This window comes from Planococcus soli (assembly GCF_016881065.1).
GTDB classification, from domain to species: domain Bacteria; phylum Bacillota; class Bacilli; order Bacillales_A; family Planococcaceae; genus Planococcus; species Planococcus soli.
Genome location: NZ_WXYN01000014.1, coordinates 1 through 52107, shown reverse-complemented (window position 1 = coordinate 52107; position 52107 = coordinate 1). Strand labels below are relative to the sequence as shown.

47 protein-coding genes and 1 tRNA gene are annotated in these 52107 nt (G+C 46.3%); 5 read left to right on the top strand and 43 right to left on the bottom strand.

Annotated elements, in window-relative coordinates; translation table 11 throughout:
- Positions 1-249: 249 nt before the first annotated feature.
- The 11 genes from lysS to tilS form a co-directional block, all read right to left on the bottom strand.
- Positions 250-1734 (bottom strand): lysine--tRNA ligase, encoded by a 1485-nt coding sequence (lysS, locus tag GJB59_RS07380; protein ID WP_142830712.1) that lies wholly within the window; start codon positions 1732-1734, stop codon positions 250-252.
- A gap of 124 nt (positions 1735-1858) precedes the next feature.
- Positions 1859-2350 (bottom strand): 2-amino-4-hydroxy-6-hydroxymethyldihydropteridine diphosphokinase, encoded by a 492-nt coding sequence (gene folK / locus GJB59_RS07375; RefSeq protein WP_142830710.1) that lies wholly within the window; start codon positions 2348-2350, stop codon positions 1859-1861.
- Positions 2347-2712 carry a dihydroneopterin aldolase gene (gene folB, locus GJB59_RS07370; RefSeq protein WP_142830708.1) on the bottom strand — a complete coding sequence of 122 codons (366 nt, stop codon included), beginning with the start codon at positions 2710-2712 and terminating at the stop codon, positions 2347-2349. The genes folK and folB overlap by 4 nt, the downstream gene beginning before the upstream one ends.
- Positions 2712-3524 (bottom strand): dihydropteroate synthase, encoded by an 813-nt coding sequence (gene folP / locus GJB59_RS07365; RefSeq protein ID WP_142830706.1) that lies wholly within the window; start codon positions 3522-3524, stop codon positions 2712-2714. The genes folB and folP overlap by 1 nt, the downstream gene beginning before the upstream one ends.
- 131 nt (positions 3525-3655) lie before the next feature.
- A complete protein-coding gene (gene cysK / locus GJB59_RS07360) occupies positions 3656-4597 on the bottom strand; it encodes a cysteine synthase A (RefSeq protein WP_142830704.1) in 942 nt (313 codons plus the stop codon).
- 133 nt (positions 4598-4730) lie between these two features.
- The gene (locus tag GJB59_RS07355) at positions 4731-5672 is read right to left on the bottom strand and encodes a peptidyl-prolyl cis-trans isomerase (protein WP_142830702.1); all 942 of its coding nucleotides are present in this window, start codon (positions 5670-5672) and stop codon (positions 4731-4733) included.
- Positions 5656-6537: an Hsp33 family molecular chaperone HslO gene (gene hslO / locus GJB59_RS07350; protein ID WP_142830700.1), complete on the bottom strand. Its 882-nt coding sequence runs from the start codon at positions 6535-6537 to the stop codon at positions 5656-5658. Before hslO ends, GJB59_RS07355 begins: the two co-directional genes overlap by 17 nt.
- A gap of 17 nt (positions 6538-6554) precedes the next feature.
- On the bottom strand, positions 6555-7322 hold the full coding sequence (locus tag GJB59_RS07345; RefSeq protein ID WP_142830697.1) for a type III pantothenate kinase: 768 nt from the start codon (positions 7320-7322) through the stop codon (positions 6555-6557).
- Positions 7323-7437: 115 nt separating this feature from the next.
- Entirely contained in the window at positions 7438-9453 is a 2016-nt protein-coding gene (gene ftsH, locus GJB59_RS07340) for an ATP-dependent zinc metalloprotease FtsH (RefSeq protein ID WP_142830670.1), read from the bottom strand.
- Positions 9454-9574: 121 nt separating this feature from the next.
- Entirely contained in the window at positions 9575-10126 is a 552-nt protein-coding gene (gene hpt, locus GJB59_RS07335; RefSeq protein WP_142830668.1) for a hypoxanthine phosphoribosyltransferase, read from the bottom strand.
- A gap of 25 nt (positions 10127-10151) precedes the next feature.
- The gene (gene tilS, locus GJB59_RS07330; RefSeq protein ID WP_142830666.1) at positions 10152-11549 is read right to left on the bottom strand and encodes a tRNA lysidine(34) synthetase TilS; all 1398 of its coding nucleotides are present in this window, start codon (positions 11547-11549) and stop codon (positions 10152-10154) included.
- A 128-nt stretch (positions 11550-11677) separates the two neighbouring features.
- Between tilS and GJB59_RS07325 the strand changes: the two genes are divergently transcribed.
- Positions 11678-11751: transfer RNA gene (locus GJB59_RS07325), tRNA-Met, on the top strand.
- Positions 11752-11940: 189 nt separating this feature from the next.
- Here the strand turns inward: GJB59_RS07325 and GJB59_RS07320 are convergent.
- Together GJB59_RS07320 and GJB59_RS07315 are read right to left on the bottom strand one after the other, a co-directional pair.
- Complete coding sequence (locus tag GJB59_RS07320; RefSeq protein ID WP_142830664.1) at positions 11941-12360, bottom strand: S1 domain-containing RNA-binding protein; 420 nt, start codon at positions 12358-12360, stop codon at positions 11941-11943.
- Positions 12361-12476: 116 nt separating this feature from the next.
- Positions 12477-12899, bottom strand: coding sequence for an FtsB family cell division protein (locus GJB59_RS07315; protein WP_142830661.1), 423 nt, complete (start codon positions 12897-12899; stop codon positions 12477-12479).
- Positions 12900-13180: 281 nt separating this feature from the next.
- Between GJB59_RS07315 and GJB59_RS07310 the strand changes: the two genes are divergently transcribed.
- From GJB59_RS07310 to argF, 3 genes are read left to right on the top strand one after another with little or no spacing between them, the layout of a single operon-like run.
- The gene (locus GJB59_RS07310) at positions 13181-14251 is read left to right on the top strand and encodes a carbamoyl phosphate synthase small subunit (RefSeq protein WP_142830659.1); all 1071 of its coding nucleotides are present in this window, start codon (positions 13181-13183) and stop codon (positions 14249-14251) included.
- Positions 14244-17342 (top strand): carbamoyl-phosphate synthase (glutamine-hydrolyzing) large subunit, encoded by a 3099-nt coding sequence (gene carB / locus GJB59_RS07305; RefSeq protein WP_142830657.1) that lies wholly within the window; start codon positions 14244-14246, stop codon positions 17340-17342. Before GJB59_RS07310 ends, carB begins: the two co-directional genes overlap by 8 nt.
- On the top strand, positions 17339-18292 hold the full coding sequence (argF, locus tag GJB59_RS07300; RefSeq protein ID WP_142830655.1) for an ornithine carbamoyltransferase: 954 nt from the start codon (positions 17339-17341) through the stop codon (positions 18290-18292). The genes carB and argF overlap by 4 nt, the downstream gene beginning before the upstream one ends.
- A 43-nt stretch (positions 18293-18335) precedes the next feature.
- Here argF and GJB59_RS07295 read toward each other — a convergent pair whose 3' ends face one another.
- From GJB59_RS07295 to metG, 19 genes are all read right to left on the bottom strand, one after another.
- On the bottom strand, positions 18336-19775 hold the full coding sequence (locus GJB59_RS07295; RefSeq protein WP_185960129.1) for a D-alanyl-D-alanine carboxypeptidase family protein: 1440 nt from the start codon (positions 19773-19775) through the stop codon (positions 18336-18338).
- A gap of 137 nt (positions 19776-19912) precedes the next feature.
- Positions 19913-20203 (bottom strand): RNA-binding S4 domain-containing protein, encoded by a 291-nt coding sequence (locus GJB59_RS07290; protein WP_142830647.1) that lies wholly within the window; start codon positions 20201-20203, stop codon positions 19913-19915.
- 2 nt (positions 20204-20205) lie between these two features.
- Positions 20206-21669, bottom strand: coding sequence for a bifunctional methyltransferase/pyrophosphohydrolase YabN (yabN, locus tag GJB59_RS07285; RefSeq protein WP_142830646.1), 1464 nt, complete (start codon positions 21667-21669; stop codon positions 20206-20208).
- Complete coding sequence (locus GJB59_RS07280; protein WP_142830645.1) at positions 21666-23270, bottom strand: putative polysaccharide biosynthesis protein; 1605 nt, start codon at positions 23268-23270, stop codon at positions 21666-21668. The genes yabN and GJB59_RS07280 overlap by 4 nt, the downstream gene beginning before the upstream one ends.
- Positions 23271-23604: 334 nt before the next feature.
- Positions 23605-27138 carry a transcription-repair coupling factor gene (gene mfd, locus GJB59_RS07275; protein WP_142830643.1) on the bottom strand — a complete coding sequence of 1178 codons (3534 nt, stop codon included), beginning with the start codon at positions 27136-27138 and terminating at the stop codon, positions 23605-23607.
- A gap of 69 nt (positions 27139-27207) precedes the next feature.
- Positions 27208-27771 carry an aminoacyl-tRNA hydrolase gene (gene pth / locus GJB59_RS07270; protein WP_142830635.1) on the bottom strand — a complete coding sequence of 188 codons (564 nt, stop codon included), beginning with the start codon at positions 27769-27771 and terminating at the stop codon, positions 27208-27210.
- A 105-nt stretch (positions 27772-27876) separates the two neighbouring features.
- Entirely contained in the window at positions 27877-28530 is a 654-nt protein-coding gene (locus tag GJB59_RS07265) for a 50S ribosomal protein L25/general stress protein Ctc (protein ID WP_142830633.1), read from the bottom strand.
- A 115-nt stretch (positions 28531-28645) separates the two neighbouring features.
- Entirely contained in the window at positions 28646-29608 is a 963-nt protein-coding gene (locus GJB59_RS07260; protein WP_142830631.1) for a ribose-phosphate diphosphokinase, read from the bottom strand.
- A gap of 15 nt (positions 29609-29623) precedes the next feature.
- A complete protein-coding gene (gene glmU / locus GJB59_RS07255; RefSeq protein ID WP_142830628.1) occupies positions 29624-30997 on the bottom strand; it encodes a bifunctional UDP-N-acetylglucosamine diphosphorylase/glucosamine-1-phosphate N-acetyltransferase GlmU in 1374 nt (457 codons plus the stop codon).
- Between the two features lie 247 nt (positions 30998-31244).
- Positions 31245-31529: a septation regulator SpoVG gene (spoVG, locus tag GJB59_RS07250; protein ID WP_142830626.1), complete on the bottom strand. Its 285-nt coding sequence runs from the start codon at positions 31527-31529 to the stop codon at positions 31245-31247.
- Positions 31530-31711: 182 nt separating this feature from the next.
- The gene (locus GJB59_RS07245; RefSeq protein WP_142830623.1) at positions 31712-32089 is read right to left on the bottom strand and encodes a RidA family protein; all 378 of its coding nucleotides are present in this window, start codon (positions 32087-32089) and stop codon (positions 31712-31714) included.
- Between the two features lies 1 nt (position 32090).
- A complete protein-coding gene (gene purR / locus GJB59_RS07240; RefSeq protein WP_142830621.1) occupies positions 32091-32918 on the bottom strand; it encodes a pur operon repressor in 828 nt (275 codons plus the stop codon).
- 57 nt (positions 32919-32975) lie between these two features.
- Positions 32976-33839: a 4-(cytidine 5'-diphospho)-2-C-methyl-D-erythritol kinase gene (gene ispE, locus GJB59_RS07235; RefSeq protein ID WP_142830619.1), complete on the bottom strand. Its 864-nt coding sequence runs from the start codon at positions 33837-33839 to the stop codon at positions 32976-32978.
- Between the two features lie 148 nt (positions 33840-33987).
- Positions 33988-34251 (bottom strand): biofilm formation stimulator Veg, encoded by a 264-nt coding sequence (gene veg, locus GJB59_RS07230; RefSeq protein ID WP_006830753.1) that lies wholly within the window; start codon positions 34249-34251, stop codon positions 33988-33990.
- A 163-nt stretch (positions 34252-34414) separates the two neighbouring features.
- Entirely contained in the window at positions 34415-35293 is an 879-nt protein-coding gene (rsmA, locus tag GJB59_RS07225; protein WP_142830617.1) for a 16S rRNA (adenine(1518)-N(6)/adenine(1519)-N(6))-dimethyltransferase RsmA, read from the bottom strand.
- The gene (gene rnmV / locus GJB59_RS07220) at positions 35290-35850 is read right to left on the bottom strand and encodes a ribonuclease M5 (RefSeq protein ID WP_142830615.1); all 561 of its coding nucleotides are present in this window, start codon (positions 35848-35850) and stop codon (positions 35290-35292) included. Before rnmV ends, rsmA begins: the two co-directional genes overlap by 4 nt.
- Before the next feature lie 115 nt (positions 35851-35965).
- Positions 35966-37345 carry a G5 and 3D domain-containing protein gene (locus tag GJB59_RS07215; protein WP_142830613.1) on the bottom strand — a complete coding sequence of 460 codons (1380 nt, stop codon included), beginning with the start codon at positions 37343-37345 and terminating at the stop codon, positions 35966-35968.
- A gap of 77 nt (positions 37346-37422) precedes the next feature.
- The gene (locus GJB59_RS07210; RefSeq protein ID WP_142830611.1) at positions 37423-38199 is read right to left on the bottom strand and encodes a TatD family hydrolase; all 777 of its coding nucleotides are present in this window, start codon (positions 38197-38199) and stop codon (positions 37423-37425) included.
- 201 nt (positions 38200-38400) lie between these two features.
- Positions 38401-40359 carry a methionine--tRNA ligase gene (gene metG, locus GJB59_RS07205; protein ID WP_142830609.1) on the bottom strand — a complete coding sequence of 653 codons (1959 nt, stop codon included), beginning with the start codon at positions 40357-40359 and terminating at the stop codon, positions 38401-38403.
- Positions 40360-40693: 334 nt separating this feature from the next.
- Here metG and abrB point away from each other — a divergent pair, with 334 nt between their 5' ends.
- On the top strand, positions 40694-40972 hold the full coding sequence (gene abrB / locus GJB59_RS07200) for a transition state genes transcriptional regulator AbrB (RefSeq protein WP_142830607.1): 279 nt from the start codon (positions 40694-40696) through the stop codon (positions 40970-40972).
- Between the two features lie 221 nt (positions 40973-41193).
- Here abrB and rsmI read toward each other — a convergent pair whose 3' ends face one another.
- From rsmI to GJB59_RS07145, 11 genes are all read right to left on the bottom strand, one after another.
- Positions 41194-42063, bottom strand: a complete 870-nt coding sequence (gene rsmI / locus GJB59_RS07195; RefSeq protein WP_142830605.1) for a 16S rRNA (cytidine(1402)-2'-O)-methyltransferase — start codon at positions 42061-42063, stop codon at positions 41194-41196.
- Complete coding sequence (locus GJB59_RS07190; RefSeq protein ID WP_142830603.1) at positions 42060-42329, bottom strand: GIY-YIG nuclease family protein; 270 nt, start codon at positions 42327-42329, stop codon at positions 42060-42062. The genes rsmI and GJB59_RS07190 overlap by 4 nt, the downstream gene beginning before the upstream one ends.
- Positions 42316-43053 carry a tRNA1(Val) (adenine(37)-N6)-methyltransferase gene (locus GJB59_RS07185; RefSeq protein WP_142830601.1) on the bottom strand — a complete coding sequence of 246 codons (738 nt, stop codon included), beginning with the start codon at positions 43051-43053 and terminating at the stop codon, positions 42316-42318. The genes GJB59_RS07190 and GJB59_RS07185 overlap by 14 nt, the downstream gene beginning before the upstream one ends.
- A 100-nt stretch (positions 43054-43153) precedes the next feature.
- Positions 43154-43513, bottom strand: coding sequence for a DNA replication initiation control protein YabA (gene yabA, locus GJB59_RS07180; RefSeq protein ID WP_142830599.1), 360 nt, complete (start codon positions 43511-43513; stop codon positions 43154-43156).
- 10 nt (positions 43514-43523) lie between these two features.
- Entirely contained in the window at positions 43524-44336 is an 813-nt protein-coding gene (locus tag GJB59_RS07175; protein WP_142830597.1) for a PSP1 domain-containing protein, read from the bottom strand.
- Positions 44337-44339: 3 nt separating this feature from the next.
- On the bottom strand, positions 44340-45332 hold the full coding sequence (gene holB / locus GJB59_RS07170) for a DNA polymerase III subunit delta' (protein WP_142830595.1): 993 nt from the start codon (positions 45330-45332) through the stop codon (positions 44340-44342).
- Positions 45333-45443: 111 nt separating this feature from the next.
- Positions 45444-45773 carry a cyclic di-AMP receptor DarA gene (gene darA / locus GJB59_RS07165; protein ID WP_006830740.1) on the bottom strand — a complete coding sequence of 110 codons (330 nt, stop codon included), beginning with the start codon at positions 45771-45773 and terminating at the stop codon, positions 45444-45446.
- Between the two features lie 116 nt (positions 45774-45889).
- The gene (gene tmk / locus GJB59_RS07160) at positions 45890-46540 is read right to left on the bottom strand and encodes a dTMP kinase (RefSeq protein WP_142830593.1); all 651 of its coding nucleotides are present in this window, start codon (positions 46538-46540) and stop codon (positions 45890-45892) included.
- Between the two features lie 138 nt (positions 46541-46678).
- Entirely contained in the window at positions 46679-48790 is a 2112-nt protein-coding gene (locus GJB59_RS07155; RefSeq protein WP_142830591.1) for an RNA degradosome polyphosphate kinase, read from the bottom strand.
- Positions 48791-48880: 90 nt separating this feature from the next.
- Complete coding sequence (gene ppx, locus GJB59_RS07150) at positions 48881-50407, bottom strand: exopolyphosphatase (RefSeq protein ID WP_142830589.1); 1527 nt, start codon at positions 50405-50407, stop codon at positions 48881-48883.
- A 57-nt stretch (positions 50408-50464) separates the two neighbouring features.
- Positions 50465-51901, bottom strand: a complete 1437-nt coding sequence (locus GJB59_RS07145; RefSeq protein ID WP_142830587.1) for an aminotransferase class I/II-fold pyridoxal phosphate-dependent enzyme — start codon at positions 51899-51901, stop codon at positions 50465-50467.
- Positions 51902-52107: the final 206 nt, after the last annotated feature.

The following is a 52107-nucleotide window of genomic DNA, read 5'->3' as shown; positions in this document are numbered from 1 at the left end:
TTGTTGACGTTTTGCTGTTCAGTTTTCAAGGTTCAAGTTGTTTGCCGCGTTCATTGGCGACTTTTCAATATTACCAGCTTCTTTTTAAGAAGTCAATAATTATTTTACTTCATTACACTTCGCATTTTTTATTATGAAAAACGCGACAAGAAATATTATATCACCTTCTTCAAATAGATACAAGCTCATTTTATAAAAAAACTAGTTTAAAGGATAACGCCCTTTAAACTAGTTTTTTAAGTAGTAGTTTTATTCTTTTGGACGCATTTGCGGAAACAATAGTACATCTCTAATAGAAGAGGAATTCGTTAACAGCATGATTAAGCGGTCAATACCGATTCCCAATCCACCTGTTGGCGGCAGTCCATATTCCAATGCTTCAATAAAGTCTTCATCCATCTCATGGGCCTCATCATTTCCCTCGTCCTTCTCAACCAGCTGGGCCTCAAAACGCTGACGCTGATCAATGGGGTCATTTAACTCTGTAAATGCATTAGCATGCTCACGGCGGACGATAAACAGTTCAAAGCGATCAGTAAATCGTTCATCTTCTGGATTTTTCTTTGCTAAAGGCGAGATTTCAACTGGGTGCCCAAAAATGAATGTAGGTTGTACTAATTGCTCTTCTACTATTTGTTCGAAGAATTCATTTAAAATATGTCCTGCTTCCATAGTAGGTTTCACATCAATATTGTGTTCTTTCGCTAGAGCCTGCGCTTCTTCCTTTGTCGTCTGTTTCCAGAAATCAACACCTGTGTACTCTTTTACAGCGTCGGCCATATGCAGTCGTTTCCAGCCTACAGCTAAATCGATTTCATCTTCTCCATATTGTACGGTAGTCGTGCCCAGGACTTCTTGTGCCACATGCGCCACTAAGTTTTCAGTAAGAGCCATGATGTCGTTGTAATCTGCATAGGCTTCATATAATTCCAACATGGTGAACTCGGGGTTATGACGCGTCGAGATTCCTTCGTTCCGGAAAACACGGCCGATTTCATAAACCTTTTCCAAACCACCAACAATCAAGCGTTTCAAATGAAGTTCAATGGCAATCCGAATATACAACTCCATATCGAGTGCGTTGTGATGTGTGATAAACGGTTTTGCAGCTGCTCCCCCTGCAATTGAATGGAGCATCGGCGTTTCGACTTCTAAAAATCCAGCGTTATCCAAATATCGGCGCATCGATTGAATGATGCGGCTGCGTAGAATAAACGTCTCTTTGCTGGTGTCGCTTGTCAACAAATCTAAATATCGTTGGCGATAGCGCTGTTCTACGTCTTTTAAACCGTGGAACTTTTCAGGCAGTGGACGCAAAGCCTTTGTCAGAAACTCCACTTCTTTTGCTTTAACCGAAAGTTCTCCTACATTCGTTTTAAAGACAGTCCCTTTAATCCCAAGAATATCTCCCAAATCGACGGTGTTATAAAATTCGTAAGCTTCTTCGCCAATCGCATCTTTACGGACATAGATTTGAATCTGCCCTTTAAGATCCTGAATATGGGCAAAACCTGCTTTCCCTTTGCCGCGTTTTGTCATAACCCGCCCTGCAATAACAACTTCATGCGGAGTTTCTTCAAGTTCTTCTTTGGAAAGCTCTGCATATTGCTCGATAATTTCCTGTGAAAGATGAGTTCGCTCAAAGCGGCCGCCAAACGGATCCATTCCGTTGTCACGGAACGCCTGCATTTTTTCGCGCCTCACCAATAATTGGTCGTTTAATTCTTCTGACATGTCCTACACTCCTTTATCTATAAAAAGCCAATCTCATTCGCGTATTTCTCTATTGTACACAATTTCCTACCACACTACATAAAAAAGCAGCCACAAATTTGTGACAGCTTGAGGTTTATAGCCATTAGTGTGCGTCTCGGAGAAATTCTTTCATACTGTCATATGATTTCCATAAGCGAACGCCGCTCATTTCCAAAACATCCGGCACTTCGAGATTCGGACTTACTTCCAGCAGCGGAACCACAACAAATGCTCGTTCATACATCCTTGGATGTGGAACGATTAGCCTTTCTGTTTCCCACACTTCTCGATTGTATAACAAAATATCAAGGTCAATTGTCCGCGGTCCCCATCTGATGAGACGCTCACGATTTAAATTCTGTTCAACTTCCTGGCAAACGTCCAGCAGCCCGAATGCATCCAGCTCCGTTTCAAGCTGGACGACCATATTGAGAAAAGGCTCCTGATCTGTAAATCCTACAGGATCTGTTTCATAGAGAGAGGAAATGCGGGTGACAGTAATGGATGGATGGTCCGCCAGCTGCGAGACGGCTTGCCGCAGCATTTCGAAACGGTCCCCCATATTGGAGCCAAGCGATAAATAACTTTGGTTCATGCGAATTTTCCTCGTGTAAGTTCAATGGCTACTGATTTGTAATGCCCCGGAATCGGAGGGTCTGGTTTTATCAGCTGTACACGGATGCCTTGCACCAATGGGAAATCAGAAAGAATTTTTCCAGCCACACTTTCTGCTACAGCTTCCACCAATTTTTTCGGTTCTCCTTCGACGATGGAGCGGCAGGCTTCGTAAACTTCTCCATAATGCACCGTATGCTCCAAAGCATCCGTCTTTCCAGCTTGCTGCAGATCTATCGCCAATGAAACCGTCAGCCGAAATCGCTGCCCCAGTTTTGTTTCTTCCGGGAATACGCCATGGTAGCCATAAAACTCCATATCGTTCACGTGAATAAAATCCATTACTTCTCCTCCTTGTATGGTCGCTTGCCTGTCAGTGCATCCATCATCCGGACAGCACGCACTGTTTCTTTTACATCATGAACCCGCACGATGTGACAGCCTTGGTTGACGCCATAGCAAACCGTGGCGAGCGAACCTTCCAGACGCTCGTCGACCGTGGCGTCCAAAATTTTTCCGATAAATGATTTTCTTGAAGTGCCCAGAAGAACCGGGTAGCCTAATTCTGCTATCTGTCCGATCAATTGCATCGCCTCGAGATTTTGTGCCACGGATTTTGCAAATCCAACACCCGGATCAAGCCAGATATTTTCTTTGCGCACACCGGCATCCAAAGAAATTTGGATGCTTCCAGCTAAGTCCTGCATGATGTCTCCTTGAAAATCTGAGTATGACGCTTCGTTGCGGTTGTGCATCAAGATGATGGGCACATTCCACTTGGCTGCCACATCCGCAATTGCTGGATCGTATTTAGCACCCCAAATGTCATTGATAATATGGGCCCCTGCAGCAATCGCTGCATCAGCCACTCGTGATTTGTATGTATCCACGGAGATCAGCACATCAAATTGTTGCCGCAATGCTGCAATAACAGGAACGATTCGTCCGATTTCTTCATCTTCAGAAATCTGTACGTAACCAGGACGTGTAGACTCACCTCCCACATCGATGATATCCACACCATCTGCAATCATCTGCCGAGCACGAGTCAACGCTTGCTCCAAACCGTTGTACTTGCCTCCATCGGAAAAAGAATCCGGCGTGACGTTCAATATGCCCATAACGAGGGTTTTATTTTCAAATCTGATTTTCATAAGGCTACACCGTCCACATCTGATATAAGTATCTATTTCCCAGGAAATAAAAGCGCGCCTTCATCTTACCGCAATTGACCGGTTCTATTCCACAAAAAAAGAGCAGCCACTAGGCCTGCCCTCTTAATTTTTTAGTTGGATTCTTCGAATTGATAAAGTGGTGTGCTCAAGTAGCGTTCTCCGTTGGACGGGATAATCGCCAGTACTTTTTTGCCTTTGCCTAAGCGCTTAGCAACTTGAAGAGCAGCATAAATCGCAGCACCTGAAGATACGCCTCCAAGAATGCCTTCTTCACGCGCAGCTTGGCGTGCGGTTGCATAGGATTGATCGTTGGTAACTTGGATAATCTCGTTGTAGATCTCCGTGTTCAACACAGCAGGAACAAATCCTGCTCCAATTCCTTGGATTTTATGCGGACCTGGCTTGCCTCCAGATAGGACAGGAGAGTCAGTAGGTTCCACTGCTACGATATGGATGTCAGGATACTTTTCTTTCAATACTTGTCCAGCGCCTGTAATCGTTCCGCCTGTACCGATTCCTGAAATAAACGCATCCAATTGATCGCCCATCGTTTCCACAATTTCCGGGCCTGTCGTCAAACGGTGCACTTCCGGGTTCGCTTCATTGTTGAATTGCTGAGGCATAAACCAGCCTTTTTCAGCCGCCTCTTTCTCCGCAGTCTTGATAGCGCCATTCGGTCCGTTCATCCCATCTGCACCCGGCGTTAAAATCAATTCTGCCCCGTATGCACGCAATAGGTTGCGGCGCTCCATGCTCATCGTTTCAGGCATAACCAACACAGATTTATAGCCTTTGGCTGCAGCAATCATTGCCAATCCGATTCCCGTGTTGCCGCTTGTCGGCTCAATAATGGTGTCGCCTTCTTTTAAGTCTCCAGACTTTTCAGCCGCCTCGATCATGGCTAGTGCAATACGGTCTTTCACACTGCTGCCCGGGTTGAAATATTCTAATTTCAAATAAACTTCCGCATCTTCAGGACCTGTCAACCGATTTAATTTCACAATTGGGGTTTGCCCAATCAATTCAGTAATTGAATTTCCTACACGCGCCATTTTTCAACACTCCTAATCCCTAGTAATTTTGTCGACTTTAATAAAGCTAATGGTATCAATAACATGAATCGTTTGTCAAATAGTATGAATTTATAAAAAATAGACGTTTCACTAAGGAAACGTCTGGTGGAATTTATTCTCCGTAAAACCATTCGGCATCGAATTCCTGCCAAAACGCTTCCGGAGTAACCGATTGCGGCAATTGCTCCAGCGCCAATTCACGGTTAATATGGTCTGCTACATCATCAAATGAAAATGTCTGGCCATCCACTTTTTCCGTAACAGAGATAATGGCGGTTCTTCCGTCTTCAAGGGCCAGCGGAGTCGACCAGCCGCCGACTTCGACTTCTGCCACCGTCTTCGAGATATTTTCATCTACCCCGGGTTCGCCGCTTGATATATAGCCAATGTCCCCACCGAGATTGCCTGTTGCACTGTCGATTGAACGTTCGCGGGCAGTTGCTTCGAACGAAGAGCCTTTTTCAAGTTCGGCAATGGTTTCTTCAGCTTCTGCCGCTGAGTTCAATACGATCATGCGGGTTCGGTAAGAGTCTTTCACATCATAAAGTGACTGGTTATCATCATAAAATGCCTGGATTTCGCTGTCTTCAATGACAATATCTTTGGTCAGCACTTTTTCAAGAATCAATTGCGCTTCTACTTTTTCACGCTGGCGTGTTTCATCTGCTGCGTACAAAGCCGTTTCTGTACTGTCCTGCGAGGAGCGCAGCAGCGCCAGTTCCAAATCGATTTCTTTGTCACTCACTTCAATTCCATAATCCTGTGCTGCTGTTGCCATCACTTTTTCATTAACCAGCTCAAGCAGTGCTTCGCGGCCATGCTGTTCTTCCATTGAAGCCAGCCATTCTTCACGCGTGATATCTTCTCCGCTGACAGAGGCAACTGTTTCTGCATTTCCTGCATCATTCGGAATCAGCCACGCAATAAACCACAGCAAGTTAGCTAATAGCAAAATCCCGATGACCACTAGTACCGGTTTGGTTTTTAAATGTCTTTTCGGCTTGCCCGTCCCTGCCGGTGGCACAGGTCGCCGATTATTATGACTGGAGCTCATTGATAAACGACTCAAGCTCCTCTTTGGAATACTGATACGTTTCCAAGCAGAAATGGCATTGTGCTTCTGCCATGCCGTCTTCATCGATCATGTCTTGAATCTCTTTCTTTCCAAGGCCCAGAATTGCTGTAGCAAAACGTTCTTTGGAACAATTGCATTCAAAATTTACCGGCATTTTGTCTAGAATTTGGACATTTCCTTCTCCAAGTACTGCTTCAAGAATTTCTTCAGGCGACAGTCCCCGCTGAATCATTTTGGAAACAGGTTCGATATTGGACAAACGCTCTTCGATTTTCGTAATGGTTTCGTCGTCTGTATTTGGCATTAACTGAACAATAAAACCGCCAGCTGCCAGCACTGAATTATCTGTATCGACCAGGACACCCAATCCGACAGAAGAAGGCACCTGCTCGGACACCGCGAAATAATAAGTAAAGTCTTCAGCGATCTCTCCTGATACGATCGGCGTCTGGCCGGTGAAGTTGTCGCGCATGCCCAAGTCTTTAACGACCGACATCATGCCATCAGTGCCCACTGCACGGCTGACATCCAATTTTCCTTGTTTGTTCAAATCAAAATGGGTTTGGGGGTTCGAGGCATATCCGCGGACGCCGCCTTTTCCATTGCTGTCCACCAGCAATGCGCCGATCGGTCCGCCGCCTTCGAATTTAATCGTCACTTTATCGTCGCCTTTTAGCATGGCGCCAAGCATGACGCCGCCTGTCATGGCGCGCCCTAAAGCGGCTGTTGCTGTTGGCCACATCATATGGCGGCGCTGCGCTTCTCCTACTGTTTTCGTGCTGTCTACTGCAAATGCACGGACACTCCCGTTAAATCCGAGGCCGCGAACTAAATAATCTGACACGTCTATCGTTCCTTTCTTTACGCTTGATTGCGTTTGTAAATTAAATACAGCCCTTTTAAAGTCAGGAAGGGATCTACGTAATCAATCATCGTCGATTCACCGGCAATTATAGAAGCCATGCCGCCAGTCGCAATGACCGTTGGCGTTTCCCTGCTCTGCTTTTTCATTCGCGCTACAATTCCTTCAGCCTGGCCTACATAGCCGTAGACAATGCCTGCCTGCATGGCGGAAATGGTGTTTTTGCCAACTACCTGATCGGGTGTGGCGATTTCGATTCTTGGCAATTTCGAGGCTCGGGCATAGAGCGCTTCTGTCGAAATATTGATGCCGGGGGCGATGGCGCCACCCATATATTGCTGCTTTTCATCGATATAACAAAAAGTGTTGGCCGTGCCAAAGTCCACAATAATCAACGGGCTGCCATATTCATGAATAGCCGCCACTGCGTTGACGATCCGGTCGGCGCCAACTTCCCTGGGATTATCATACTTGATATTCAGCCCTGTTTTAACGCCAGGTCCGACAATCATCGGTTTTACCTGAAAATATTTTTGGCACATCCGCTCCAGGGCAGACATGATCGGCGGCACAACAGAGGACATAATAACGCCATTGATGGATGAAAAACTTAAATTAGCATCGTTTAAAAATGCCTTAATTTGCATGCCGTATTCATCTTCTGTTTTATAGCGGAGAGTTTCCATACGCCAATGGTGCAGTAATTGATCCTGGCTGTAGACACCCAGGACGATATTTGTGTTTCCAGCATCCAATACTAAAATCATGTTTTGCCCTCACTTATTGACGAATTTCCAACACATCATACCATAATTTTACGAAAGCAAAAAGCTGGTTGCCTCTTCCCTTCAAAGGGAACGGGCAACCAGCTCATCATATTGCTTATTTGCGTCTTTCTTGAATCGGATCACGTACCGGAGCCGCTTCGCCGTCTTCTGCCGGCAGGTCTCCTGCTGAAGGATCAGCTGGTGCACCTATGGCATCGGGAGTATCGCCATCTTTTTTCAAGTCAGGGGTATCGTCGTCTCCAAAGTCACCGTTCAATGTTTCGTATGAACGTTCAGGAAGCGTTCCATGATCTTTCAAGTGAAGGATCTGGGCAGCATCCAATGTTTCAACTTCAAGCAATGTATTCGCAATTAATTTCAGAAGTTCCTGGTTTTCAGTCAGAATCTCTTTCGTGCGGATATACTGCTCTTTGATGATGCGTTGGACTTCCTGATCGATTTCGAAGGCAATTGCATCAGAATAGTTTTGTTCTGAGTTAAAGTCACGGCCTAGGAAAACATTCCCACCTTGTGCCGTACCGAATTGAACCGGACCAATCTTATCACTCATACCGTATTCCGTTACCATGCTGCGGGCAATTGCCGTCGCACGCTGGAAATCGTTATGGGCGCCGGTCGATACTTCGCCGAATGAAAGGTCTTCAGCCACACGGCCTCCGAGTAATCCCGCAATTTTATCAAGCAATTCCGGTTTTGTCATAAAGTAGCGATCTTCTCTCGGCAGCATGACAGCATAGCCGCCCGCTTGGCCGCGAGGAACAATGGTTACTTTATGGACGATATCTGCGTCATCCAGTATTAAGCCGATAACGGTATGTCCGGATTCATGGAATGCCACGATATTGCGTTCTTTTTTCGAAATGACACGATTTTTCTTAGCAGGACCTGCAATAACTCGGTCAGATGCTTCATCCAGATCGGACATGTCGATTTTGAGTTTACTGCGGCGAGCTGCAACAAGTGCCGCTTCGTTCAGTAAGTTCTCTAAATCGGCGCCCGAGAATCCAGGTGTACGCTGAGCGATCGCTTTTAAATCAACGTTTTCATCAAGCGGTTTATTGCGAGCATGTACTTTAAGCACTTCTTCGCGGCCTTTAACATCCGGACGACCTACAGTAATCTGACGGTCAAAACGTCCTGGACGAAGCAAAGCCGGATCCAGAATATCCGGACGGTTAGTTGCTGCAATGATAATAACGCCTTCGTTTGCACCAAAGCCATCCATCTCAACCAATAGCTGGTTCAATGTCTGCTCACGCTCATCGTGCCCACCGCCGAGACCGGCGCCACGCTGGCGTCCGACTGCGTCAATTTCATCGATGAAAATGATACAAGGTGCATTTTTCTTAGCGTTTTCAAACAAATCACGAACTCGTGATGCCCCGACACCAACGAACATTTCAACAAAATCAGAACCACTGATCGAGAAGAAAGGAACGCCTGCTTCTCCAGCAACGGCACGTGCCAATAGGGTTTTACCGGTACCCGGAGGTCCGACAAGCAAAATCCCTTTTGGAATGCGGGCGCCAATGTCTGCAAATCTGCGCGGATCTTTCAAGAAATCAACAACTTCTACAAGTTCCTGTTTCTCTTCATCTGCTCCAGCTACATCATTAAAGCGAACTTTTTGTTTCTGGTCATCGTACAGCTTCGCTTTACTTTTACCGAAGTTCATCACACGGCCGCCTCCGCCGCCTTGTGACTGATTAAGCAAGAAGAAGAAAAGGATGAAGATGATGATGAACGGAATGATGCCTGTGAAAAATGAAACCCAGCCACTTGTTTGTGGGGCTTTCAAGAATTCAACCTGCACATCCTGCGAGCTGGCGACTTCATCGATCTGAGTCGTCAATGCTTCGTTTTCAAGCGGAATGTTCGTTACAAAAGATTGGCCTTCTTCATAGCCTTCCATTACTCCGGTAACTTCATAAACCATTGCTTCAGGCTGGATGGTTACTTCCGTAATTTCCCCATTTTCCAGTGATTCCAAAAATTCGTTATATCCTATATTTTCAGTCGGCTGGTTACTATTGTTAAAGGTACCCAGAATCCCGATAATAACTAGGAAAATCAGTAAATAAAATATGGTGTATCGAAATATCCGATTCATCCCGCGCCTCCTCATAAAGTTTCCCTAAAACTATACTAAATACTACCATAGGAACATTTAAGCATACAACGAAAAGGCCTTATTCCCGCTGATAAATCGATAGACTGTGAACGATCGTTGTCTATTCCTCTTCTCCGCTGTAAACCGAAGGCTTTAGAATCCCAATGTACGGCAAATTCCGGTATCTTTCTGCATAATCCAATCCGTACCCTACAACAAATGCATCCGGTACGATAAAACCGACATAGTCAGCTTTCAGATCCACTTTGCGTCCTGTCGGCTTGTCCAGCAATGTTACGATTTTGATCGATTTAGCTTTCCGGTACTTGAACAGATCCACCAAATAGCTAAGCGTCAATCCACTGTCGATAATGTCTTCGATAATCAGAAGGTCGCGCCCTTCGACACTGGCGTTTAAATCTTTGATGATCTTAACTTCCCCTGAAGAAACGGTGGCGTTGCCGTAGCTTGAAACATCCATGAAATCCATTTCGACAAAGCCGTCAATGCGTTTCATCAAATCTCCCATGAATGGCATTGCGCCTTTTAGTACACCGATAGCCAGTGGATACTTGTCTTTGTAATCCTCTGTCAACGTCGCTCCCAATTCACGTGCTTTTTCCTGGAGCCGTTCTTCACTGATCAATACTTCTTTAATGTCGTTCTGTAACATGGTGGACCTCCTAATAATCCTTGTTTTACACTCTATAAAATTGTTCAATTAGTACCCAATTGTCTCCGTCGCGCTTGTGTCGACTGACCATAGCAGATGGGCGCAAACCTGGCACCAATAAAAGTTCGTTTTTGTCAGTTGTGATGACAGGCCAACTTTCTCTCATAGGCACAGGAATTTTTTCATCAATCATCAAACGCGCCAATTTCTTCGGCTGTTCCATTCCAGCAAGCTGAATCCGGTCACCCGGTTTTCTGCTCCTTAAAAAGAACTGTGAATCCTGCGGAGCGTGAAAATGCCAAGCTACTGCCTCCTCGGGTTTTTCCCATCCTTCAAAAGGCATTACTCTGTAGCGGCGGCCGCGATAGTACGGCGACCATTCAGCGGCAATTGCGACAGGCGCTGTTGCCTCCAGCTGTTCCAAAGATTGGTGATTAAGAAAAACCGTGTCGTATTGCCGGGTCGCTACATAATTTTTCGGCAAATGTAAAAAAACGGTGCCCGAGGAACTTTGCATCATTTCCTGCAATTGCTCGACCAGCTGTCTCGTTACGGGAATTTGCTTCGGATTATATAGATAGTTTAATAGTAGTAGAACCATTCTTTTTTGTAAAGCGCGCGCTTCCAGTCTGAAACTTTTGGCAGAGAAAATGATTTGGCCTTCTGACGATAGGATTATCCGCTGCAATTTCTCTCCAGCCAGATCCTCCAGAAATTGCTGATCCTGCTGCATATCTTCAGCCAGTTCCACAAAATTTTGGGAAACCTGCCTATTTTCATCTTTCAGCAGCGGCAAAACTCGCTGGCGCAGCCGATTTCGTGCATACGCAGATTCTGCGTTGCTCGAATCTTCCCGGTATGAAACACTATGCACTTCTGCATATGCTGCAATTTGTTCTTTATCGACCGCCAACTGAGGACGAATCAACGAACCGGTGCCAAACGGACGACTGGCTCGCATGCCAAAATCGCCATCCTGCAGGCTGCCTCTCAACCCTGACATAAGGATAGTCTCGAGCTGGTCGTCTGCATGATGGGCAGTGGCCAGTTTGGATGCGCCGGTCTTTTTCATTATTTCCTGAAAATAGGCATAGCGTTCGGAACGGCACAGCTGCTGCTTATTGCCGCCCCTTTCTTCCAAAATATCAGGAATTGGTATAGCCCGGCTAAAACAATCGATTCCCCACTGTTTAGTGACAGCTTCCGTAAACAAACGGTCCTGCCGAGATTCTTCCCCTCTCAGCATATGGTCGATGTGGACTGCCGCAACCGATATGCCAAATTCTTCTTTGTTGGCATTTAAAAAATGAAGCAAGACCATCGAGTCGATTCCTCCCGAACAGCCGACCAGCACAAGATCCCCAGAATCGAGCAATTGGTGCTTGCGAATATGCTTCATCATCAGTTCTTGAAAGCTCTTCATTCCTTTCACCTCGCTTGCCTATATCTTCTTTCAGTTTATATCCGGAAAAATAGCATACAAATTATTTTCAAATGGCAATTGACAGGTCCACCTTTCAATAGTATGCTATTAAATGTTCGTTTAAACAAGGCGGCGTAGCTCAGCTGGCTAGAGCGTACGGTTCATACCCGTGAGGTCGGGGGTTCGATCCCCTCTGCCGCCATTATCTTCAAAGTGAATACTTTAACATCAAGCAGCGCCCTATTCGGGGCGTTGCTTTTTTTTTGCATAAAATACCCGATCTGATTCGGCAAAATGCCAAAAAAAAAACGCTCCCCATGTGAGAAGCGTTTCAATCTAGATTATCAGCTGTGTTGAAGCATTTCCCTATACTATTAAAACAGCTAGCAAGTTAGCCTCTTTTTGCTCCTCGGCCGCCGCGTTTCGATTCCGTAGCGCGTTTCAAGGTCGTCATGTTTTCTTCGCTGTCTTTAAGAAACTTCGCCATTTTCGTTTCGAAGTTTTCTTTAGGAGCGCGTTCAAATGAACGACTGCTTGGGCGTGGGCGTTGTGGTCGTTCTGTGCCGCCGGGTGGTTGTGGCTTCGCTTTACGAATGGACAGACCGATTTTGCCGTCTGCTTCTACATTCATGACTTTAACTTCTACCATTTCGCCAACTTTTAGATGATCGTTAATATCTTTTACATAGTTGTCGGCGACTTCACTTATATGCACGAGGCCTGTTGCACCAGTTGGAAGCTGTACAAATGCTCCAAAATTTGTAATACCTGTGACTTTACCTTCTAACTTGCTGCCTACTTCAATCGACATAAAAAAAATGCTCCTCCTTAAAAATTAAGATGACTCCAAAATACTGGGTCACACTGTCATTTTGCGGGACTTATCCCACTTTTTATTATAACCATCAAAAAAAGAGTGTCAACTGACTACTCTTCTTCTGCAGGTTTTTCTTCATCTTTTTCTTCATCAGTTGGTGTGGTGAAAATAATCTCCCCTTCATCTGAAAGAAAGTAATCTTTGCGCGCTAATTTAGCCAAATATTCTTCATCATTCAATAACAGGATCTGTTCTTCCAGCTGGCTTTGCTCTTTTTCGACTGCTTCAAGTTCCAGCAGCGTTTCTTCGCGAAGCTGTTCTTTTTCGGAAATGGTCTGCGACTGGGCATAAATGGTCGAACCTACCCAAATCGTTGCCATCAGCACCAGCACTCCAAACACACTCAGCCTTCTGAACAGGCGCACTCTGTGAGCTTTTTTGCGCTGCCCTTCCATTTCAACCGAACGGACATAGTCATTGCGAATTGAGGTGACTTCGCGCTTTTCCGCCTGGTTGTCTCTCTTCAAACTCATGACCCGCTCCCCTTCCATACTAACTTTGTCATTATTATACATGAAAACCCTTGATAGTATAAGCTTTTTGAATAATTTCCGCTATTTTCACTCTATTTCTTGAAACACCCAGCCAAAACATTTACTTTTAGTTAATAAAAATACTGTTGACTTAATTTTTATACAGTCTTATAATACTAATCATTATCTTTTAATGAACGTTTACAAGGTTTTTAGGAATTTAAATTCTTCATGAACTTATAAATATACAAAATCATTGAATAAAAATTGGAGTGAAGCAAATGACAGGTTTATTGGCGTTATCGAACGGAAAATCATTCAAAGGGCAATGGCATGGGGAAGTTTCCGCTATTCAAGGGGAAGTCGTTTTCTTTACAGGCATGACCGGCTATGAAGAAGTCCTGACTGACCCTTCCTACAAAGGCCAGATCATCGTGTTTTCTTATCCGCTTATCGGACAATACGGAATCCAGTCTCTTTACGCACAGTCTGATCAGATCCAGACTGCAGGCATTATTGTGGCCGGATTGTACGATGGCCCTCTCAGCAAGGATGCCATTTCACTCGCTGAATTTGCGGCCATCCACAAGATTCCCATTTTAAGCGGAGTGGATACGCGATCTGTTATCCAAAATGTCCGCGAATCCGGGACGATGCAATCTCAGCTGGTTCATGCGTCTCTTCCAGAGTTGGCATGGGAACCGGTGCAAACCTACTTTTTCCCAGCCACTACCACGACTGAAGAAATCAAAACTGTCGGTTCCGGCGCTGCCCACATTGGATTGATCGATTTTCATTATAAATCTTCTATTTTAAAAGAACTGCTCGAATTAGATTGTAAAGTCAGCATTATCCCTTATGCAACATCAACAGAAACACTCGATTCACTCGGACTGGATGGCCTGCTTTTTTCAAACGGCCCCGGAGATCCGGCAGCTCTTCAGCATTTGTTTCCTACTTACCGTGACTGGGCTGAACGCTATCCGAGTTTCGGCATCTGCCTCGGCCATCAGGTGCTCGCTTCTGCATTTGGCGCCAAAACCACCAAGCTGGCATACGGCCATCGCGGTGCTAATCATCCGGTGATGAACCTCCGGACCAAACGGGTCAGCATGAGTTCTCAAAATCACAGCTATGTGGTTGAAAGCGCCAGTTTGCAAGGAACGCCTTTTTCAGTCCTTTACGAAAATGTCAACGATGGCAGCATCGAAGGGCTCGTCCACAAGACATTGCCTTTGACTACGGTCCAATTCCATCCGGAAGCGGCACCAGGACCTGCAGACCACCTTGAACTGTTCCAGCAATTTATAGCAGCAACACAACCGAAAGAGAGAGTGAAAATGCATGCCTAAGCAAGAACAGATAAAAAAAGTACTGGTCATCGGATCAGGAGCCATCGTCATTGGACAGGCAGCAGAATTCGATTATTCCGGCACCCAGGCATGCGTTGCGCTAAAAGAAGAAGGCATTCATGTCGTGCTGATCAATAACAATCCAGCTACCATCATGACCGATAAATCCGTTTCCGACCAGGTGTATTTTGAACCGCTGACTTTGGAAAGCGTCACAGCCATCATAAAAAAAGAGCGTCCGGACGGCTTGCTCGCAACAGTCGGCGGCCAAACCGGTTTGAATCTGGCGATGGCTTTATCTGATTCGGGCATTCTGGCGCAATATGGCGTCACACTGCTCGGCACTGATATGAAAGCCATCAAACAAGCTGAAGACCGTGAGCAATTCCGCTCGCTGATGAACCAGTTGAGCGAACCTGTTCCTGATAGCGACATCATTTATTCGATTGAAGGCGCTCTAAAGTTTGCAGCTTCAGCCGGCTATCCTCTCATCGTGCGTCCAGCCTATACGCTTGGCGGTTTTGGCGGCGGAATTGCCGAAAATGAAGAGACTTACATCAAATTGGTCAAACAAGGATTGAGCGCCAGCCCGATCCAGCAATGCCTGGTGGAAATCAGCATTGCCGGCTACAAGGAAATCGAGTACGAAGTCATGCGCGACGCCGATGGAACCTGCATCACCATCTGCAACATGGAAAACCTGGATCCGGTCGGTGTGCATACCGGCGATTCAATCGTTGTAGCACCCAGCCAGACTTTGAATGATAAAGATTTCCATATGCTGCGCAGCGCTTCTATCCATATTATCGAGGCACTTGGCATTATTGGTGCCTGCAATGTCCAGTTTGCGCTGCATCCGGAAACGTCCGCTTATTATTTAATCGAAGTCAATCCGCGCGTCAGCCGTTCTTCGGCACTCGCTTCCAAAGCAACGGGTTACCCGATTGCCAAGATCGCTGCGAAATTAGCGATCGGCTACACATTGGCGGAATTGAAAAATCCAGTGACCGGCACCACATTCGCCAGCTTTGAACCTGCACTGGATTACGTAGCCGTCAAAATCCCGCGCTGGCCATTTGACCAATTCCCCCAAGCCGAGCGCAAACTTGGCACACAAATGAAAGCAACTGGCGAAGTCATGGCCATCGAACGCCGTATGGAAGCTGCGCTGCAAAAAGCGATTCGTTCACTCGAATTGCCGATTGACGGATTCCGCCTGAAGGCACTTACCGATTTTTCAACAGAAGATTTATGCAGATTGGCGACTGAAGCCGATGACCGCCGGCTGTTTGTTCTTTTCGAACTGCTGATTCGCGGCAAAAGCATTGAATTTCTGCACAGCATTACTGCCATCACGCCTTATTTCCTTTCTGTGATGGCCAATATCGTTGCCGAATGGAAAGAGCTTCAGCAACTGGACTGGAACAGCATGACCCGCTCCCGCCTGCTCCAGGCAAAGACACTCGGTTTCAGCGATCAGCAATTGGCGGACTTGTGGAATGTCTCCTGCCCGGAAATTTGGGGACAGCGCCGCATCTGGCAAGTGACACCTGCTTACCGCATGATCGATACATGCGCTGCCGAGTTCCGGTCAGACACCAATTATTTTTACTCCACTTGGCAAGGTTTTTCTGATGTCAGCCGTTCTCACCACAAGAAAAAGGTGGCCGTTGTCGGATCGGGACCGATCCGGATCGGACAGGGCATTGAGTTTGATTATTGCTGCGTCCATAGTGTCATGGCCGCCCAAAAGCTGGGCTACGAGGCGATCATGATCAACAATAATCCCGAAACGGTCAGCACCGATTATGAAGTGGCAGATGCTTTGTATTTTGAACCGATGACGCCGGAAGACATTCTTAACGTCCTGGATTTTGAAGGCATTAACCAAGTCATCCTCCAGTTCGGCGGACAAACTTCGCTGAATGTGGCAGCTGCCCTGCAGGAGGCTGGCATCACAGTTCTTGGTTCGACTGTGGATTTGCTGGATCAAATGGAAGATCGCGACCGTTTTTATGCGTTTCTGGAATCGATCGGCTTGCCGACAATCCCTGGCACAACAGCTGTGCAAGCTTCTGATGTCATACCGGCAGCCCGTTCGCTCGGGTTCCCGGTGCTCTTGCGTCCATCTTATGTTATCGGCGGACGCGGCATGATTGTTTTGCACAACGAAAAAGACCTGCACGAGTGGCTGCAGCAAACGACTATGGCCTTCCCGGTGCTAGTCGATCATTTTGTCGCCGGCAAAGAAGTGGAAGCCGACATCCTGACTGATGGCGAAAATGTCTGGGTCTCTGCTATTTTCGAGCATGTCGAAGGAACCGGGGTTCATTCCGGGGACAGCATCTCCATCACGCCGCCGGTTTCTTTATCAGAGCAGGCACTTCAAGAGCTCTCGAAAACGGCGACGCACATCGCTAGAAACATGGCATATACCGGCTTGTTCAATATCCAGTTTGTCTACGAAGGCGACCAATTATACGTCATGGAAATCAACCCGCGTGCATCGCGTACCGCTCCTATCAGCTCGAAAGTGACTGACGTGCCGCTCGTGCAGCATGCTACGGCTTTATTGCTGGGAGTGCCTTTCGAAGAGCTCCACATAGAAGAAAGCTATAACGGTCAGCCGGAGTACACAGTTAAAGCACCGGTCTTCTCCCATATTAAACTGCCGGGCTTGTCCCCTGTCCTGTCTCCTGAAATGATGTCGACCGGCGAAGTGATCGGCTCAAGTCCCGACCTGGACACAGCCATCGCAAAAGCCTTGAACGGGGCTTCTGTTCAATTGGCCGACCTTGCTTCTGGCGGCACTGTGTTTGTCGCAGAAGGGTCGATTGCCCATGTAGATAGTGCTTTATGGGAAACACGCGGCTTCAGCATTGTCACCGAGTCGCTCATGCCTTTCGAAGAATGGCTGAAAACAGAAGCTAAAAAAGCCTATATAGACTTTGCCCCTGACCCGGAAAGCACCTGTGCCAAACAAGCTGCGATTCATCGCCTTCATGTCTGGACACGCCCTGAAACAGCAGCTGCCTTTAACGGAACTTATTCATCCATTACCGCATTATCGAAAGGAGTGCTTGCAAAATGACAATGGCGATCCCGTTTGCCCCATCGATCATCCAGGAAGATTTTCTGTCCCTTAAAGATTACAGCACAGACGAAATCATGGATTTGCTCCATTTAGCAATTGAACTGAAAAAACCTGAAAACAAGTATTTGCCGCTTTTAAAGGGGAAAGTGCTGGGCATGATTTTCGAAAAATCCTCTACCCGCACCCGTGTTTCATTTGAAGCCGGAATGCTCCAGCTTGGCGGAAACGCCATGTTCCTCAGTTCCCAGGACACGCAAATGGGACGAGGCGAAACGATCGCTGATACCGGACGCGTCCTGTCAGGTTATCTTGATGGACTGATGATCCGCACGTTCCATCAATCTGTTGTCCAGGAATTGGCGGACTTTAGTTCCATTCCGGTCATTAACGGATTGACCGATGACTACCATCCATGCCAGGTGCTGGCGGATCTGATGACCATCCTCGAGCATTTCGGCACACTCAAAGGCAAGAAAATGGCGTATATCGGAGACGGCAACAATATGGCCAATTCCCTGATGATCGGTGCCGCCAAAGTCGGCATGGACATCAGCATCGCCTCACCTGCCGCTTATGCGCCCACTGCAGAAATGGTGGCTTTGGCGAAAGACATTGCCCAATACACCGGTTCGACTATTGTTATTACTGAAAGCCCGGAACAAGCGGTTGCCGGAAGCGATATTATTTATACCGATGTCTGGGCCAGCATGGGACAGGAACAGGAAACGATTGAGCGCCTGAAGCATTTCCAGGGTTTCCAAGTGAATGAGGAACTGGTCAAGCATGCCAACCAAGATTATATTTTCATGCATTGCCTCCCTGCACACCGTGAAGAAGAAGTGACAACTGGTATTTTGGAAGGACCTCATTCGGTCATCTTCCAGGAATCCGAAAACCGCCTGCATGCACAAAAAGCCGTACTTGTTGCGCTCATGGCTGATAAATAAAAAACGCCTTAGGAATGGATCCATTCCTAAGGCGTTTCTCTGTTTATTTGCCGCTGACTTTCAAATATTCTTCCAAAGTCTTGCCGCTTTTTTTCACTTGGCTTGCCACATCAGAGCCCAGGTAGCGGAAATGCCACGGTTCGTACATATAGCCGGTGATGGCTTCTTTCCCTTTAGGATATCGGAGAATAAAACCATAGTGATGGGCATTGGCTGCCAGCCATTTTCCTTCTTTGGTCGCTGCAAATGATTCTTTCAGCCACTTGGACTGGTCGCTTCCGCCAAAATCGAACGCTAAGCCTGTCTGGTGTTCACTATGGCCGGGCTTTGCGCTGAAACGATTGGCTTCTGCCGCACCGTGCCTGCTGACATAGCTGGTGTACAACTCTTTTTGGCGATTAAAAGAACGGAAAGTGCTGAAAGCAGCCAGCTGGACACCTTGCCTTTTCGCCTCTGCCGTCATGGCATCAACTGCTGTTTGGGCCACCTTGCTGACGCCAGGATTGTAACTGGAGGGCAGGCTGTATTTTTTATTGACGATCAAAACACCTGACGCATAAGTTCCCGGTGTTTCGGTCGAAGGTGCAGCGTAGGCAGCCGGTTTGTCTGGCATTTCTTTGGTCAAATAAGTTGCATTTACCCATCCGGCTTTGTTGCCGTATTCTACTTTGTACCAATTGCCTTCTTTGCCAAGATAGACAACTGTTGCCCCATAAGGAATCGAGGCAATAATCGGATTGCCGACTCCGGCTTTTGATCGCATGTTCAATTGGTCGATCGTCGTGTAAGTGATGGGTTTTTCAGGCTGTGCTGCAGGAAGTGGAAACTGGGCAGGAGCTAATAGCCGTGCCATGAATCCCGCAAAATGCTGGCGCTGCAAAGCTTCTTTCGGCTTGAATGCCCCGCCGGGATAACCGTTGGTGATGCCGGCAGTCGCCAACCGGCTTATGTAGGGATGTGCCCAATTAGCAGAACCGACATCGGTGAAAGAAATGCCTTTATTGGCTGTTAAACGATATGCTTCTGTCAGGATTTTGGCCATTTCTGCCCGGGTCAGAGCACCTTTGGGATCAAAGTACTTTACGCCGTCCCGAGATTCTTTGCCTTCAATAAAACCAAGTTCCACTGCTTTTACGACTTCTTCATATCCGGGAGAGCCGGGTTTCACGTCGGCGAAGCCCGGATCAGGCGCAGCCGTTTCCTTAGGTTCCATCTCACGCAGGATCATCCGTACTGCATCCAGCCGGGTGATGGTGGCGGCCGGTTTGAAACTGCCGCCCGGAAATCCTTTGATGATGCCCAGTCCGGCCAGATAATCGATTTCTTTTTTAAAAGTGGTAACGTCTTGGAAAGAACTTGCCGCACTGGCTTGGCTTCCGCCGAGTTGCACAGCTCCTTGCTGAGGCAGCAGTGAAGCAGCTACCAAAAGCGCAACGGCTGATAATCCAAGTTTCTTGCTCATAGAAATTTTTGGCAATCCCATCATTTCCTCTCAATAAATCCCTGTTCAGGAACTTTTCTTTTGTTTTTTTCATCATATAGAAAATAATTGGCTTTATCTATGGTGCATTTTGTTCAGAAACAGAAAAAAACCTGCTCAAGGCAGGTTCTGAAAATCTATTATGCTTCGTCATCAATAAATTCAGGTTCAACCTTTTCCAACTTTTCTTCTTTCAGGATGGTATACATATTGGCCGCTTCTTCTTTTTTCGCTACTTCTTTCAGTCTATCGATCCGCACCGTCACGACTTTTTGGCCGAAACGGATTTGCAGCTCATCGTTTTCTTTGATGACTGAGCTGGCTTTCGCTTTATTGCCGTTTACCGTGATGCGGCCTTGGTCGGCCACTTGCTTCGCTAACGTACGGCGTTTAATCAGGCGTGAAACTTTCAAAAATTTATCGAGGCGCATAGTTATTCTTCCTTTCTTGCCAATGATTTGGCCTGGTTCCAGAATCCATCCAGCTGCTCCAGCGTATAGTCGCTGAAGTTTCCAGTTCCTTCTTTTACCCGCTGTTCCACATAGCTGAAACGTGTCTGGAATTTCCGGTTAGCCTGCATCATCGCTTCTTCCGGCGACAAGTCGAAGAACCGGGCAAGGTTCACAAGGGTGAACAATAAATCGCCGAGTTCATCCAATTGGCGGGCTTTGGAACCTTTCGCCACTTCCTGCTGAAACTCCTGCAATTCTTCATGGAATTTATCCCATGCGCCGGCAGCATCCGGCCAGCTGAATCCGACTTTCGCCGCTTTTTTCTGGTAATTGAACGATGTAGTCAATGACGAACTGAAACGCTCCTGGCCTTCCAATAAAGACTCCGCAGCCGGTTTCTCCTGCGCTTTGATTTCTTGCCAGTTGGCGACCACCTGCTCAGCATCTTCAGCCGAAATGTCGCCGAATACATGCGGATGGCGGCGGATCATTTTTGCGCTGATGGATTCAAGCACATCTTCCAATTGGAAGTAGCCGTTGTCCTGGCCGATTTGGGCATGCAGGAACACCTGCAGCAGCACATCCCCTAATTCATCCGCGATCGCTTCGTCGTCGCCTTCCTGGATCGCCTGAAGCAGCTCATGTGCTTCTTCGATCAAAAATGGGCTCAGCGACTCATGCGTCTGCTCGCGGTCCCAGGGGCAGCCTTCAGGGCTTCTGAGCTTCGCAATGATGCTGCGGAAAGTTTGCCATTCCTTTAAGCGCTGCGTTTGATCAGCAGCTGGTGGGACATAGACGGTCGTCAAGTTGTTGACTTCTGCCGAACGGTCCAATTCATGAAGCGGCACGGTGCGCAGCACTTCGTCTTTAGAACCGGCCGCTGTGACAATGGTCACTGGATAATCGTCCGGGTATTTTTCCATCAGCGTCAATTTGACTTCTGATGCACTGAAGCTATCATAAACCTGGGCAATCAGCAGATGCTGTGTCATGTTGACCTGATCGCTGGTCATTTCTGTGCCATCCATCAATTGGAAGCCTTCAATCGGATCGATGCGAAGCGCACCGAACAGCGAGTCGAGGAAACTGTGTCCGCCTTCGATGGCTAACTGGCAGCGCCCTTGCTTCTCGGCTGCGATCAGGTTTTGCACTGTCTGCTCTGCTACTAAGGGATGGCCCGGCACCGCATAGATTACTGAGGCCTGCTGCGATAAACCGATCAGCGTTTCCGCAATTTCCTCATAGACCGGACTGAAGGCATCGTGCTTTTCATAAACCGAGTCAAAACTCGTGAACGCTACGCCTTCCTGCGCCAGCTCCACCAGTACCGGATGGTCTTCGGTCCGTACATATAAATTATCTGCAGCTTTCAGCTTTTTATAGACGCCGAGCGGCAATTGATCTAAATCTCCGGCACCAAGGCCAATTATGTGAATGGTGTTCATCGCTTTTCACCTTTTTTCTTTGAATTTATTGCTAATTGCAGCCCTGCCAGCTTGCGGCCGAACGGAATGATATACCATTCTTTTTCCGTGATGATGCGGCTTTTCGCGATTAATGCCATGAATACCACAGCACCGAGCGGAATCGCCGTTGCCGTTGTGAGCGCAGCTCCTAACCGGCTGGACAGGCCATCAAACAGATAGCCATCAGCCGCCATCGACCAGCCCATCACCACTGCTGACATGGCTGCGGCGGCTCCAAAAAGCCAAGCGTAGTAGGAAAACGGCGCAAACTGCAGCGGCCAGACTTTCTTGAAATAAAACAATAAGCCCGCTACGATCACCGCTAAGCCGATATTCCCAGCAACTGCCGCACCAGTGACTCCCCAAATGGGCAGCAGCAGCCAATTGCCGATGACTTTTACAGCCAAGCCCGACATTAGCAGCAAAGCTGGAACCCTTACCTTACCGAGTCCGTGAAGCATCGCCGTCATGATCAGCAGAAGTGACATCCAGACGATCTGCCAGCTGAAGATGATCAACGCACCAGACTGTTCCCGCGTTTGGAATAAGGTTTCATTAACGTAAGGCATGACAAAGGTCAGCCCTGCTGCAGCGGCGAATGCAAACAGAAAAGATACACGGAAAGCCAATTGGGCATACACCTCAGGTGGCCTGCCGCTATGTTTCTTAGAGGTTCGGGCGACCAGCGGAACGATTGCCAAAGTCAGCGAAGTGGCGATCAAAATGCCGAATTGGACAAGTGGCTGGCCGCGGTCGTAGATCCCTTTCTCTTCCATGGCAGCAAGCCGCGCGATGCCGCTTTCTTCCAGCAGTCGGAATACCGTAAACGAATCTACCAACTGGAAGAGCAGCAAGATCAAAGAGCTCATGCTGACACTCAAACTTATTGCAGTCATTTCCTTGATGATCGGCCAGGCTCTTACTTGTGAAGGCTGTTTTAGAAAATCTGAATGTCTGCGGAAATAGACCAATAGCAGAGCCATCGCCCCCAGCCCGCCGACAACTGCACCGAGCATCGCCATTTGTCCGGCAGCGTACAACGAAAATCCGCTCGAGACGACAATCCAGGTACCGATTAAAATGACTGATACACGCAGTCCTTGTTCCGTCACCTGGGCATAGGCAACTGGCGCCATGTCATTACGCGACTGGAAATACCCTTTCAGTACAGCAAGCGGCGCCATCAGCAACACTGAAAACGCGCCGACTTTCAACAAGCGATCCAATTGAGCATCGCCCATCCAGCCTGCCAGCAGTTCCGCGCCGAAAAACAGCAGCGCAAATACCGATATGGAAAGAGCAGCCACATACATGAACGCGATGCGCAAGATTGTTCCGTGTGCCTGCTTGCCAGTATCCGCCAGCAATTTGGAAACCGCTACTGCAAAGCCATAGGAAGTCCAGATGCCGAAAATGGCGACAAACGGATACACTTGCTGATAAATGTAGAAGCCTTGGTCTCCAACAAGGTTCTGGAAAGGCACCCGGTAGACCGCACTCAGCAGCTTCACAATAAATCCTGCGATCGTCAGCAGGACTGCGCCTTTCATAAATGATTTCATTGTGCCTTCATTGTTCACCGGACCCACTCATCTCTTACTGATATTAGCCGTATATATTTGAAAAAAGAATTTGCTCTTGGATTGATTAGGGAACTTAAAGTTGAAAATCGCTTCAGATTGACGCTTTCCACTCTTTCTTCTAAGCGCCATCCAACATTAATGAATGGGAATTTTCCCTTTACTTAACTATTAGGATATGGAGCAAACCAGTGAAGACTCCCGCGGGACAGCGCAGTGCCGAAATCCACTCGGGCAGAGCCCGAGTTAGTTCGGCGCAAGCCCGCAGGAAAGCGGAGCTGGTTTGCGGAATATCCAGGACAGAATTATTTTCATTAACAATGACTAGTTCAACTTAACTAACCGGCCTTGCTTCACGAAGCGATTCCGGCAGCAGTTTTATCATGCCTTCCAACACATCGAACGGATGCAGTTTTTTAGTTTTGTTTTCATCGATGGACATGACCAGCTGCTGGCCGGACATGCTGAATCCGACGGCGCGTCCGTACGCGGCTGATTCTTCTACCACTTTGCCGCCATTGATGCTGGCTGTGCCTTTTTCGCTCAGTTTGACGGTCACGACTTTGCCGTTTTGCTTGATTGATTCGACCCCTACTTGGCGCGCCCATACTTTCATTCGGGCAATGCGCAGCAGGCTGTCGGTTTCATTCGGCATGTCGCCGAAACGGTCGATCAACTCATCCTGCAGCTCGGCCATTTCCTCTACTGTATCCACGCCTTTGACGCGTTTGTACATTTGGATCTTCTGGTAGCCGTCGCTGACATAGGAATCTGGAATATAAGCATCAACATCAAGTGAAATCTCGATTTCCGGAATCACTTCTTTTTTGACTCCCGACTGGCGTTCGTCGATGGCCTCCTGCAGCATTTGCGAATACAGATCAAAGCCGACCGAGTCAATAAATCCGTGCTGCTGTGAACCGAGCAGATTGCCTGCTCCGCGGATCGTCAAATCGCGCATGGCGATTTTAAAGCCGGAGCCGAGCTCGGTGAATTCCTTGATGGCCATCAGGCGTTTTTCTGCGACGTCGGTCAGTACTTTGTCGCGCTGATACATGAAATAAGCGTAAGCCACTCGGCTCGAGCGTCCGACGCGTCCGCGCAATTGATAAAGCTGCGACAAGCCCATTCGGTCGGCATTATAGACGATCAAAGTATTGACGTTCGGAATGTCGATGCCGGTTTCGATGATGGTCGTCGTCACCAGGACATCGTAATCACCGTCCAGGAAGCTCAAGATGACCGATTCAAGTTCGGTTTCATTCATTTGCCCATGGGCGTATCCCACGCGTGCTTCCGGCACCAGTTGCTGGATCTCCTCCACTTTCCGCGTCATATCATCCACCCGGTTATACAAATAAAATACTTGCCCGCCGCGTGCCATTTCACGTTCGATAGCTTCGCGTACGAGCGCGCCATTATGTTCCATGACGTAGCTTTGCACCGGGAAACGGTTGGCCGGCGGAGTTTCGATGACCGACAGATCGCGTACGCCGATCATCGACATATGAAGCGTTCGCGGAATCGGCGTTGCAGTCAGGGTCAGAACATCTACGTTGGTCTTCATTTGCTTGATCTTCTCTTTATGGGTCACACCAAATCGCTGTTCTTCATCGATGATCAATAGCCCAAGGTCCTTGTACTGCATATCTTTCGATAAAATGCGGTGTGTGCCGACAACTACGTCAACCGAACCATTTTTCAAGCCTTTGACGGTCTCGGTCTGCTGTTTTTTGGAGCGGAACCGGCTCATTAAACCGACCGTAATCGGGTAATCCTTGAAGCGCTCGCTCATCGTTTCAAAATGCTGCTGCGCCAATATCGTCGTCGGTACGAGAAACGCCACTTGCTTGCCATCCAATACCGCTTTGAACGCCGCGCGGATGGCGACTTCTGTTTTGCCGTAACCGACATCGCCGCAGATGAGGCGGTCCATCGGCCGTTCGTTCTCCATGTCACGCTTTACTTCATTGATGGAACGCAACTGGTCGACAGTTTCTTCATAAGGGAACTCCGCTTCAAACTGGCGCTGCATGTCCTGCTCTTCGGAAAAAGCAAAGCCTCTTAACGCTTCCCGCTCTGCATAAAGCTTGATCAGGTCATCCGCAATGTCCTGGACAGCCGCCGACACTTTCGTGCGGGTTTTCTTCCACTCTGCACCGCCCATCTTATGCAGCTTCGGCTCTTTTTCTTCAGATGCGATGTATTTTTGGATCAAGTCGATCTTATCGACCGGTACGAATAACTTGTCGTCGGCCTTATAGACAATATGGAGATAGTCTTTATGGACGCCTCCGCTTTCCAAGGTTTCGATGCCCACAAAACGGCCGATGCCGTGGTGGATGTGGACAATGTAATCACCCGGTTTGATTTCGGAGTAGCTCTTGATGCGCTCAGCGTTCGTCAGCTTTTGGGCACGCGTTTTCTTTTTCGGCTGCTGCTTGAACAATTCCGAATCGGTAATGACGGTCAACCGCTGCAGCGGCATTTCAAATCCTGTCGATAATTCCCCATCAACCAGATAGATTTTACCGCCTTGAATTTCCGTCGAAGACGAGGCAATCTCCGCTTCCATATCATAATCGGCCAGAACAGCACGCACTTTTTGCATGCGATCTTCACCCTGCGCCACAATAAAGATTTGGAACTTCCCTAAGGTCCAGCGCTCCATCTCCGCTTTCAGGAGATGCATTTGGCCATGGAAAGATTGCATCGGCTTGCACGAAAAGGCGATGGACTTTTTGACCGATACCATCGGGAATGTCCGTACGAATAAAGACAGGAACGTTACTTTCTGCTCGAGCTTCGCCATCATTTCCCGGAACGTATACGTTAACGAAACATCATGAAGAAACTTCCCTTCTTCCAGCAGCGAAACAATCCAATCGCCTTCTTCGCGCTCTAACGTATCCGTCATTTCCTGGATGCGTCCCAGTTCGTCAAAGAAGACCAGTCCATTGCCCGGGAAATAATCACCTAAAAATGCTGATTGGGTGTCGATCATGGATGCATATTTCGCCAGCTGCTCCGGCGTTTCGCCTTGCTTCAATAAATCGATGTCATGCTGAATATGCTGGAGCATCAAAGTTTTCGTATCGTCAGCTTTTATTTTTTTCAAGCTGGCTGCGAGTTTGGCTTCTAATTTCCCCGCCAATTGGATGCGTTGGTCTTTCGACAGCACCAGTTCACTTGCCGGGAGGATGCACAGCGACTGGACTTTCTCCAGCGAACGCTGATCGTCTGCTGAAAACAGCCGCAGCGAATCCACTTCTGTATCAAACAACTCGATACGTACCGGGTGTTCAAAGTTCAACGGATAAATATCCAGAATTCCCCCGCGAAGCGCAAACTCACCCGGAGTCGTCACCATTGGCGTACGTGAATAGCCCATCGCCACCAATTTCAAGAGCCACTCGCCTGTATCAAGTTCTTCACCTTCAGCAATGCGGAGTGTGGCGTAGTCCCACTGCTCTTTTGTCGGCAACAGCTTACGCATCCCCGCTACCGGTGTGATGTAAATCCCTTTTCCAACGCTTTTCATGTGATCAAGTGTATCGATGCGGTGAGCCCGCAGTTCCGGCCCTGAAAAAGACACCTCTGCAGCAATCAACTCTTCCGCTGGATAAAGGTGGACTTGCTGCTCACCGACGAGCCTCACCAAGTCGTCGTATACACGTTGCGCATGCAATAAATTCGGTGTCACAATCAATAAAGGGGTTTCCGCTTCCGACCAGATTGTCTGGTAAAAAATCGGCCGCGCGCTGCCGGATAAACCGGAAATCAGCTGATGGTCCTGCCCCTTCTTCAAATCTGCTATAAAGTTTTGTGTATGGGTATCCTCCGAAAAGGTCCGTAATATGTGATTCATTCAACTTCCTCCTTTCAAAAAAACACAGGAAACAGAAAAAAGCTCTGAACGCCAACTGCGTCAAAGCGATTATGCTCCATTAAATTGATTCATTACTTCGAGATATGGTTTCGACAGCCAGGTTTCGCAAGCTGCCGCACTCTTTTTGATGGCATCCGCCACTTCCGGCATCTCTTCTTTTGAAAAGCGCTGCAGCACGTAATCCGGTACCTTCATGCCTGCCGGTGGACGGCTGATGCCGATGCGCAGCCGGTTGAATTCCTGTGTGCCTAAATGCTGGATCAGTGACTTGATGCCATTATGGCCACCAGCACTGCCTTTTTGGCGCAACCGCAATTGGCCAGCCGGCAAATCCAAATCATCGTATATGACAATGATGTCTTTCAGCTCGATGCCATAGTAATCCATCAGCGCACTGACACTCTCGCCCGATAAATTCATGTAAGTCAACGGCTTGAGCAGCATCACTTTGCCTTCAGGACGATGGCTGATGGAGTACATCCCTTTGAATTTCGCCTGCGTCAACGGAGCATTCCATTGGCTTGCCAAATAATCGACCACTTTAAAGCCGATATTGTGGCGTGTGTCTTCATATGTTTTGCCCGGGTTTCCCAAGCCGATAATCAGTTTCATACCCATCTTCCTTTGCTTTTTTCACTGCCTTTTATTTTACCATAATCAATCACGAAACAAAAAAATAGGGACTGTCTCTCGACAGCCCCTATTTCCCATTCGTATTTATGCTTCTTTTTTATCTTCTTCTTCAGAATCTTCGCTGCCGACCACTTCTGGTTCTGCATCTTCTTCAGATACAGTTTCAAGCTCGTCCAATTCTTCCTGTGTACGTGGAGCTGTTGCAGAAACAAGGATAAAATCGTCTTCATCCAAAATTTCGTAAGATACAGTTCCGCGGATATCGCCGACTGTGATTGTTTCGCCAATCGCCAGTTCAGTGGTATCAACTTCCAATGCATCCGGAATATCAGAAGGTTTCACGCGAACATTAACTTCGCGGTTCGGCTGAGTGATAAAGCCGCCTTCTTTTTCGCCTGCTGATTCGCCAGTCAAGTGAACAGTTACAGCCACTTCTAGCTCATCAGACATATTGATTGCTAAAAAGTCGACATGCTTAAAGCTGCCTTTTAAAGCGTCCATCTGATAATCGCTCAATACGACATTCGTGCTCTTGCCATCAATTTCAAGGCTGATTACGCCGTTACGTCCAGATTCACGCAAAGTTTTGATCAATTCGATTTCAGATACAGTTACCGGTGTCGTTTCAGTTTTAAAGCCGTAAACTACGCCTGGTACATTTCCTTTCGAACGAAGTTCAGTCAATGCAGAGTTCTTGTTGCTGCTTTCTCTTTTTTGTGCGGTCATTTTTACAGTCATTACTTTCAGCCTCCAGTTATATTAAAAAGTACATAATTCACGATAGGTACATAACCAGTATATACCCTTTTCATGCATTAATGAAACTTATCTCATAGAAATGTGTTTCTGCTGTTCAATCAAAGAGCGTGCTGACAGATTTTTGCTCATGAACACGGACGATTGTTTCAGCCAATAACCGTGCTACAGACAACTGCTTGATCTTCGGAGATTTCTTTTCTTCAGGCAAGGCGATCGAGTTGGTGATGATCAATTCCTTGATCACCGAATCGTTGATGCGTTGTACTGCAGGACCTGACAGAACAGGGTGTGTACAGCATGCATACACTTCTTTCGCGCCGCTTTCGATCAAAGCGCTGGCAGCGATTGAAATCGTTCCCGCTGTATCGATGATGTCATCAATAATGATGGCTGTTTTGCCTTCTACATTACCGACAATGTTCATGACTTCCGATACGTTCGGACGGGGGCGGCGTTTGTCGATGATCGCAATTGGCGCTTTCAGGCGGTCTGCCATTTTGCGGGCACGGGTTACTCCACCGTGATCAGGTGAAACGATGATGACATTTTCAAGGTCGATGCCACTTTCATTCAGGAAGTAATCGGAAAGCAAAGGCACAGCTACCAGGTGGTCAATCAAAATATCAAAGAACCCTTGGATTTGAGGAGCGTGCAAATCCAGGACCACTACACGGGTTGCCCCTGCAGTTTCCAAAAGGTTCGCTACTAATTTTGCAGTAATCGGTTCACGTGAACGGGCTTTACGGTCCTGGCGTGCATAACCGTAATAGGGAATTACGACATTGACCGTGCGGGCAGAAGCACGTTTGACAGCATCAATCATGATCAATAGCTCCATCAAGTTTTCATTGACGGGCTGAGAAGTCGATTGCACGATAAATACATCATAACCGCGAATACTTTCTTCAATATTAATCTGGATTTCACCATCACTGAAATGTGTGACCGAACTTTTTCCAAGTGGAATGCCTGCGTGTTCCGAAATTTCTTCAGCCAGCGCCTGGTTCGAATTCAATGAAAAGATTTTCAATTTAGAGTTTGCATTTTGATAGCCCATTAGGTGTGAACCCTCCTATTTTTTACCGTTCAATTTGTTTGCGTAGCCTTCTTTATTTTCCTGGCGCGCGCGAGCAATCGCCAATGAATCCATTGGTACATCTTTTGAAATCGTAGAGCCAGCCGCTACATAAGATCCTTTGCCTACCGTAACCGGTGCAATCAAATTGGAATTGCAGCCGATAAAGGTGTTGTCTTCGATGACGGTCTGGAATTTATTTTTGCCATCATAATTAACCGTGATCGTGCCGCAGCCAATATTGACATCCGTACCCACATGGGCGTCGCCAATATAGCTTAAGTGAGAAACTTTGCTGTCATTTCCGACAGTTGATTTTTTCACTTCGACAAAGTTGCCGATTTTTACATCATTGCCTAATACCGTATCCGGACGGATGTGTGCAAAGGGACCTACAGCTGTATCCGTTCCGATGCTGCTGTCGTGGATCTCTGAACTGCGGATGGTCGTACGGTCGCCGATTACACTGTTGACGATATGGCTGTTTGAAGAAATCACACAGTCTTCTCCAATTTTCGTATCCCCATCAATCGTGACGTTCGGATGGATGATGGTATCTGCTCCGATTTCCGCTTGTGCACTAATGTAGGCCGTGGCCGGATCGATGATCGAAACACCGGCTCTCATGTGCTTTTCAGCAATTCGTTTACGCATCGTGCTTTCCGCTTGGCTCAATGCTACGCGGTCATTTACACCTAAAGTTTCATCAAAGCTGTCTGTTGCATAAGCAGCAACAATTTCACCTTGCTTTTGAAGGATTTCAATAACGTCAGGCAAATAATATTCACCTTGAACATTGTCGTTGGAAACGAGTTTCAACGCTTCAAATAACGCTTCGTTATCGAAGCAATAGGTGCCGGTATTGATTTCCTTCACTTGCTGCTCTTCTGGAGATGCATCTTTTTGCTCAACGATCTTCTCGACGATGCCGACGTTGTTGCGAAGAATTCGTCCGTAGCCTGTCGGGTTGTCAGCAATTGCTGTCAGGATTGTTGCTTTTGCCTGTGTTTTTGCATGCTGGTCAAGAAGTGCCTGCATCGTTTCCGGACGTATTAGCGGTGTGTCCCCGCAAACGACCAAAGTTGTTCCAGCAAGTCCCTCGATCAATGAAGCAGTCTGCTGTACTGCGTGAGCCGTTCCCAATTGTTCTGCCTGCAACGCGTATTCGCTTTTCTCGCCCAGCTGCTGCTGGACTTTTTCAGCGCCATGGCCTACAACAGTTACAATTTTTTCAACACCGAGCTTCTCGACATTGCGCGTCACGTGTTCAACCATCGGCATGCCGCAAACTGGATGAAGCACTTTGTACAATTTCGACTTCATGCGCGTGCCTTGGCCGGCCGCTAGAATCACTGCATATGTATTCGTCATTCCTTGCTCCTCCACTCCTGAGCTGATAAGTAGCCTATTTCGCCAAGCTTATCGGCCATTTATTAATGTTGCTTGTGAAATCCAGTTTTTAAACTGGCTATGTCAATTTAAAAAATCGCTTTTCCTTATTGACTATAGCGGAAAAACCTTGATTTTTCAAGGTTCCAAGGCGTGACAATACCATTACAAAAAAAGTCAAATAAAAAAAGAGCCTATTTAATGGAGAAGGCCCCTTGATTCAGCTCGGTTAAACGCTGGCATTTTCCAATACCGTTTCGCTTTCACTTTGCTCATATGCAGTTAAGACAGCTTCTTGAAGCTTGGTGCGTGCACTTGAATTGATTGGATGGGCAATGTCCCGAAATTCTCCATCCGGTGTTCTTTTGCTTGGCATCGCCACAAACAAGCCTTCATTTCCATCAATCACCCGAATATCATGGATAACAAATTCGTTATCCAGCGTGATGGAAGCGATTGCTCTCATTCGGCCATCGGTTTGTACACGTCGTAATCTTACATCTGTTACTTCCATTCTTTCATCCCCCCTTCTCTGAGCTGCTATTTTAAACCCTAATTATGGGTATTCGATAAAAAGGACTAATCTCCTTCATAAATTCCAAAACTTATTAGAAAATTTGCTCAACAAAATAAAAAACTGCAGACCTGCTCGATTTTAACGAGTTGGCCTGCAGTTCTTTTATTCAAAATCTAGTTCTAGTTGTTCACTTTTGCAATAACTTCGATTTCCACTTTCACGTCTTTTGGCAAACGGGCCACTTCGACAGTCGAACGCGCCGGTTTATGGTCGCCAAAATAAGATGCGTAAATTTCGTTCAATGCTGCAAAATCGTTCATATCTTTAATGAAAACAGTTGTCTTGATGACTTCGTTAAGAGACGATCCGGCTTCTGCAAGAACGGCTTTCAGGTTTGAAAATACTTGATGAGTTTGGTCCGATATGGTGCCTTCAACCAATTCTCCTGTTGCGGTTAGTGGAATTTGACCTGAACTGTAGAGCAGTCCTCCTGAAACCACACCTTGTGAATAGGGTCCGATGGCGGCTGCCGCTTTGTCTGTCGCTACATAATTCATATTAAATCCCTCCATTTTCAAAGTAATTTCCTTCTTCTAAAGCTATCGTGCGTTCTTTTTCACTGACTTCATGCAATTTGACGAGTGACAGGTACTTTTCTACGAGCCGTTCATCCGAATGTTCCGCCTCTACCAGCACGGCTACACCCGCTAAAGTGCATTCAAACTCTTCCAGCAGGTTTTTCATGCCATTCATTGTCCCGCCGACTTTCATGAAGTCATCGGTGATGAGCACACGCTGGCCGCTTTTCATGCTGCGTTTTGACAGCACCATCGTTTGGATACGGCGGGAAGATCCCGAAACGTAATTGATGCTGACTGTAGAACCTTCTGTGACTTTGCTGTCCCGGCGCACGATGACCACCGGCACATTCAGATGGCGGGCAATCGCATGAGCAATCGGAATGCCTTTTGTAGCTACTGTCATGATGACATCAATTTTTTCTTTAGCAAACGCCGTGGCGAACACTTTGCCCACCCGGTTCATCATCTCCGGATTTCCCAGCACATCGGTCATGTACAAATAACCCCCAGGCAACAGCCGATCGGAATGGCTCAGCTCTTCCATGAGATCTGCCATGATAGACTTGATTTCACGAGCTTGGAGCTTAGGAATAAATTTAACGCCGCCCGCTGCTCCTGGCACAGTCATCAGCAAACCGATTCCTTTTTCTTCGAACGTTTCTTTGACAATGCCCAAATCTTCACTAATGGAAGATTTAGCCGATTGGTACAAATCTGAGAAATAAGTCAGCGGAATCAATTTATGCGGATGTTCCAATAAATAATGCGTCATATCAACAAGCCGTTCACTGCGCTTCCACTTCAATACTACCCTCTCCTAAACACGAATGATTTATAGAAAACTTACCATAAATATCCGTATTTAGGCAAGTGGCTCCCGTTCGCCAATCAAGCGTACGGCGTAAACTTCTGAGCAGAAGCCACGTAAGCCATTGTAAATGCGCGGGATTCGCGCTTCATTATGCACCAAACCAAAAACTGTCGGTCCGCTGCCGCTCATCAGCACAGCATCTGCACCGAATTTCTTCATCTGTTCTTTAATCTGTTCAACTTCCGGATACAATTTTAACGTTACGCTCTCAAGTGCATTGCCCAAGTTGTCACACATGGCTTCGTAATCACCGTCCTGGAGCGCTTGGATCATTTCGTCGGTATTTGGATGCTGAGCTGTTTGGACATCGAATGCCCCGTAGACGTCAGCAGTAGAAACGCCGATTGTCGGTTTCGCCAAAATGACCCAGCAATTCGGCGGAGTGGGCAATTCCTGGATGATTTCACCGCGCCCTTTTGCCAACGCTGTGCCCCCGTAAACACAAAAGGAAACATCTGAACCGATTTTGGCACCCAGTTCAGCCAGCTCATCAAGTGACAAGTTTAATTGCCAAAGTTTGTTCAGTCCTTTTAATGTCGCCGCTGCATCACTGCTGCCTCCAGCAAGGCCGGCAGCAACCGGAATTTTTTTATCAAGCGAAATGATGACACCCGTCTTGATATTGAAGGTGTCTTTGATCAATTGCGCTGCCTGGTAAGCAAGGTTGCGGGAATCATTCGGTACAAAGCGATCTGCGGATTGGATATGTATGCCTTTGGCGGTCCCCATCAATCCGATGCGATCCGACAAATCCACCGTTGTCATGATCATTTCAATTTCATGGTAATTATCTGGACGTTTATGTAAAACATCCAATGTTAAGTTGATCTTGGCAGGCGCTTTTACGTAGAGCATCCCACTGCCTCCTTTTATATTCTAATGAAGACTATTTTAACATACCGCCGGACAATGGAAAGCAAAGTGCCGACAGAAACAAAAAAACTCGCCTTCCGCTTGGATAAGCAGGAGCAAGTTTTTAAAGTAACATATGGATATAATTCAATTATTTCACGACAAGTGCGTCTTCGGTTCCTTCGTACACGGTAATCTCTACCGCTTCAGTTAAAATGTCTGCGTAGCTGTAAGACACGCGTTCAAATGCATGCTCTTCTTGATCTAGCTCAATCACGAACACGGAGTGATACGTTTCGCGCAGGATTCCGGCACGTTCGACCGTTTTCTTGCGACCTCCGTTTGCCTTTAAAAGCAATCGTTTTCCTAAATGTAGGTCTAACGACTTTTTAATATCCGCCAAAGTTTTGGGCATTTTGTCTACACCTCACTATAGACAAAATTTTACCATAATATAATGGAATAGTCAAGCAAATTTATAATTTTATCAGCGACTATCCGGTGCTGTCAATATTTATTTATTCGAAATATCTTCAATCCGAAACAACATGTGCCAAAATTGTAACAGAACCCCGGTTTCACTGGAAATAAGCGTATAATTTGTCAGCCAGAAGACCAAATTCCTTGATAGTCAGCGTTTCTCCGCGGCGAGTCGGATCGATTTCCGCTTCTTCCAGTGCTTTCAAAATGAGCTCTTTTTTCTCTTTTCCTAAAGGCATAGCAACTTGAAGGTTGTTCAAAATAGTTTTTCTTCGCTGAACAAAAGACCCTCTCGTAACGCTAAAGAAGAAGTCCTCGTCAATGACTTCCACTTCCGGCACTTCCCGTTTGGTCATGCGAATAACAGCGGAATCAACATTGGGCTGCGGCAGAAATACTGATTTCGGGACAGTCAAAGCCATTTCGGCCTGTGTGTAGTACTGAATAGCGATAGACAGCGATCCATAAGCCTTTGTCCCAGGCTTGGCTGTAATGCGCTCAGCCACCTCTTTTTGCAGCATAACGACCATACCGCGAATCGGAAGTTTTTCCAGCAACAACTTTAAGATAATGGGAGTTGTGACATAGTAAGGCAGATTCGCTACGACGACGATGTCATCGTAACCGGCCAATTCACTGTCGATAGCCGCCTGTACATCCGTTTTCAGGATATCGGCGTGAACGATGGAAATATTGTCGTATGGAGAAAGTGTATCCTCAAGCACGGGCAATAGCCGCTGATCGATTTCAAAAGCCAGCACCTTGCCTGCTTCTCTTGCTAAGTGTTCGGTTAACGCACCGATTCCCGGACCGATTTCGATGGCTGCTGAGTTTTTCGTCAACTTTGCCTGTCCGACAATTTTCCGTAAAATATTGGGGTCGATCAAAAAGTTCTGTCCCAAGCTTTTCTTTACTTTTAAATCATACTTCGCCATGATTTGTTGGGTGCGGATGGGTGTGGCGATATCTTTGGTCATTGGTTTTCCTCCTGAGTTAACGCTTGTACCGCTTTGATAAACTGGTCTTTGGATATACCGAACATATGGAGGCGCTTCTGAAGCTGCTTGCCATTGGTATAGCCGATCTGCAGATCATTGCCGATTTGGATTCGGCGTTGTTTGGCTTGTGGGTGGGCAACAAGCCCTGCATCGATCAAATCTTCCATGGTGATCTCTATAGCACGCTCTTCCTGCAACGGCGTGTAGACAGCTTGCAAGGCTTCACGGATGTCTTCATCGCGGGCATGTTCGATCCCCAAACCTTTGCCATTTTTGGCAATCGTTTTTTCTTTAGCCAAAAATGCATGCTTCGCTTGAGGCACATGTTCTTCAATAATAGCACGGATGCGCCGTCCGGGATAATCAGGATCCGTAAAAACAATGACGCCCCGTTTCTGCTGTGCATGAGCAATCCGCTGCAGCGTCTCTGGCGTTATGGCTGAACCGTTTGTCTCGATTGTATCGGCAATGACTGCGCGCTTGATCGCTACTGTATCGTCTTTTCCTTCAACGACTATAATTTCATTTATCTTCATATATAAAGTTCCTCTTTTCAAGCTTCTTATTTATTCTACACGTTTGCAGGCAAACATGTAAAAGGCTTTCCCGGGAACGATCCCAGGAAAGCCTTTGAATGGAATTTACTGTAGATTAGTTAAGAATTCTAACTTTTACTTGTTTGCGTCCAAATGAGATGGCATCGGATTGGCTGGCCATGAACAAGTCAATTTTGTTGCCTTTGATTGCTCCGCCTGTGTCGCCTGCAATCGCATTTCCGTATCCTTCAACCCATACTTTAGAGCCTAAAGGAATGACGCTAGGGTCCACTGCAATGACTTTAAGGCCCGGGTTCGTGTGCAAATTGATTCCGGTAGCTGTAATTCCTGAGCAGCCGGTGCAGCTCGCTGTATATGCTGTTGCAGACACGTAAAACTCTTTGCCGCCTGTCGGTTCAGCTTCTGCCGGTGCTGCCTTGGCAGGTTCCGCTTTTGCTGGTTCTGGTGCTGGTGCTTTTTCAGCTGAAGCTGTTTTGACAGCCGCTTTTTCAGCCGGTGCTGCTTGTTGTTTTTCTTGTGCTGGTGCTGTCTTTTTGGCAGGCTCTGCTTTTGCTGCTGGAGCTGCCGCTTTTGCTTGAGTACCGCGCGAAACGCTTGCTACAACAGTTTTTGTACCGACCGCTGTTACTTGTTTAATTGGTTCTTTTACCACTTTTTCATTTTTAAGGTCACGCTTTACTTCTTTGCCGTTTTCTTTAACCACTTCATAAGTTTTCTCAACTAAACCATTTGTTCCTTTTTGAACAATGTTTTCGCTGCCTTTAAGAAGTGAGCTGTCTTTTTTAGTTTCTACTGCGTATTTTACAGAATCCTCGACTATATCGGTGACCTTTTCAACGCGAACCACTTTGACTTCTGAATTCGGAAGGACCAATTCGTCCATTTCGTTCTCCACTCTGTCAAGTTTGCCCACGGTAATTTCATGCTGCTTTAAAAGGTCAGCGACTGTAGTCGAAGTAGACCATACTTTCTTTTCTTCAAGGCCATCCTTAATGGTAACCTCATATGCTTTTTCCACTGAGATCGTTGTTTCTTCATCCACTTGCTCTTCTAATGCCGGTGATACTTTATCATGTTTTGTAAGCTCAACGTTCGCTTTTGCCAATATTTCTGACACGGTGTTTTCAGTCGTCCAAGCCGAAGTGGCTTCTCCATCAACTGTCACATTGTATTGTTCTGCTGCATCCCATTCAAGAGATAAATCTTCATTGATGGCTGTTTCTTCGGAGTGGCTCAAAAAATCATGTTCTCCAGGTTTGATTTCCTGCTCTTCCAAAAATGCTCCGACTGTTTCTGCATGCGTTCTTACTTCTTCCTGTTCACCATTTGCTGTTACAGATACTGTATTTTTTGTACCTTCGTATATGGCAAAGGTTAAAACCGCCGCGAACAATAACACGGTTGCGATTGTTACCGCCAATGATTTACCTTTGAATAATTTTGATGATTTGGTATTATTTGATTCATTTGACAAAAATAACTCCCCCTTTTTCATTTGAGTGATTATATGGACTCATGTTTAACCTACTAATTGATCAGGATTTCTTAATTTCACTTTTTTTGAGAAAACTTATAAAACTTTTCAGCATTGTGTGTGGTTGCTTTCGCGACTGCTTCTATTGAAATTCCTTTTAATCGAGCAATCTCTTCTGCCACTAAAGGAACATAAGAAGGTTCGTTTCGTTTCCCCCGATACGGATGCGGCGCTAAATACGGAGCATCTGTCTCGATCATCAGGTGATCAAGTGAAATCAGCTCGGCAACTTCTTTGGGCTTTTTGGCATTTTTAAATGTTACTGGGCCTCCAAGAGAAATCATAAAATTCATGTCTATACTTTCACGGGCCGTTTCAACACTGCCGCTGAAGCAATGCATAACACCGCCTATTTCTTTCGCATTTTCTTCTTTCAGAATTCTCAGGACATCTTCTGTGGCTTCCCGGTTATGGATGATAATTGGCAGCTCCACTTTTTTAGCCAATCGAATCTGCTTGCGGAAAACTTCCTGCTGCACTTCTTTTGGCGATTTGTCCCAGTGGTAATCCAATCCGGTTTCCCCGATTCCGACTACTTTCGGATGAGCTGACAGTTCTTCGATCCACTTTAGGTCTTCCTCAGTACAATCGATGGCATCGACTGGATGCCAACCAATTACTGCAAAGATGAATTCATAGCTCTCGGCCAATTCTATGGCCCGTTCGATCGTTTTTCGGTCGAAGCCGATGACTACCATTTTCTCCACATGGTTTTCTCGTGCACGCTCAATGACTTGTGTAAGGTCCTCATCATATTGGTCTGCATTTAAATGTACATGGGTATCGATAAACATCAATCATTCTCCTCACATTAAGCTTTATTCTAATGGTTCCACCTGTATCTTTCTTCACAGCAACATTACAATTGGGTAACAAAACATGTTAGTTCCATGTCAAAACGATTATTTCAGCTGTATTCTTGGGCCGTAAAACCCATGAAAACAAAAAAAGACCCACTTTTCAAAGTGGGTCAAAGCAGGTCTTTTCCAGTAGTTTTATTTTATTTTCGAACCATTCGGGAGCTGTTCAGCGACCGAAGCAAGTGTTAGGAATCCGTCCTTTTCACCCGCTAAAATCATTCCTTGAGAAAGCTCGCCCCGCAATTTCACCGGCTTTAAGTTAGCCACAACGACCACTTTTTTGCCGACCAGTTCAGCTGGTTTGTAATGTTCAGCTATACCAGAAACGACTTGCCGTTGCTCATATCCCATGTCCAACTGAAGCTTCAAAAGCTTCGATGTTTTCGGAACAGCTTCACAGTCTGTCACTGTCGCTACGCGCAAATCCACTTTCGCAAAATCCTCAATTGCAATTTCCTGAACATCCGGAACTTCTACAATTGTCGGCTCTTTTGCAGCTGGTGCCGCAACTCCGCGCATTTGGTCGCGGATATACGCGACTTCCGGCTCTACTTCCAAGCGCGGAAAGATTGGCGTTCCTTTGGATACCACTTGAGTGCCTGCAGGAATTTGGCTAAAGTTTTGCAGCGTCTCCCAGGCAAGAAACTCTTCTGTCAGCCCAAGCTGTTCGATGATTTGCTTAGGTGCGTTCGGCAGAAACGGCTGCAGCATAACTGCAGTCATGCGCAAGCTTTCTGCTAAATGAGCCATAACCGAAGCCAATTGCTCTTTTGCAGCTTCATCTTTTGCCAGTACCCATGGCTGTGTTTCGTCAATGTATTTATTGGTTCTTGAAATCAATGCCCAAACTTCGCTCAAGACAATGCTGAATTGCATTCTCTCCATATGCTGCTCGTAAACTTTTACTGTCTGCGCAGCTACGCGTTGAAGTGGCCCGTCAAATTCCGTCTGCAATCCATTGATTTGCGGTACAGCACCGTCGAAATACTTATTGATCATCGACACCGTCCGATTCAATAAGTTTCCAAGGTCGTTGGCCAAATCAAAATTGGTCCGCTCGACAAACGATTCCGGTGAAAAGACACCATCAGAACCAAATGGCAACTCGCGCAGCAGGAAGTAACGTGTAGCGTCCAGGCCGTAGCGCTCAACGAGCATTTCCGGATAAACGACATTGCCTTTGGATTTCGACATCTTGCCGTCTTTCATCATGATAAAGCCGTGGGCAAACACTTTCTTCGGCAGCGGCAGATCCAATGCCATCAGAAAGATCGGCCAATAGATCGTATGGAAACGGACGATATCTTTTCCGACCACATGGACATCAGCCGGCCAGTATTTGTTGAACAGGGTCTCATCCTCTGAGCCATAGCCAAGTGACGTAATGTAATTCGACAAAGCATCAACCCATACATAGATAACATGCTTTGGATCTCCAGGAACCGGAATTCCCCAGTCAAAGGAAGTCCGTGAAACTGATAAGTCTTCCAATCCTGGTTTGATGAAGTTATTGATCATTTCGTTCTTGCGCGATTCCGGCTCAATAAATTCTACATTGTTTTCATAGTATTCGAGAAGGCGGCTTGCATATTTTTTCATATTAAAGAAATACGATTCTTCTTTTACTTTATGGACCGGGCGTCCACAATCTGGACAATTGCCGTTATCCAACTGGTTTTCCGTGAAGAACGATTCGCAGGGCGTACAATACCAGCCTTCGTATTCACCTTTATAAATATCGCCATTGTCGAGGAAGGTTTTGAAAATCCGCTCAACGCCTTCTTTGTGGCGATTTTCTGTGGTCCGGATAAAATCATCGTACGTAATATCCATCGTCGACCAAACTTGTTTAGCGGCTGAAGCCATGTCATCCACAAACTCCTGTGGTGCCATGCCCGCTTCTTGCGCTTTTTCTTCAATCTTTTGGCCGTGTTCGTCCATTCCAGTCAAAAACCGGACATCAAATCCACGCAAACGCTTGTAGCGGACCATTGCATCAGAAGCAACCGTCGTATAGGCAGTTCCAATATGGAATTTTCCGCTTGGATAATAAATCGGGGTAGTTAAATAAAAGGTTTCTTTGTTAGCAGTCACGAAAAATTCCTCCAGTTTTTTTGTATAGTTCTTATTTTAACGAAGTCCCCTATTTTGTACAATCTTTCAATTCGACAATGAAGTTTTAAGTAAAAATTCGACATTTTTTGTTCAGACTTATAATGATTTTTTTTAGTTATCGTACAACTTTGTCAAATTAATGGCGCTTCCGAGCAGAAATCAAAGAAAATTAACAGTAGATGTAAAATTTCATTATGATTTCGATAGTTTTTTATTGACCAAATTGCCAGTAGTTGGTATGATTTATGACAGGAAGTGGTAAATGTCGAATTTTGGCGAATGCATCCGATAAAATAAAAGGGGGACTATTATTATGAAATCGACGGGTATTGTTCGAAAAGTGGACGAATTAGGACGTGTGGTAATTCCGATTGAATTACGCCGTACTTTGGGAATCGCAGAGAAAGACGCATTGGAAATTTATGTAGATGACGACAAAATTATCTTGAAAAAGTATTTACCTAATATGACTTGTGCAGTTACAGGCGAAGTATCAGACGACAACATGCAACTGGTTGGCGGAAAATTGATCTTGAGCTCTGAAGGCGCGGAAATGTTGGTAAAAGAGATCCAAAATAACTTGAAGAAGTAAGATAGCGAAAACCAGGATGCCAACGCATCCTGGTTTTTTGTGTTTAAGGAACTTGATATTTAAAATTTGTCGAATCTACACGGGCGCTTCCGCTTTTCTTCATTGTCCAGACTCCAGCGCCCAGATTCTTGGGTCATAAGCCAAACCGACTGTGCGGCAAAGAGCGCCGCTTCGTCGGCCTGTCTTATGCCCGTCGAATCTACACGGGCGCTTCCGCTTTTCTAGGTATGATAAGCCTGGTAAACTTCCCTCTTGGACAATTGGCGTTCGATGGCTGCTTCTTTGATGGCTTCTTTTGATGTCAGGTTCTTGGTCTCGATCAGCTGATCTACGTGTTCTTCAATAGACAGGTTCTCCCACCATTTCACATTTTCCAACGGCTCTGGATTGGCGTTGCCTTCCAGCACCAGGCAAAACTCGCCACGAATTTCATTTTCTTCAGCCCATGCTACAGCTTCTTCAACTGTTCCTCTCAGGAACTCTTCGAATTTCTTTGTTACTTCCCGTGCTAATGTGATTTTCCGTTGGTCGCCTACTGCTTTTTGAATGCTCTTTAAGCTTTCCTTCAGCCGGTGGGGAGCTTCGTAAAAGATAAGGGTTTCTTCTTTCTGGCTGAGAAGTTCCAACTCTGCCTGCCGGTCTTTTTTATTGCGCGATAAGAATCCGTAAAACAAGAAAGGCTGCGGCGAAATTCCGGATGCAATCAGCGCACTGAGTGCCGCATTGGCTCCAGGTATCGGCACAACAGGATGGCCTTCAGCAACCGCCCGTTTGACGATGTCTTCACCGGGATCGGAAATGCATGGCATCCCGGCATCACTGACCAAAGCCACAGACTTGCCTTCTTCAAGGTAAGACAGGATCTTAAAGCCTCCGCTTTCCTGATTGTGTTCATGATAACTGACCAATTTGGTCTGAATATCGAAATAATTGCAGAGATTTTTTGTATTGCGCGTATCTTCTGCTGCAATAATATCCACTTCTTTTAGGATGCGCAAAGCGCGTATTGTCATGTCTTCCAAATTGCCGATGGGTGTTGCCACCAAATACAAAGTGGCTGTCTTGTGCTGAAAACTTTTTTGGGATTTCATTTGCCGCTCTCCTTTCCTTCAGCAATATACCGGATTTTTTGAGCCTTCGTCAGTTGCTTGAAGGCATATTCCGCTTTCATCGCTGCCGGTTTCGTGTCATAGCATTCGTGATGAATGAGCTTGGACGGCCCTTTGGCGCGTGTGTATTTTGCGCCTTTTCCGGCGTTGTGTGCAGCCAGCCGCTTTTCAAGATCGTTGGTGTACCCTGCATAGTACGACTGGTCTGCACATTCGAGAACATAAAAATAATGGTCACTCGCTGCCATATAATAACTCACGCACTTCTTCGGTATATTCCCCATTGTCTCCGTAGACAATCAATGGCGGCAAGATCTTCAAATCGGGCTTGCCATCTTTGATGCCTTCAATCAGTAGCGTATTGGCTTCTTTGCCGGCTTTCGGATAAACCAGGCGTATCCGTTTCGGTTCCAATCGGTTCGCGCGCATTGCCGTAATCAAGTCGATCAAACGGCCGGAACGATGGACAAAGGCTGCTTTTCCGCCTTGCTTCAACAGTTGGCTTGCTGACGAGACCGCTTCATCCAACGTCAGGTGCAGCTCATGCCGCGCAATTGCTATATGCTCACTGATATTTTTGTCACTCATCTCATGTACTGGGAAATAAGGCGGATTGCAGGTCACCACATCGTATTTTTCAAAGCCCAGCTGCGCCGGCATGTTTTTGACATCGCCTTCTATAATTTCAATCTGCTGCTCAAGGCCATTATAAGCCACACTGCGCCGCGCCATATGAGCAAGCCGGTCCTGCAACTCGACCCCGATGATGCGGGATTCCGTACGGGCACTCAAAAACAGCGGAATCGCCCCATTGCCAGTACACAGGTCCACGATGGTTCCCCGTTTTAGCGGAACATAAGCGAAACGCGCCAACAGGACTGCATCCAGCGAAAACGAAAACACTGACGGACTTTGAATAATCCGGAGGTCTTCCGCCAATAAATAATCAAGTCTTTCATCATCCACTAACATTTGTCCAACTCCCAGCATAACAAAAGGCTGCCGCCACACGGAGTGTCGGAAGCCTTTCTCTTTATCGTCTTTCAAACAGCCGCTTAGCTGTCCTTATTTTTCAGTTCTGCTTGTTCAGAAATGACAAACAGAACAGGCAATCGTCACCTTTTCGGGAACTGCCAAAATGCACATTGCAGACATGGTAGCCTTCATGATACAAGCGTGCTAAGTTATCATAGCCTTCACCGATATCCATTACGGCTTTTTTCAATTTCACCGGATCCACAGCTGCCACTTCCGGCACTGCTTTATGAAATTCATCCAAACGTGTACGCAAATGATGATTCTCCAATTGCAACGCATGATGTTCTTCCATTGTCCGGGCTACAACCGCTTTTAATTCGCTGAATTGTTCCTGCATGGATTGAAGCTGCTGTTCAAACTCCATGACCGTGTCTAAAAAATTCTTTTCCTTCACTTAAACCACCTCACGCTCTCGTTCCTTGGCCCATTATCTCATCTAATGTATATTCAAGTGTCTGTTCCTGCTCAGATAAGCGAACTTTTAACACCCGTTCCAGAATATTCATGCCTACCACACGTCCATCGCCGTCCGGTGTTGTTACTCGAGTACCGACATCCGGCATTTCCTTTTTCGCTGTTTCGTATTCGTCATTCTCATATTTTAAGCAGCACATCAAACGGCCGCATAAACCGGAGATTTTTGAAGGATTCAACGACAGGTTTTGATCTTTCGCCATTTTGATTGAAACCGGCTCAAAATCGCCTAAAAATGTCGAACAGCAGAGCATTCGGCCACAGGGGCCGATCCCGCCGAGCATTTTCGCTTCATCGCGAACGCCGATTTGGCGAAGTTCGATGCGTGTACGGAAAATTGAAGCCAAGTCTTTGACCAAGTTCCGGAAATCCACACGCCCTTCCGCTGTAAAGTAAAAAATAACTTTATTGCGGTCAAATGTATATTCAACATCCACCAGTTTCATATCCAATCGATGCTCTTCAATTTTACCGGTGCCCAGTTCGAAGGCACGGCTTGCTTCCATACGGTTTTCTTCCACCTGTTGGCGATCACGCTCAGTCGCCACTCTTACGACCTGCTTTAAAGGCAGGACCACATCGTTTTCTCCAACGGTTTTTGTCGGTACAACCACTTTTCCATATTCTACGCCTCTTGCTGTTTCCACAATGACGTAATCATCTTTTTCAATCCCTAATTCACCTGGATCAAAATAATATATTTTACCCGCTTTTTTAAAACGGACACCTATCACATTATACAATTGCTACCCCTCCTGCAGATTCAGCATTAACTGCTCCATCAACAGCGTCCGGTTCATATTGCGCGGCAATTGTTGTTTGGCTAGTAAAACAGCCTGCAACTGCTTGGACAATACCGTAAAAGAACGCTGGAGAGCCATCTGCTTCCAAGTTTCTTCCATGTCTGGATATGTTCGTGCAGTTTCAAGACCTGCTTTTACCGAAGCGATGTCCCGATATGCAAATAATAACATGTCCAGGCCTCTTTCGGCATCTTCTTTTTCTTTAAATAACGGCAGCCATTCAGCCTGAAGCATCAAAAGGGCCTCATGGACATTGCTGCTGGCCACTTCCACCAGCTTCAGCACTGTTTTTCTGGCTTGTGCAAATTGTTCATCCTGACTCAAAGCAAGCGCTTCTTCTTCGCTTTGGGTCAACATACTGACAGTTGCAGCCATCGATTCAGTCATTCCATCCACCATTAATTTTTCCATTAGCTTAGGTCGTGACAGAGGCCGGAACGATACCAGTTGGCAACGGGATCGGATCGTGGTCATCAGCGCATTAAGACGCTCTGTCAAAAGAATTGCCGTCACATTAAACTCCGGCTCTTCCAAAAACTTCAGCAGGGCATTGGCTGAAGAATTATTCATGCGGTCTGCCTGCTCAATCACGTATATTTTACGGCCTGTATTCAGCCCGGTCTTATTCAATCTGAAAATCAATTCACGGATTTGGTCAATTTTGATGTTTTGGCCATCCGGTTCGATGAAAATGACATTCGTATGATTGCCGGAATTATAAAGCTGGCAGCTCCGACATGTTTCACATGGAACATTTTGCACAGGTGATTCGCACAGCAGAAGCTTGACGAAGAAATGAGTAATTTCTTTTTTCCCGGAGCCGGCAGGGCCCTCGAACAGGTATGCATGCGCCAATCGATCTTTCGCATAGGCTCCTTGAAGCCGCTTCATCACCACCGGCTGCATTTCCAAAAATTCATCTGTTGTTTTTTGCATAACTTCCACCTTCAGACTTTGTAAAAAATCCCGTGTTCCGAATGGAGCACGGGTATTCGTTATAGTGCTGGGTGACAGGCAACCCTGTCATTTATCGCAGAAAACCTGGTATTAAAAATGATGGAACTGTTCGATCGGCAGTACAAAAATAGTCGCTCCGCCTACTTCAACCTCTACTGGATAGGGAATATACGAGTCAGCATTGCCGCCCATCGGTGATACAGGTGCTACCATCTGTTCACGAGATCGGCAGTTTTCACGAATCAAGTCCAGCAATTTCGGTATAAGTTCATCTTCTACACCAATTAAAAAGGTCGTATTCCCTGAGCGCAAAAACCCTCCTGTACTGGCAAGTTTTGTAGCCCGGAAATCATTTTTCGTTAACGCATTGGATAATCGGTTACTGTCTTGGTCCTGTACAACTGCTACTACGAGTTTCATCAGCACTCACTCCTTTTTATCTTTCTTCTATATAAGTATAACATGAACGAAGATATACACTGCATATCTTTCCAGTACTTTGCCTAAAAATAAAACCTGCAAAAAGACAGCCGATCCTAAGAGGGATCGACTGCCGTTTGCCGTTCTTCTATAAAGCGTACAGCCGTTTCCAATGCATCCGCAAAAACGTTATCCAGCTCATTCTCTGCATTGATCAGGCGAATGCGCTCTGGATTCTGGCTTAATAGCAACAGATAGCCCTCTCTCACTTTATAGTGGAACTTCATCGATTCTACATCCAAACGATTGATCTCACGGCCTAAATCCTTTTCAATCCGTGCCAATCCAACTTTCGGATTCACATCAAAATAAAGCGTCATATCCGGCATATAGTCATCAATAGCGAACTTATTAATGGCAAAAATCTCTTCCATCCCAAGTCCACGCGCATACCCTTGATAAGCCAGGCTTGAATCGATGTAGCGGTCGCACAAGACGATGCTTCCCGCCTCAAGTGCTGGAATAATTTTCTCAACCAAATGCTGCCTTCTTGCCGCAGCATATAACAAAGCTTCTGTCCTTGCATCCATAGCAGTATTCTCCCGATCCAGGATCACATTGCGGATTTGTTCAGCAATCTCTATGCCGCCTGGTTCCCGTGTACTGACGACAGAAAATCCTTTTTCCTCTAGTGCATCTGCCAACATTTTCAGGACCGTCGATTTGCCCGACCCTTCCCCGCCTTCCAGATTGATCAAATAACTCATTTTCTGTTCACCTTATTCCATGAAATTAATCATTATGTACTGTTTTAAACTCTTTATACTATACACGAAATAACTTCGATTTTGTAGTGACCAATAAAAAAACCGTTCGTCTCCATGCGGAAATGAACGGCTTCCTCATTATTCCTCGTCCTCTGCTACTTGGTAAGCCCTGTGGAACAGCTCCATTTGGCTGTCTATTGACGGCTCATCATTTTTGCGCGGTACGTAATGATACACGCCAGCAGCATCCTGTTCTCTTGCTTTGACATTGTCAGCAAGCCCCAGTTCCAATATGCTCTTAACCTGTTCCTTAATGTCTTCATCAACAATCGGGAACAAGATTTCAATGCGATTGTTTAAATTTCGGGTCATCATATCCGCTGACGACAAAAAGGTCTTGCCTTTGCCGTTATGATGGAAGAAATAGATACGGCTGTGCTCCAGCAGGCTGCCGACAATGCTGCGCACCTGGATGTTTTCACTGACGCCTGGAATTCCAGGGCGTAAACAGCAGATCCCTCTGACAATTAACTCCACTTTCACTCCAGCGTTCGACGCTTCATATAATTTCATTATAATAGTTTTATCGGTCAGTGAATTCATTTTCGCTACGATCCGGCCATTGCCCTGCTTTTTCTGGAAACGGATTTCAGCATCGATCAAGTCGATAATATCGGTACGGATGGTAAAAGGCGCCACCGACAAATAATGGAATTCCGGCTTTTCGGTATAGCCGCTCAAATAGTTGAAAAAGTTGGTTGCATCAATCCCAAACTGCCTTTTAGAAGTAAACAAACTCATATCGGTATAAATTTTCGCCGTTTGGTCATTGTAATTGCCGGTGCCCAAATGAACAAAGCGTTCAATCTTGTCTTCTTTCTTGCGGACAACCAAAGTGATCTTGCTGTGCGTCTTCAAGTGGGTCATCCCATAAATAACATGGCATCCGGCCTTTTCCAGCTCTTTTGCCCATTGGACATTGTTTTCTTCGTCAAAACGGGCCTTCAGTTCAACCAAAACCGTTACTTGCTTGCCATTTTCAGCGGCTCTTTTCAGCGCTTTGATAACTGGTGAATCGCCGCTGACGCGGTAAAGCGTCTGTTTGATGGCCAACACATCGCGATCGTCGGCTGCTTCTGAGATAAATTGGACAACCGGTTCAAACGACTCGTACGGATGATGGAGAAAGACATCCTGCTCACTAACCTTTTGGAAAATGTCTTTGCCGGTTTCCATTCCAGCTGGCAACTGCGATACTTTTCCTTCAAAGACCAAATGCTCCCAAATCGGCGCCATCTTTTTATAAAAATTGAAAAATACCGTCAAATCCAGAAATCCTTCGATGGCATAGACGTCTTTTTTATGGACTTCCAATTCATCTGTCAAGTAATCCAAAATAGCCGGATCGAATCCTGGCTGCTGAATTTCAAGGCGGACAGCCGCTCCCCACTTCCGTTTGCGGAGCTCTTCTTCAATTTCCTTGAGCAAGTCACGTGCTCCTTCTTCATGGATAGTCATATCGGCATTTCGTGTAATGCGGAACACAGATGCCGATATGACTTTGAAGCCATGAAAAAGCTTTTGGATAAAAAAGGCGATGACATCTTCCAATAAAATCAGCTTATGGCTTCCTTTTTTGGAATCCAAGCGGACAAAGCGATCCAACACAGAGGGAACTTGGACGATGGCAATTTTTTGCCCTTCTTCAACCTGTTCCACTTCGTCTTGCAGTACTACCGCTAAATTAATGCTTTTATTCAATAACATGGGAAAAGGACGGTATGCATCAATGGCCATCGGCGTCAGCACAGGGAAGATATGATCTTCAAAATGCTTTTCCATGACAACCAATTGATCTGCACTCAAATTCGCCATCTTTACAAATTCCACATTCTCTTTTTGAAGCTTTGGCAGCAAATTGTTTTGCAAAGTTTCGTATTGCAGGTCCACCAATCGATGGGTCTTCATCGCGATTTCATTTAATTGCTGTTTCGGGGTCATGCCGGCTTTGTTTTCGGGTTTCGTAAACCCGACTTTTACCTGGTCCTGCAGTCCGGCTACCCGGACCATAAAAAATTCATCCAGATTAGAGCTGAAAATAGACAAAAACTTAAACCGCTCCAGCAAAGGGTTTCGTTTATCCAATGCTTCCTCTAACACTCGTTCATTAAAAGCGAGCCAGCTTAATTCGCGGTTATTGTAATAAGCAGGTTCTCTAAGCTCCACATTCTTTTTTTTCACTGTCTCCAATTTCGATTCCACCTTTTACTTATAATCCATTCTATTATCGTACCATTATCCACCTTTTTAAAAAGCTGGATCAGGCCTTTGCAATGTTAATTATTTGTAAAATTTAAAATCAATCGTTTTCTTCAGCTGCTTTTCCAAATGTTTTTTCTGCTTCTCTACTTGATACTGTTCCGGTTTCCAATCTTCACTGCATTGTATAGAAAATACGAGCTTATCGTCTTTTTCTTCCAGTTCAATGGTTTCTACAATGTCACGTTTTGTAGCATTTAAACTGTATGCCAGCTTAATGATGGCACCAAGCAAGCTGTATTTAGCGAGTTCTTCCTTGCTAAACCATTCTTCGTAGATTGCGATGTTACGTTTAAAGGTTTCCTTATTCTTAAACGAAGCCATCAATGCGACAATGACCCGCTCTTTATGCAGTAGACCGTCTATCGTCCGGTTGCTTAGCAAATAGAACGTATGCTGATGACTGGATTCCGAATCGATATAGCTCCCTAAATTATAAAGGGCACTGCTCAGTTTCAAGCGTTTGTAATCTTCTTCCTCCAGTGAAAGCATGCCCACTTCTTCTAACTCTTTCGAAATCAGCAGCGCACTGTTTGTGACATGAAATGCATGGGTCAAATTGATGTCATAGTCGATAGCCAATTCGTGGAAACTTTCTTCTACAACGTTAGGGAAGACCGATAAATCGAAATCCTTGGTCGTTTCTTCATAGAAAACACCATCTCTCAAGCCTTTTCTGCTGAGAGCAAACTCTTCCGTATCTATCAACTCCATTAAATACCGGAACACTTCAACTGCGGGAATGATGATATCCGCCCGGTCCTTCGACAAACCTTCCAGCCGCTGCAAATCCGAAAACTCCAGAGACTTCAATAAATCATTCATCTCTTCTACATCGTCCCTGCTCATTCTATACTGATGAACGCCAGTCAAAGGATACTCAACATGCTCTTGATGAATCTGAGCCATGTTTCGCGCACTTCCCCCGATGCCAATCAATGGCAGGCGTTTATCGGCCAGCCACTCCAGCTGATCAAATTGCTCTTTCAAAAATGAACGCAATTCACGCAGTTCACCTTTAGTCGGTGTATTTCCTTGGATGAACTGCTGTTTTAAAGACAATGCACCAAATGGGAAACTGTAGAAATAAATCAGCTGGCGATCATTGAAATAGGTAATTTCTGTACTGCCTCCACCAATATCCACTGTGATGCCGCTGGTGAAGGGCGTCGAATTGACCACTGCCAAATAACCATAGTTCGCCTCTTCAAATTCAGAAAGGATACGGATGGTAAAATCGGTCTCACTCTCGACCGCTTCCATAATTTCGTCCTGATTTTCCGCTTGGCGGACAGCCGCTGTAGCGACACATTTGATCGCCTTCAATTGATGATGGCGGGTAACTTCCTGGAAACTCTTTAACGTCTTGGCCAATATATCGATTCCTTCACGTTCCAACACATTGTCTTCATTTAAATAGTTGCGGAGACGGGCAACCGCCTTAACGTTTTCACTTTCTGTAAAACGACCGCTTTTGTCCCGTGTATAGATAACCAGACGGATGGTGTTCGAACCGATATCAATGATTGCGTATTTTTCTTGCTCCATGAAAATCCCCCACATTCTTTCCCATTTAAATAGTGTTACAGTATACCCTCTTTTACATTACTTATTCTCTAGTGGCTCTTGTTGGAGCACAGGCAATTGTTTGGAGTCCAGCCTGTGGTCGCCCTGGATCTGTGCTTCTGAGGCCAAGTAATTCATCAGTTCTTCCACTTTGGTCAACGTCCACTTTTCACCGGCCACCATTAACGGAATGCCGGGGGGATATGGAATCACCATGCCGGCAGCAATCCGCCCGATGATTTGTGTATACGAAATCCATTCCTGGTCAGCCAAATCGATTTCTTCAAAAGACAATTCGGGAACCGTGACATCCAACTGCTGCTGAACCGCAAGTTTGGTTTCCTGCCTTGTTTCCCCCTCAAGCCGCATAACTGCTTCTTTTAACCGGCTGCGGATTTCTGCAAACGGATAGGCATGCCATTGTTTCAAAAGAGGCAAAATCAGCAGCACTTGGAAAAGATCGGCCAGCTCCACTTCAATCCCTGCTTGCTCAAGCTGCTGTTTCAGCTGGTAGCCGCTGTGATAATCTGCCCTCAACATGATTTTTAACGGATCATCGGATTCCACCACAGTCAAATGCGGAATCATCCGCAAGCTGCTTAGAAATCGCTCCCTCTTTTCAATAAACATTCGGATATCGGGCTGCGAATAATTTTGCACATAGGACCGCGCATCATCCAAAGAAGCAAGGAGCAAATACGACGGGCTGCTTGATTGAAACATCCGCAAGTATTTTTGGATTCTCTTTACATTCACTCGATCACTGCCAACATGCAAAAAAGACCCCATCGTCATTGCCGGCAATGTTTTATGTGCTGATTGCACCACTACGTCCGCACCGAGAGCCAAAGATGAGACTGGAAATGGCGAACCCGCCTGAAAATGGGCACCATGTGCCTCGTCTACCAAAACTGCGATATTCTTTTCATGGCATACAGCAATAATTGCCCCCAGTTCATCGGAAACCATCCCGTAGTAATTGGGATACGTCAGCACCACTGCTTTTGCTTCCGGATACGCCTCTATGGCTGCTTCTATTGCCTTAAAAGGCACTCCAGCTGCTGTCATAGATCTCTCATCCCATTTCGGCGACACGTAAACAGGACGTACACGCGTCAGCTCCAGCGCATGGAAAATCGACTTATGTGAATTGCGCTGAACGATCACCACATCCCCTTCTTTACAGGCCGCATGGATCATTGCCAAATTCCCCACCGTCGAGCCATTGACCAGTAAGAAGCTTTTCTGTGCCCCATAAGCTTCCGCCAATAAAAGCTGAGCATCTTTAATCGCTTCTTCCGGATAATGAAGATCATCCAGTCCTGTCAGTTCCGTCAAATCGTAATGAAGCGCCGACTGGATCTCTTTCGGCAGCCCGGATAAAATGCCATGTTTATGCCCTGGCACATGAAAAGAAATAGGCTGTCTGTTCTGATGCTGTATCAAAGCATCTACTATTGGACGTCGTTGAGTCATAGTTTCCATCCTCACTTTGATTGATTACTCCCATTATAGCAACTTCAGCTAAGAGCGGTGGTTTTGAAGCAGAAAGACTGGGATGATTTCAAAATGCCCATTGATTTCTCGTGGAAATAAAAAACAAGCCGTTACCAGAATCGGTAACGACTTGTTGCAATGTGCCTAGCGACGTCCTACTCTCACAGGGGGAGACCCCCAACTAC

Excerpts from the sequence above, each read along its gene's own strand:
- rsmA (WP_142830617.1), bottom strand. The coding sequence starts at position 35,293 with ATGACCAAAGATATCGCCACACCCATCCGCACCCAACAAATCATGGCG.
- folK (WP_142830710.1), bottom strand. The coding sequence starts at position 2,350 with ATGAACCAAAGTTATTTATCGCTTGGCTCCAATATGGGGGACCGTTTC.
- hpt (WP_142830668.1), bottom strand. The coding sequence starts at position 10,126 with ATGTTACAGAACGACATTAAAGAAGTATTGATCAGTGAAGAACGGCTC.
- GJB59_RS07265 (WP_142830633.1), bottom strand. The coding sequence starts at position 28,530 with ATGACTGTAAAAATGACCGCACAAAAAAGAGAAAGCAGCAACAAGAAC.
- abrB (WP_142830607.1), top strand. The coding sequence starts at position 40,694 with ATGAAATCGACGGGTATTGTTCGAAAAGTGGACGAATTAGGACGTGTG.
- folB (WP_142830708.1), bottom strand. The coding sequence starts at position 2,712 with ATGGATTTTATTCACGTGAACGATATGGAGTTTTATGGCTACCATGGC.
- GJB59_RS07190 (WP_142830603.1), bottom strand. The coding sequence starts at position 42,329 with ATGGCAGCGAGTGACCATTATTTTTATGTTCTCGAATGTGCAGACCAG.
- cysK (WP_142830704.1), bottom strand. The coding sequence starts at position 4,597 with ATGGCGCGTGTAGGAAATTCAATTACTGAATTGATTGGGCAAACCCCA.
- ispE (WP_142830619.1), bottom strand. The coding sequence starts at position 33,839 with ATGCTCTACGTAAAAGCGCCTGCCAAGATCAACTTAACATTGGATGTT.
- GJB59_RS07310 (WP_142830659.1), top strand. The coding sequence starts at position 13,181 with ATGACAGGTTTATTGGCGTTATCGAACGGAAAATCATTCAAAGGGCAA.
- yabN (WP_142830646.1), bottom strand. The coding sequence starts at position 21,669 with ATGAACACCATTCACATAATTGGCCTTGGTGCCGGAGATTTAGATCAA.
- GJB59_RS07245 (WP_142830623.1), bottom strand. The coding sequence starts at position 32,089 with ATGAATTATGTAGCGACAGACAAAGCGGCAGCCGCCATCGGACCCTAT.
- tmk (WP_142830593.1), bottom strand. The coding sequence starts at position 46,540 with ATGAGTTATTTGATCAATCTGGAAGGCGGGGAAGGGTCGGGCAAATCG.
- ftsH (WP_142830670.1), bottom strand. The coding sequence starts at position 9,453 with ATGAATCGGATATTTCGATACACCATATTTTATTTACTGATTTTCCTA.
- GJB59_RS07295 (WP_185960129.1), bottom strand. The coding sequence starts at position 19,775 with ATGGGATTGCCAAAAATTTCTATGAGCAAGAAACTTGGATTATCAGCC.
- folP (WP_142830706.1), bottom strand. The coding sequence starts at position 3,524 with ATGAAAATCAGATTTGAAAATAAAACCCTCGTTATGGGCATATTGAAC.
- rnmV (WP_142830615.1), bottom strand. The coding sequence starts at position 35,850 with ATGAAGATAAATGAAATTATAGTCGTTGAAGGAAAAGACGATACAGTA.
- holB (WP_142830595.1), bottom strand. The coding sequence starts at position 45,332 with ATGCAAAAAACAACAGATGAATTTTTGGAAATGCAGCCGGTGGTGATG.
- GJB59_RS07145 (WP_142830587.1), bottom strand. The coding sequence starts at position 51,901 with ATGACTCAACGACGTCCAATAGTAGATGCTTTGATACAGCATCAGAAC.
- mfd (WP_142830643.1), bottom strand. The coding sequence starts at position 27,138 with ATGAATCACATATTACGGACCTTTTCGGAGGATACCCATACACAAAAC.
- carB (WP_142830657.1), top strand. The coding sequence starts at position 14,244 with ATGCCTAAGCAAGAACAGATAAAAAAAGTACTGGTCATCGGATCAGGA.
- GJB59_RS07260 (WP_142830631.1), bottom strand. The coding sequence starts at position 29,608 with ATGGGCTATCAAAATGCAAACTCTAAATTGAAAATCTTTTCATTGAAT.
- ppx (WP_142830589.1), bottom strand. The coding sequence starts at position 50,407 with ATGGAGCAAGAAAAATACGCAATCATTGATATCGGTTCGAACACCATC.
- GJB59_RS07345 (WP_142830697.1), bottom strand. The coding sequence starts at position 7,322 with ATGATTTTAGTATTGGATGCTGGAAACACAAATATCGTCCTGGGTGTC.
- GJB59_RS07290 (WP_142830647.1), bottom strand. The coding sequence starts at position 20,203 with ATGCGCCTCGATAAATTTTTGAAAGTTTCACGCCTGATTAAACGCCGT.
- GJB59_RS07320 (WP_142830664.1), bottom strand. The coding sequence starts at position 12,360 with ATGTCGATTGAAGTAGGCAGCAAGTTAGAAGGTAAAGTCACAGGTATT.
- GJB59_RS07315 (WP_142830661.1), bottom strand. The coding sequence starts at position 12,899 with ATGAGTTTGAAGAGAGACAACCAGGCGGAAAAGCGCGAAGTCACCTCA.
- pth (WP_142830635.1), bottom strand. The coding sequence starts at position 27,771 with ATGAAACTGATTATCGGCTTGGGAAACCCGGGCAAAACATATGAAGAC.
- lysS (WP_142830712.1), bottom strand. The coding sequence starts at position 1,734 with ATGTCAGAAGAATTAAACGACCAATTATTGGTGAGGCGCGAAAAAATG.
- glmU (WP_142830628.1), bottom strand. The coding sequence starts at position 30,997 with ATGACGAATACATATGCAGTGATTCTAGCGGCCGGCCAAGGCACGCGC.
- spoVG (WP_142830626.1), bottom strand. The coding sequence starts at position 31,529 with ATGGAAGTAACAGATGTAAGATTACGACGTGTACAAACCGATGGCCGA.
- veg (WP_006830753.1), bottom strand. The coding sequence starts at position 34,251 with ATGCCCAAAACTTTGGCGGATATTAAAAAGTCGTTAGACCTACATTTA.
- GJB59_RS07185 (WP_142830601.1), bottom strand. The coding sequence starts at position 43,053 with ATGTTAGTGGATGATGAAAGACTTGATTATTTATTGGCGGAAGACCTC.
- darA (WP_006830740.1), bottom strand. The coding sequence starts at position 45,773 with ATGAAACTCGTAGTAGCAGTTGTACAGGACCAAGACAGTAACCGATTA.
- GJB59_RS07210 (WP_142830611.1), bottom strand. The coding sequence starts at position 38,199 with ATGTTTATCGATACCCATGTACATTTAAATGCAGACCAATATGATGAG.
- GJB59_RS07355 (WP_142830702.1), bottom strand. The coding sequence starts at position 5,672 with ATGAGCTCCAGTCATAATAATCGGCGACCTGTGCCACCGGCAGGGACG.
- argF (WP_142830655.1), top strand. The coding sequence starts at position 17,339 with ATGACAATGGCGATCCCGTTTGCCCCATCGATCATCCAGGAAGATTTT.
- rsmI (WP_142830605.1), bottom strand. The coding sequence starts at position 42,063 with ATGAAATCCCAAAAAAGTTTTCAGCACAAGACAGCCACTTTGTATTTG.
- tilS (WP_142830666.1), bottom strand. The coding sequence starts at position 11,549 with ATGAAGAGCTTTCAAGAACTGATGATGAAGCATATTCGCAAGCACCAA.